Source organism: Leptothoe sp. PORK10 BA2, assembly GCF_034932105.1.
Lineage (GTDB): Bacteria > Cyanobacteriota > Cyanobacteriia > Phormidesmidales > Phormidesmidaceae > Leptothoe.
The window spans coordinates 114,652-172,322 of sequence record NZ_JAYGIG010000114.1 but is presented as its reverse complement, the minus strand read 5'-3'; the positions used below and the strand labels follow the sequence as shown (position 1 = coordinate 172,322).

Sequence of the window (57,671 nt, the reverse complement as noted above, 5' to 3'; positions counted from 1 at the left end):
CTCAGCCACTTCCTTACGGGAAAGCCCCTTAAAAAAGACAAACTCAATGGCCGAACGGGTTTTCTCCTCTAGCTGACTCAGCGCCCGCTGTAGCTGCTGCCGATCTTCTTCCAAAGCTTGCAGTAGCTGATAATGCACATCGGGCAGAGTGTCTCCCAGGGTAATCGTTGAATCAGTTTGGTGACACACCGTTGCATCCAAACTGAGGGGCATACGGTTTTTATTAGCCATCTTGACCTGACGCCACTCCTTAACCGAAATGGCAAGAGCATCCGCCATTTCATAATCAGAAGGTTGACGACCGTAATGCCGCAGCAAATCGGCCTGCATTTTCTGACTCGCCTTTTGTAAATCCTGCCAACGACGAGGGATTTTAACAGTGGAACCCCGATCCCTTAGGAAATGAAGCATTTCACCGCGAATGTAGGGAACCGCAAAGGAACTAAAAGCGCATCCCTGACTTGGGTCAAATCGCTCAATCGCGCGAATCAAACCAAGATAACCAATCTGTTCAAGGTCCTCATAGGGCTCGGCGCATTGATGACTGACGCGATGCGCTATTTTCCGAACCAAACCTGCATTTAAGCGAACTAAATCATTACGCAATTTGATTGATGGCCTTTGCTTATATGCCATCAGCATCTCCATCCCACGAGAGCGAAGCGATGAGGTTTGAGTAGCCATAGTGTGCTAAATATCCTGTGTCAGGGAGTTAAATCGTGATTTAAGTACATTGTCGGGATGTTGACTTAACCTCACCATCGTTGGATTACGGGACTCAGTCTATGAATTTCCTGAGATACTCCGTATATTCACCCTGGCTGTTTAAATAATTACTTAGTTTCAGATCTTTCAAATGCATACGGTAAAATACATTAATGCGATCTAACCAGTACATTTTCCTAAAGAATAGATTTTTATAAAAAATTATTTTTTATTTTCTTTTACTTGTATAGGTTAGTTATTTAGATCAATTTCAAATAAGTTCTAGGCTTTTACATCTATTTTTCAATAATTTCAGAATCGATCATAATGTTCCTATAGAACAAATATCTTTCAGACCTATAGCTCAGAGTCTGAAAAGGGTTTTCCTAAATTAGAATAGTTGCGTCACTTGCTTGTATTAAGAGTTCCCATCAAGGTTTATCTATGTAACTTTTTTCGTCAAAAAAAATGTTGAACATCACATTGGTAAATCTACTCTCATACCTAAACATCAGTCCTTTTCAGATGAGGATTTAGCCAACCCGACTAAGGACTGATCATCCCATACAGTCCTTTCATGTCCTGGCAAGTCACTGGTGGCAAAACGTGAGCATACAATCCTTCAATAGCCTTACAACCACGGTAGCAAAGCGGAAGTTGAGCCTCAACAAGCCCTCTAATGCTGTGCTAGCGATTGACCATGCAGAAAGTCTTTAAATATCGACAGATAAGTTGTGGCATCTTCGAGCATTGGGAAATGACCAGTTTCTGGTACTTCAAAGTATTCAATGTTGGGATTCAGGGAAGCAGCCTGACGCCCTAGCTCCGCTGGGGTAATTCTGTCGTATTGCCCAGATATGAGCAATGTCGGCACACTAATAGCGGAAAAAGCTCGGGGCATTGCTTCTGTAGCATGTTTACTGACCGAAGCCTTTAAGGTCCCTAAGGCTGTCGCTTGATCAGCTTGTAAAAAATCGTTCAAGAATACCTTTTTATCAGCATAGGGAATTTGCCCTTTGAGAAACCGCGACATAAACATTTGAGGGGCCAATGGAATCCGAGCCAGCCACGATGGCCGAAACATCACGACATAACCGCCAAACTGGTGAAACGCCTTAAAAGCAAGCTCATCATACTCAAAGGAGCCATTGCAAGTAAGAATCGCCCTATTTACCTGTTGGGGATAACGGCTGAGGAAATACAGAGCCACCGAAGCCCCCATGGAATGGGCGCTGATAAATACACGATCTAACTTTAAGGTAGCCAGCAGGCATTCAAGATCGTCAGCAAAACTCTCTAACTCACCCAAATCAGGTGTCATGTTCTGAGCAGCCGAAGAGCGCCCAAACCCTCGTAAGTCGTATAGCAAGCAGTCAAAATCCTGCTTCATTACCTGAGCTGTACGTTCCCAATACCGAGCTGAACCTCCCCATCCATGGAGAAATACAAGGGTAGGCCGATGCCCTTGGGGGCCATCACAAATCCATTCGTAATAATGATCAACTCCATTGAGCGTTACGTAAGCCATGGCACAACCCTTCAGGACAGCAATATTCCATATAGAATCCCATTCAGGGAAACTAAACTAGATAATGCTCGGTTTTAATTAAACCTTGCCCACATCTAAAAAGTTGGACTGGTTATCCAGACAACCCGAAGGTACAACTTGATAGGATCTAAGCAGATTCCGGCTTAGGCAATGACGAAGGATGTACCAGAAGCTCTGCAGTAGAACGCTTCTCCACCATGTCCCGAGTAATTTGAAAACGCTTTGTATCTTTCCTTGAAGGCAGCTCGTACATAATGTCAAGCATAATTTCCTCAATAATGCTGCGCAGGGCCCGTGCCCCCGTCTTGCGACGATAACCTTCCTGGGCAATCGCTCGAATAGCATCTGGCTTAAATTCCAGATTTACATTATCCATCAGCATTAGTTTCTGGAATTGCTTGATCAGAGCATTTTTAGGCTCTGTCAAAATAGCCATCAACGCATCTTCATCCAGATGATTCAGCACTGAAATTGCAGGAATTCGGCCAATAAACTCAGGAATCATCCCAAACTTGACAATATCATCAGCTTCTAAATCCTTTAATACATTGGCCGTTCGCTGATCACGATTGAACTGAGTCTGGTTATCTGCCGAACCTTGTACAAAACCCATGGATTTTTTGCCAATCCGTTGCTCAATAATTTTGTCAAGCCCCACAAATGCACCACCGCAAATAAATAAAATATTGCTAGTGTCAATCTGGATACAGTCTTGATAAGGATGTTTGCGGCCACCTTGGGGAGGAACATTAGCTATCGTACCCTCCAACATCTTGAGCAGAGCCTGCTGCACCCCCTCTCCAGATACATCCCTAGTAATCGATGGATTCTCACTTTTGCGAGCAATCTTATCAATTTCGTCGATATAAATGATGCCCCTCTGAGCTTCTTCGACATCCAGGTCTGCTACCTGCAAAAGCCGCAACAAAATATTCTCAACATCTTCCCCTACATAACCGGCTTCGGTCAGCGTAGTTGCATCGGCTACCGCAAAGGGCACATCTAAAATTTTGGCCAGGGTTTGAGCTAACAGAGTTTTTCCTGACCCGGTTGGACCAATCAATAAAATATTCGATTTTTGCAGTTCTACACTATCTTCTCCCGGATCACCACCCGACTGAACATAGCTCAGGCGTTTGTAGTGGTTATAGACCGCCACAGACAGCACTTTTTTGGCCTCATTTTGACCAATCACATGCTCATCCAAATAGGATTTAATATCCCGAGGCTTAGGAATTTGACTCAGGGAAATATGAGATGGCGATTTACGACCACGCTCAGGAGGTTGCTCCCTACGAGGAGCCGGAGGTGTAACGGCAGAACTGGAATCAAAAAGTTCTTCGTCTAAGATTTCATTGCAAAGGTCAACACACTCGTCACATATATAAACTCCTGGACCAGCAATTAGCTTTCGCACCTGTTCCTGAGACTTACCGCAGAAGGAACATTTAAGATGGGAGTCATACTTAGACATATTTGCCCTAACCTAGTGCGTTGACATCAAATTGGCAGCAGTATCTCGAGAAATCACGGTGTCAATCAAACCATAATCAGCGGCATCAGCGGCAGACATAAAGAAATCCCGCTCGGTGTCTTCTGCTATCTTGTCCAAAGGCTGCCCAGTATGACCAGCCAGTAACTCATTTAATCGTTGCTTCAAATATAAAATTTCTCGAGCTTGGATCTCAATATCAACCGCTTGTCCCTGAGCCCCCCCTAGGGGCTGGTGAATCATGATACGAGCACTCGGCAAGGCCATTCGTTTCCCCTTAGCGCCGCCAGATAGCAAAAATGCCCCCATACTAGCAGCTAATCCAAAGCAAATGGTTACGACATCCGGACGAATTTGCTGCATCGTGTCGTATATGGCCATGCCCGCTGTAATGGATCCCCCTGGAGAATTGATGTAAATCTGAACATCTTTCTCAGGGTCTTCAGCGTCCAAATAAAGTAGCTGAGCCACAATCGAGTCGGCCAAAGTATCGTCTACACCACTGCCTAGAAAAACAATCCTCTCCCTAAGGAGCCGCGAATAGATATCAAAAGCTCGTTCGCCGCGTCCTGATTGCTCTAAAACTATCGGCAGCATATTGCTTGCTCCGTCATTGCCACCAGACAGCCTAGAACCGGACAGGGCCGACTCTTTTGTACTGTGGCAAGGATGAAACATTGATGAATACATATGTTGTCTGACAGTATGCCTTTATATTATGCACTATCCCTTATCCAGGCTATCAGTAAGGGATTGCCCCCATACTCTAGCGAAAACCGACCAATTTCAACAGCCACCCAAGGGATTTTTTTCAATCCTCCATCAGCTCGGGCATGGGTCAGATAACGCAATCCCCTTCAGAGATGGTAACACCAGTCCCTAGAAACCTTTTATCCTTCAAAGAATTTGATCGGATTTAGCTGAACTAAACAAACCAAGGATACTAAATTGCCCTGATGCCTACCTATTGGTTAACATCAGGGCAATTAATAATGACTATTCTTCCTCGGCAACCGCTGCGATGGTATCAGTCTCATCTTCCTGGATGAGGCTACCTTCAGGTACCAACTCGACCGTTGCATGTTCAGCCAACCAGGTCAGAATGGTTTCCTTTAGCAGATCTTCGTGGACAACCTGCTTCAAACGATCTTGATCAATATTGGCAGGATTCTCAACTTCAGCCATCATTTCTTTCATGCGCGTTGCGACAGCTTCATCATCAACGCTAATGGACTCCTGTTTTGCCACTTCCCCTAGAGCTAGGGTGCGTCGCAACCGATCCGTAGCTTCAGGTTTTGCATTGTTACGCATATTCTCGACCAGCTCTTTGGTCAAAAATTTATTAACGTCAATACCTTGATTAGACAGCTGCATCACTGTCTGGGTAACAATATGGTCGACCTCGCGCTGCAACAGGGTCTTCGGAATTTCCACCTCTAGATGGGTAACCAGTTCATCTAAAAGGGCCCTCTCCGTATTGGACTGAGTAGCATCCTTGGCTTCCTGCTGAAAGCGCTCCTCTAGGGACTGCTTCAATTCATCTAGGGTCTCAAACTCGCTTACTTCCTGGGCGAGATCATCATCTAAGTCCGGCAGCTCACGCTCCTTAAGATCATTAAGGGTAATGCTAAAGATAGCTGGTTTACCCGCTAGATCGGGTTGGGGATAGTCGTCTGGAAACGCCACTTCGACGTCTTTGGTTTGGCCAAGCTCCATGCCAACAATGCCCTCGACAAAGCCTGGAATAAATCGCCCTTCTTTAATTTCAACCTGAAATTCCGTTGCACTACCCCCTTCAAACGCCTCAGGTTCTTTGCCGTCCTCAGCAATTTTGCCAACGAAGTCGACGACGGCAACATCGCCCTCCTGGGCTGCCCGATCTTCGATGGGTACTAAGCTGGCTAGATTTTCTTGATACCCTGCTAGGGTTTCAGGAATGCGTTCAGCATCGTAGACAACCTCTTCTACTTTGACCGATAGATTTTTGTATTGCTTAAGCTGTGCCTGGGGTGGAACATCTACAGATGCCGAAATAGTTAATGCCTTACCTGGCTCAAACTCCTCAATTAAGGTTTCAAACCCAGAACGTAATTGATAATTACCCAAAGCATCGATTTTTTCTTGGGCAATAGCTTTGTCAATAGATGTCTGTACAAGTTCTTCAAGGGCGGCGGCTTTGATCCTAGTTGCCCCCAACTGCTGCACTAGGATTTGACGCGGCACCTTGCCTTTGCGAAACCCAGGAATGTTGGCCGTCTTCATATACTTGCGCAGGGTTTGCTCATAGGTCTGCTTAGAGATTTCTGCAGGAACTTCTATTTCTAAGCCAACCTGGCTATCGGGCAATTTTTCCTGGGTAACTTTCATTGGGGATTTCGGTTCTAGTTGATTGTTGCGCAGTGGTTGTACCACAAATCGACTGGTGTAAAGTTTTGATCCGCAAGGAACAGCCCTTTGCAATTTCAGTCAAGTGCTGTCTTGAGCCAAGAGTCAGCACCACCTTTGTTTAGAAAAGCACCGTGGGCATGTAAAGGACACTTAACAAGATTAATGCTTTAGACATTTAGCTGCTAGTGCAGTTAGCTATATTACCTGATTATTCCAATCTACGACCGTAGAGTCTTGAGTGTGTGATCAAGAAGCTCCTCCTTCCTCCAGGCAGTCTGCTTTAGTAAAGATGGTTTAGGGGTGAAGCTATGCCGGTTACTGAGACATGCCTTGGCGAGTGTAGTACTATGGAATAGGAAGGCACTAGGATACTTTGCAAAGCCTCAGGAATTTTAGGCGTTGAAATCCTTTCCTAATAGCTATTTCTGCCACTTGGCTTTACCTTTCGATACTAACGACACTAATTTTGAAAGTCGATTGCCTTCAATCGAGCGTTACGGTCGTCAGTGATGTCCTGGCATTTTGTATAACTGAAGAAGTTGGGACAACCAAAGGAACTTAGGCTGCTTGTCATTCTTATAAGCTGATGTTCATAGGCCACTAACCGAAGTGCATTTGGGTAGCGGTTCCTTATAAAGGTGTTAGAACAGGTAATAGGCGCTAGCTTACTGGTAAGTAGTTACCAATCTTAAGGTTTAGGATTTAGTCGTAAGGTGTACTGTAAAAATTTTCTCTAGAAATTAATTAGCATTTTATGTACTGCAATTGGATTAGAGGATAATTTGGTTTGCGGCTTGACCTGGGGTTGGTTCGAGGGTCTTTGTGGATTTAGCTTTTGTGGATTTAGCTATAGACATTGGGTTTGTGGCGGGTACCGACCTTGGATAGTTACTTCAACCGACCTTAGATAGAGTATTTGGATGTGTTTGGTTCGATATTTTATTTTTAATTAATGCAAATTTTGAACATAGGAGGTTAAATCTTTTGCCTGAAGCGTATCGTGTAGCGATTATGGGTGCTACAGGTGCCGTTGGCACCGAACTTCTAGAGCTTTTGGAAGAACGCAACTTTCCCATTAAAGAGCTGACTCTTTTAGCTTCTCCACGTTCTGCGGGTAAGGAGTTGCTGTTTAAGGGGCAGCCCATTACGGTAAAAGCCATCGGTGATGTGTCTTTCACTGATATTGATTTAGTACTGGCGTCAGCTGGCGGTTCTGTCTCCAAGGAATGGGCACCTAAAGCAGCAGCAGCGGGTGCTGTAGTGGTTGACAATTCCAGTGCATTTCGCATGGATCCAGCCGTACCCCTGGTGGTACCGGAGGTTAATCCCCAGGCGGCATTAAATCATCAAGGGATTATTGCTAACCCAAATTGCACAACCATATTGATGGCTGTGGCTCTCTGGCCACTGCATCAATATCAGCCCATAGAGCGGATTGTGGTTGCCACCTATCAGTCTGCCAGCGGTGCTGGCGCGCGCGCCATGGAAGAGGTTAAGCAACAAGCTCAAGCCATTTTGCAAGGTGAGAAACCGACGACTGAGGCTTTTCCTTATCCATTGGCATTTAATTTGTTTCCCCACAATTCACCGCTCAATGAGATGGGATATTGTGAGGAGGAAATGAAGATGTTGAATGAAACCCGTAAGATTTTTGGGGTTTCTGATCTTCGCATCAGTGCAACTTGCGTGCGCGTACCGGTCTTACGGGCGCACTCAGAAGCGATCAATATTGAGTTTTCGCAGCCGTTTGCAGTGGACAAGGCCCTGGCGTTGTTGGCAAATGCACCGGGTATCAAGGTGGTCGAAGATTGGCAAGCCAATTATTTCCCGATGCCCATGGAGGCTAGTGGTCAAGATGATGTACTTGTGGGCCGGATACGGCGTGATCTATCCCACGACTGTGGCTTAGAACTCTGGCTAAGTGGCGATCAAATTCGGAAAGGGGCAGCACTCAATGCGGTCCAAATTGCTGAGCTCTTGGTCAGTAATAAAGCTTTAAGTTCTAAGGTCTTGGTCTAATTTTGGCCCATTTTTGGGGTCCAATTCAAAATATCCCTTGAGCTTTGGTGGACCTAGAGCCTATGGCCAGAGCAAGAGCATTATTGGGTAGCTAGTGAGTTGAGGGCCATTGAACATGTCAGTTCAGAAAGTCAGGCCCAACGGTAGGGGATGGCGTAATTCTTTGGAAATAGGAATTTCAAAGTTTTTCGACATACGTATGATTTAGTGAGGATAGAATAGGAAGTGACATATTTTGGGCGAGTGCTCACAGCAATGATTACCCCCTTTGATCAGACGGGGGCCGTCGATTATGAGTCTGTAGGCCGCTTGGCATCCCATTTGGTCAACCATGGTACGGATACTATTGTGGTGTGTGGCACTACGGGTGAATCGCCCACCCTTAGTTGGGCAGAGGAATACGAGCTATTTCAGGTAGTTAAAGCCGCCATTAGTGGACATGGTAAGGTGGTCGCTGGGACGGGCTCGAACAGTACTCGGGAAGCTATTGAAGCAACCCAAAAGGCAGCTGAACTGGGTTTAGACGGAACCCTACAGGTGGTGCCGTACTATAACAAACCACCCCAGGATGGTTTGGAGAAGCATTTTAGTGCGATCGCAACCGCTGTTCCCGACCTCCCCGTGATGCTTTACAACGTACCAGGGCGCACCGGACAAAACTTGGCAGCATCTACAGTGGCCAAGCTGGCAGAAATTCCAAATATCATCGCGGTCAAGGAAGCCAGTGGCAATTTAGACCAAGTCAGCGAAATCTGCCGTTTAACCCCACCTGAGTTTGCCGTCTACTCAGGCGATGACTCATTAACCCTGCCCATGCTTGCTGTGGGAGCCGTGGGTGTGGTCAGCGTCGCCAGTCATCTGGTCGGGGACTCTCTACAGCAAATGATTCAAGCTTATGAGAAAGGACAGGTGTTTGAAGCCAGAGACATCCACCTGAAACTTCTCCCCCTTTGCAAAGCCCTATTTGCCACCACCAACCCCATATTGGTCAAATCAGCAATGCAGCTTCAAGGGTGGTCCGTCGGCAAGTGCCGCCTACCCCTAAGCGAGGCCCCTGTCGCCCTAGTGGACGAACTCAAAAACATAATGGCGGCGCTAGAACTCTTACCAACAGCCATTGTATAACCAGCCAACTAAAGGTCCTACAAGCCTCCTAGCCCATATTTTTTTAGTTTATTGCAGAGGTTTATGCCCGTCCCTTAAGCAAATTTCAGCCCGACAGAAACCATCTCTAAACGTTTTTAACCAATTTTTTTGACCTTTCATGAAGGAACCTATGCGCCAACGAACCAGAACCAGCCAACGAACCAGAACTGCTGCTGATAGCGACAACCAAGCCAGTAGCCAGAATAATAACCAAAGACCCCAGATCACCACCCCTAAAGTAGCGGTTAAATCAGCTAATAAATCCCCTAATAACCTAGATAAAAGTACCCTCAAAATCATTCCCCTAGGCGGGCTACATGAAATTGGCAAAAATACCTGTGTCTTCGAAATCAACGATGAAATCATCCTGGTAGATGCCGGTCTAGCATTCCCATCCGAAGAGATGCATGGGGTCAATATCGTGCTGCCAGATGTCACCTATCTGCGGGAAAATTGCCACAAAATCAAAGGCATGATCGTCACCCACGGCCACGAAGATCATATCGGTGGCATTGCCTTTCACCTGAAGCAGTTTGACATTCCAGTGATCCACGGACCTCGGCTAGCCATGGCACTGCTAGCGGACAAGCTGGCAGAAGCTGGCGTATCTGACCGCACTGAGCTGAGGACAGTGAATCCCCGTGACGTTGTCAAACTAGGGCAATCATTTGCGGTCGAATATATCCGCAATACCCACTCCATGGCTGACAGTTTTACCGTAGCCATTCGCACTCCAGCAGGGGTGGTTATTTTCACCGGCGACTTTAAAGTTGATCACACCCCGGTCGATGGCGAATATTTTGACTTTGCCCGGTTAGCTGCCTACGGAGAAGAAGGAGTACTGTGTCTAGTCAGTGACTCCACCAATTCCGAGGTGCCCGGCCATACCCCTTCTGAGCGTTCCGTTTTCCCAAATTTAGATCGAGCATTTAGTGAAGCCTCCGGCCGTCTGATGGTGACGACATTTGCATCGTCCGTACATCGGGTGAATATGCTGCTGGAACTGGCTCAAAAGCATCAGCGTTCGGTATTTGTAGTTGGACGTTCCATGCTCAATGTCATTGCCCATGCCCGCAGTCTCGGATACATCAAATGTCCAGACGACGTGTTCAAACCCTTAAATGCACTCAACAGCTGCCCCGATGAGAAGGCCATGATTTTGACCACTGGGTCCCAGGGAGAGCCCATGGCAGCCCTCACCCGCATATCCAATGGCTCCCATCGTCAGATTAAGGTCCGTGCTGGGGATACCATTATCTTCTCCGCCAACCCAATTCCCGGCAATACCATTGCTGTGGTCAACACCATAGATCGACTCATGGCCCAGGGAGCCAATGTGATCTATGGCAAAGGTAGAGGACTACACGTATCTGGCCATGGAGCCCAGGAAGACCAAAAGCTCATGTTAGCCCTCACCCGTCCAAAGTATTTTCTCCCCGTCCACGGAGAGCACCGCATGTTGGTAAAACATGGGTCAACGGCTCAAAGTATGGGCATACCAGCCGAAAATATGGTGATCATTCAAAATGGCGACATTGTGGCCGTTGACCATGAGCAAGGTATTCGGATTGCTGGCAAGGTGTCCTCGGGCATTGAGCTGGTGGATTCATCCCGCAATGGCATCGTTGGGCAAACGGTCCTCAAAGAGCGTCAGCAACTGGCAGAAGACGGCATCATCACGGTGTCCACGACCATAGATAGTAACGGTAAATTATTGGCCCCCCCCATGGTGCATTTACGTGGCGTGGTAACGAAGCACTCCGAAGCTGATTGGAATGCAAAAATCAACCAGGTGGTGACGTCTGGGCTACGCAGCCGGTGGCGCGAAGTCGTCGATACATCGGGCAATCAGAAAACGGTTCGATGGGATGGACTGAAATCTCGCCTAGAAGAAGAGGTCCGCCACTGCGTACGACGAGAGTTGCCCAAACGATATCCGTTGATCATATTCCTCATGCAGCCCATTGAAGCCGAGGAAACACCTGAGAAACTGCCAGCAACGGCAGCTCCGAAGAAACGAGCCGTCGCTGTCTAACGAGCACATTGCTCCATTGGCCCGCCCTGAATGGGACCAGGGCACATGACGAAAACTCAATCATGAATTACGGCCCTATTCACATTGAATAGGGCCGTAATTTATTGCATTTAAGTCGTGACATGGCCCTATTTTTCGAAAAAACTGAAATAAAAATTTTTAAATCCTGGTCATATGTACACTCTCAAGCTATAATCCATTGCAAATGAAGCTGCCATAGAATAACTACAGAGTTTGTTAGCTGCAGCTCAACCAACGGCGAGTACTGATCAGTTCCGCTTCTGTCAGAGCACTTAAGATTGCAATCTAATAGCGACGCTTTCGGTCTGTCTTGAGGCCCCCAGTACTCTTAATCGGATTTATCTAAACGTCACTTCCAGCTGCCAAGCAGTGAAGTATTTGGATTCCTGTGGTTTTTTCTCTGTAGCCTGCCCATGGCCTCAACAGAGCCCGGCTGACTTTTAATAAAAGTGCCAAAGGGGTTAGGTTAGGGCGGCTGTCTCAGATTTTAAGGATTAATCGTTGAGCTTACGTATGTCAACCTCGGTGGCTTCGGGTTGACTGCATAGGTTTTTGAGGAAATTGGATGCCCAAGCAGATCATTATTGCGGAGCAGCATCGCACTGCCGCCGTTTTTTCGGAAGATCAAATTCAAGAATTAATTGTGGCCACCGGTAGCCACCAAGTGGGAGATATTTATGTAGGTACCATTGAAAACGTACTTTCGGGCATTGACGCTGCCTTCATCAACATTGGAGACAGCGAACGAAACGGTTTTATGCACGTGTCCGATTTAGGACCACTGAAGCTGAAGCGCGCTCCAGGCCCCATTACAGAGCTAGTTGCACCTAAGCAGAAAGTGCTGGTGCAGATTATGAAAGAGCCTACGGGCAATAAGGGCCCCCGACTGACAGGAAAGATCACCCTGCCAGGGCGATATCTGGTTCTAATGCCCTACGGGCGGGGCGTAAATCTGTCCCGCAGAATTCGGAATGAGGCTGAGCGGCATCGACTGCGTGCCTTAGGTATTTTGACTAAGCCACCAGGCATGGGGTTGCTGGTGCGGACCGAAGCTGAAGGGGTGTCTGAAGAGGCCATCATTGAAGATTTGGAAACCTTGCAAAAACGCTGGGACATGGTTCAACAAGAAGCCATGGCCACCCGCCCGCCCGCCTTACTCAACCGCGACGATGACTTCATTCAGCGAGTATTACGAGATGTTTACAATGCTGATGTGAATCGCATTGTAACCGACTCGGATCTTGGCATGCAGCGGGTTAAACAGCATTTATCCAGCTGGAGTGATGGACGTTTACCGGTGGGCGTATTGGTGGACCACCACCGCACCGAGTCTCCTTCCATTCTGGAATATTTTCGAGTCAATGCAGCCATTCGCGAGGCTTTAAAACCAAGGGTTGATTTGCCCTCAGGGGGATACATCATCATTGAGCCCACCGAGGCCCTCACGGTGGTTGATGTTAACTCTGGCTCCTTTACTCGCTCAGCCACCGCTCGGGAAACCGTGCTCTGGACTAACTGCGAGGCGGCCGTAGAGATTGCCCGACAGCTGCGTTTGCGCAATGTGGCGGGTGTGATTGTGATCGACTTTATCGACATGGAGTCTCGGCGCGACCAGATGCAAGTGCTAGAACACTTTGGTAAAGCGTTACAGTCTGACAAGTCTCGCCCTCAGATTTCCCAGCTATCTGAGTTAGGTCTAGTAGAGTTAACGCGGAAGCGTCAGGGTCAGAATATCTATGAGCTATTTGGCCGTCCTTGTCATACCTGTGGTGGCTTGGGGCATCTTGTACAGCTGCCTGGAGAAGCTCCAGTCGAGATACAGAATTCGGCAGTAACCAATCGCGTCGTGTCTCTGCCCAGTGCTCGGGTGGCTCGCCAAGATCGCTTACCCGAGCGCTCATCCGAAAGCTTGGAACCGGATCAAAGCCTCAAGTCTCTAGACTTGGTTAATCATCCTGACTATCAGGACAAGGGTAACGGCCGTAATCGTCGCCGCCGCCGTCGTGGGAATGAAGTTCCGAGCCCCCGTGGAGGTCGTCCAATAGCCGCTCCACCTAAGCTGGCAAACAATGGCAGCAGTCTTACCCCAATTATTGGTTCTGCCCCTGTTTTGACCGCTGAAAGCTCACGGGATGAGCAGGGGACTATGGAGTCCGTCCCTACCCGTGGCAAGCGGACCCGTGGTCGTGGTCGTAAACCAGAAACTCCACCCCAGGTAGTTACGGTAACGCTCACACCTGATGAACAGAGGATCTATGCGGAAATGGGTGTGTCTCCATTAATCCTGAGTCAGGAAGATATCAAAGATACTAAAAATGTCTTGGTGTCTGTGATTAACCCCGGAGAAGTCCCTGAACTGGCCTTAACTAGTTTGACTGAAGCCGATGATTTTGAGGACAATCAGGACTTAGACGAGGCTGGGGAAGACCTCTTTGACGTGGGAGAGCCCATGGAAACAATGGAGCCCGTGGAGGAGAATACATCAGAGGAGTCTAGCGCTTCTTTTGTCGAGGAGACTGACGCCTCCCAACAGGAGGCTGAGCAGACAGATTCAGACCAAGAGGAATCGACAACAGCGGCTCGTCGTCGCCGTCGTCGCCGCTCATCAGCAACAGCGGACTAACCCCATGGCCAGGGCGGTAGATAAGGTTGGAAGAGGCCCTATTATGCTCAGCAAGGCGGGTGTAGACGAGGTTGGAAGGGAACCCCACCCTACTATGCTCATCAAGGCAGGGATAGATGAGGTTGGAAGGGGCCCTATTAAGGTCATCAGGGCGGGTGTAGACGAAGTTGGAAGGGGGGCCTTATTTGGTCCTGTGGTGGCTGCAGCCGTAATCCTACAACCCGATGTGGAGTTGTGGCTACAGCAGCAGGGGGTGGCCGATAGTAAGGCCCTCACCCATAAAAAACGTCAGCAATTGGTGCCGGTGATTGAGTCGGCATCGATTGATGCTCGGATTGGTTGGGTTTCAGTGCGGCAAATTGACCGGATAAATATCTTGCAGGCTTCGTTAAAGGCCATGGGGCAGGCGGTGTTTCGCTTATCGCCTCAGCCCACCCAGTGCTTGGTGGATGGCAACCAACCTATTCCTGAACTAGGTATTGAGCAGCAGACTGTGGTGAAGGGTGATCAATCGGTGATTGCGATCGCAGCCGCCAGTATCCTAGCCAAGGTCTGGCGCGATACCCTCATGATCCGATTAGCCCGCCGCTATCCAGGATATGACCTTGAATCCAACAAAGGCTACGGCAGTCCCAAGCATTTAGCAGGACTCCAAACCCTAGGACCCACAAGATACCACCGTCGTTCATTTAAACGATGTCAACACTCCGCTAGTCCATCCACGATATTCATGGATAAGTCGGCGCTGTAGACGTTGCTTAATAGCCATCAAAATCCCATTTAAAATAGCATTACCCGTCGACTCTAGGAGTGACTTAGGAGTAAACCTAAATGCCGTCGGCAAATCAATGATGATATCTAGCTCAGCATTGCCCGAAACCCCAGAATTATCAGAACGGGCAGCCAGTATCCCCCGCAACTTAAATGAGAATCGACGATTAAGGGCAGCCTGATGTCGCAAACGGCAAGAATCCGAATAAATGATGATTTCATCACATTCATTCGGATAAATCTGCACATCAGCGATCGGCTCTAGAGTCAACATTAAAAACTTAATGGGACGCATACTAAATTGAAACTGATGGCGTCCTAAAACTTTGATTTGGCTAGGATCCGCAAGAGCATACACTAACCGCTCAGTATCACTCAAATACTGATGGATAGGCACAGGAGCAGGGAATATGGCAATTTCTACAGACTGTGAAGCATGTAAATGAACCATTCAGCCAAATTTCACCCCGCACCACATACAAAATACCCATGCTCTAAACGGCATTGCGGCTCAGCCTTGTTATCATCCGAAACTCAAATGATGGGTTATCCAAAAGCCATTATGCTAACTCTAACACCTTTATTTCAGCGGCCACTGGTGGCCTCTACATATTTCTAGATGACTTCTATCGCTCACCTAGGCCCTACAGGCAGTTATTCTGAGCTGGCCGCCACTAACTATGCCCATTGGCTCAAAAAACACCATGGCATAGCATCTACTCTAAAGTCATACCAAACCATTCCTAAAGCGATTCAAGCCGCTGCTAGCGGTGAAGCAGATGCCGCCGTAGTGCCCATCGAAAATTCCATTGGTGGCAGCGTGAGTGACACCCTAGACATGCTGTGGGAATCAGACACCTTAAAAATTCAAAATAATTTAGTCATCCCCATCCACCACGCCCTTTTGACCCAATCCACCAATCTAAAAACGATCAAGACGGTATATTCCCATCCCCAAGCCCTCAGCCAATGCCAGAAATGGCTAGCAGCCAACCTACCAAACGCTATCCAGATAGCCACAAACTCTACCACCGAAGCCCTACCACAGCTATCCAATGACGAGACCCTAGCAGCGATTTCTCCACTATGGGCGGCCAAGCTTTACAACATACCAACCCTAGCGGACCCCATCAATGACAACCCCGATAATGCCACCCGGTTTTGGGTCTTGGGACAATCCCACACACAACAGGGAAGTCACACATCCCTCGCCTTCAGACTACCCGACAATACGCCTGGGGCCTTACTCAAGCCTTTACAGCTATTTGCCACCCAAGGCATCAACATGAGTCGGATTGAATCGCGCCCCACCAAGCTTGCATTGGGAGACTATCGATTTTTTATCGATATTGAAGCCAGTTTAGATGACCCGAATACCCAAGCCACTTTACAACTGCTCAAAAATTGCACCCTCAACTTAAAAATTTTTGGCAGCTACGAGCAAATTGAAACTCTGATTTCGTAGACCAATGGCATAGCAACGCCCAGCACAAATCTATTCAGGTAGAACATCCTTGAGCGCAGTACGGGCGGCTAAATGATTGCGGGTAGATGTCAAAATATCAGCCTCCCGTTCCAACCGCTGAGCCGTATTTTGCATTTCCAAAAGCTGTTGCTGTTCTCGTGACACACCATGCAACGTACTCGCTATCCAATAGGAAAGCTCTAACGGTAGTTCCGGAACGCTCTCAGGAAATTCAATGTCTTGGCTGGTCAACTTAGAAGATAGATGCACAACATCCCGCAAAAGCTGGTCTACTTCAGAGGCCAAGGGCACCAAATCCTGCTCAGCCGCCTCATCCTCAACCCACTCGACCAAACCCACCCTATAGGGCTTTTCTCGAACATAATCTAAGACCCTAAATCGCTGCTGCCCCATGGTTAAGATCTTCATCCGATCATCTGGCAACCGCTGAAAATGAACAATTTCAGCACAGCAACCAACCTTTGAAATCTCACCACTCTCAGGATCAATCATCAGCACACCAAACCGTCGATCCGACTGCAGGATCGTATTCATCATGATGCGATAGCGAAACTCAAATATATGAAGCGGTAAATGCCTACCAGGAAAAAGCACTAACTCAGGTAAGGGAAATAGGGGAAGCTCTCGGACGGCGACTGATGAAGCAGAATCCATTAGGTTGGGTAGGAGATACTTTGGGAGCGTACATCCTGCAAAGACAATTGCCAACAGGCGTTCTACGGATGCCGCAAGATTATTCTAACCCATCCACCAAGTTCAAACAGCCATCATCCATAAAGCCTATCCATAGTAAAAGCCTGAGGACCTTAAAACGGTCACCCAGGCTGCCAAGCTTTCCTAAAATGAATCAACCTATTATTTTTAGATAGATCGGATCCTATTCCTAATGATCATTTTGAAACTCAGGCCAATCAGTACCTGAGGCTGAATCAACCTGAGACGATATGCCTAAAGTTTGACTTCAATATCTACACCAGCTGGCAAATCTAACTTCATCAGCGCATCAATAGTTTTAGATGTCGGTTGATAGATATCGATAATCCGTCGGTGGGTACGGGTTTCAAAATGCTCACGAGAGTCTTTATTTACGTGGGGAGAACGGAGCACACAGTAAATTTTGCGCTTAGTCGGTAAAGGGATAGGGCCAATGGCGGTAGCGTTAGTTCGATTTGCCGTATCCACAATTTTTTCGCAGGAAGTGTCCAGGAGACGGCGGTCAAATGCCTTCAAGCGAATACGAATCTTTTGCTGCTGAATAGTAGCCATTACGACTCAAGGTTCCTTCAATTATCAAGGTTCACAGGTCCGAAGACCAAGGGAACGAAGAAGACACCGACCAAGCAGGTCTTCTTCGTATTGGACTAAAACAAATTACTCAGTAATGATTACTCAGTAATTTTAGAAACTACGCCAGCACCGACAGTGCGTCCACCCTCACGGATAGCAAAGCGCATACCTTCTTCAACCGCCACAGGGTTGATCAATTCCACATTCATTTTGATGCGGTCGCCGGGCATAACCATTTCAGCATTACTGCCATCGTCAGCGGTGAAGCTAGCAATGGAACCCGTTACATCAGTGGTACGTACGTAGAACTGAGGCTTATAACCCGGGAAGAAGGGAGTATGACGGCCACCTTCCTCTTTGTTGAGGACGTAGACTTCTGCCTCAAACTTAGTGTGGGGAGTAATGCTCTTAGGCTTGGCTAGAACCATACCCCGTAGGATATCTTCCTTCTGAATACCCCGAAGCAGTACACCGACGTTATCACCGGCCATACCTTGATCAAGAGTCTTCTGGAACATCTCAACACCGGTAACCGTACTTTCAACGGTGTCGCGGATACCAATAATCGAGATGGTTTCACCGACAGTGACTTTACCACGCTCAATTCGGCCAGTGGCCACTGTTCCACGACCCGTAATCGAGAACACGTCCTCAACGGCCATCAAGAAAGGCTTATCAATATCACGCTCAGGGGTGGGAATATAGGAATCAACCTCATCCATTAGAGCATGGATTTTATCAACCCACTCGTCTTCCCCACGGGCAATATCAGTCTTGGTCTGAAGAGCTTCAACTGCCTTCAGAGCAGAACCTGGAACAATAGGAATATCATCACCGGGAAAATCATAGGAGCTTAGAAGTTCACGCACTTCTAACTCAACCAACTCAAGTAGTTCCTCATCATCCACCATATCCTCCTTATTGAGGAAGACAACGATATGAGGTACACCAACCTGCTTGGCTAGAAGAATATGCTCACGGGTCTGGGGCATAGGGCCATCAGCTGCAGAGCAAACTAGGATCGCTCCGTCCATCTGGGCAGCACCCGTAATCATGTTCTTCACATAGTCTGCGTGTCCAGGGCAGTCTACGTGGGCGTAGTGACGAGTTTCAGTTTCATACTCTACGTGGGCCGTATTAATCGTGATCCCTCGAGCCTTCTCCTCAGGAGCCGCATCAATATCCTCGTATCTACGAGCCTTAGCACCACCAGACGCTGCCAACGTCATAGTGATAGCGGCTGTCAGAGTGGTCTTACCGTGGTCAACGTGGCCAATGGTGCCGATGTTAACGTGGGGTTTACTTCTTTCAAACTTTGCGCGTGCCATTTATTTACTCTGTCCCTAAATTAATTATGCGTTCCCTTTGTTTCTAGCGATAATCGCTTCAGCCACATTGCGCGGAACCTCCGCGTAGTGACTAAACTCCATAGAGAATATGCCTCGACCCTGGGTCTTTGAACGGATATCTGTGGCATAGCCAAACATTTCAGCCAGAGGTACGCTTGCACTTACCTTGGCCAGCCCATCCTCAGACCCCATACCCTCAATCTGGCCTCGACGAGAGTTAAGGTCCCCTATGATGTCACCGAGAAACTCCTCAGGAGCTTCAACCTCGATTTTCATCATAGGCTCCAGTAATACCGGAGAAGCCTTTGTGACTGCATCTTGAATAGCCATTGATCCAGCGATCTTAAAGGCCATTTCAGACGAGTCAACATCGTGGTAAGAACCATCCACCAGTGTGACTTTAATGTCGATCACGGGATACCCAGCTAGGATACCAGATTCGCACTTTTCTTTCATGCCAGCTTCAGCGGGCCCAATGTATTCTTTGGGCACCGTACCACCAGCAATTTTCGAATTAAATTCGAAACCCGAGCCTTCTTCCCCTGGTTGAACCTCAATCACAACATGGCCAAACTGGCCCTTACCTCCACTTTGGCGCACAAACTTACCTTCAGTGGTAACCGCCTGGCGAATGGTTTCGCGATAGGCGACCTGGGGTGCGCCAATGTTTGCTTCCACTTTAAATTCCCGTTTCATACGATCCACGAGAATGTCTAGGTGAAGCTCCCCCATTCCTGCAATCACCGTCTGATTTGTTTCAGGATTTGTGGATACCCGAAACGTTGGGTCCTCTTCAGACAAAGATTGCAAAGCTTTTGCCAGCTTGTCCATATCCTGCTTGGTTTTTGGCTCCACAGCAACGGATATGACAGGTTCTGGCACAAATAAGGATTCTAGGACAATCGGACTGTCAGTCGTACAGATAGTGTCCCCTGTGGTTGTGTCCTTCAGGCCCAAGACAGCGCCTAAATCTCCCGCCCGCAGCTCGTCCACTTCAATCCGCTCGTCCGCTTTAAGCACAATTAAGCGGGAAATTCGCTCTTTTTTGTCCTTGGTGGCGTTGTAAACATAACTACCCTTGACTAACACCCCTGAGTACATCCGGATAAATGTTAGCCGACCATAAGGGTCTGACATAATCTTGAATGCCAGAGCGGCCAATGGGCCATCGTCCTTCGGTGGTCGCTCACCTGTTTCTCCATTGGGCAAAACCCCTTGGATAGCTGGCACCTCTAGGGGGGACGGCAAATAGTCCACCACTGCATCTAGAAGCAGTTGCACACCTTTATTCTTAAAGGCAGAACCGCAGAGCATGGGCACCAAACCGCCATTCGTGACGCCTTGGCGTAACGAATCCATAATTTCTTGGGTCGTGAACTCTTCACCTTCAAGATATTTTTCCATGAGGGCGTCATTGGTTTCAGCAACGGCCTCAATCAGAAGGGTGCGATACTCAGTTGCTTGGTCTTGCAAATGAGCCGGAATATCAACCTCGTTAATATCTGTCCCCAAATCGTTGGCATAGAGATAGGCCCGCATGCGGACTAGGTCAACCACCCCCTGGAACTTATCCTCAGCGCCGATGGGAATCTGAATGGCAACGGCCTTAGCCTTGAGCCGATCGCGCACCTGGTCGTAAACTCGGAAGAAATTGGCCCCGGTGCGATCCATCTTATTGACAAAGGCAATACGTGGAACGTTATACCGATCGGCCTGTCTCCAAACAGTTTCTGACTGGGGTTGTACACCACCCACGGAGCAAAAAACAGCTATCACCCCATCGAGAACGCGCATTGAGCGCTCAACCTCGATGGTGAAGTCAACGTGGCCAGGGGTATCAATAATATTGATTTGGTGATCTTGCCAGCTGGTGCTAATAGCAGCCGCGGTAATGGTAATACCCCGCTCTTGCTCCTGCTCCATCCAGTCGGTGACCGCATTGCCATCATGCACCTCACCAATTTTATGGACAACGCCAGAATAAAAAAGGATGCGCTCAGTTGTTGTGGTTTTACCCGCATCAATGTGAGCGGCAATCCCAATGTTTCTAACCTTGTCTAATGGGGTGGTCCTTGTCATGACTGTAGTTTCCAATGACTTACTCACCAGGCGTAAGTCGTTTAGTAACGATAGTGGGCAAACGCCTTATTAGCTTCTGCCATCCGATGGGTTTCTTCCCGCTTACGCACCGCACCGCCTGTCTCGTTAGCAGCGTCCATCAGCTCATTGGCCAGTTTAATCGCCATACTTTTACCAGCCCGCTGACGAGCAAACTGAGAAATCCAGCGTAGAGATAGGGCGGTACCTCTATCGGTACGAACTTCCATAGGAACTTGGTACGTAGCTCCACCCACACGACGGGCCTTCACTTCCACCAAAGGCGTAGTATTGCGAACGGCTTGTTCAAATACGTCTAAAGGCTCATTACCAGTGCGTTCTGCAATAAGCGTAAAGGCTCCATACACAATGCGGAGTGCAAGGGATTTTTTACCACTGACCATGATGCGTCGAACCATCATGCTAACCAATCGGCTGCTGTATACAGAATCAGGTGGAACAACGCGCTTTTGAGCGCTCGAACGGCGAGACATAGTAATCCTTGGATAAGAGGTATGAGTTGAGTGCTAAGAGTCGACTAACGTCGACAATGGGTAGCTAGAGAGTTTTGTGGCGCATACACTAGCAAACGCACTGCAACTACACGAAAGTAAGGGACACACCCGCCCACCTCCCGTAGTGCGCTGCCGCAGAACCGTTACTCTTTAGGGCGCTTAGCGCCGTACTTTGAACGACCTTGACGGCGATCTTTCACCCCAGCGGTATCAAGGGTGCCACGGATAATGTGGTAACGAACACCGGGGAGGTCCTTAACCCGTCCGCCACGAATCATGACGACGGAATGTTCTTGTAAATTATGGCCAATGCCTGGAATGTAGGCAGTCACCTCAAAACCAGACGTTAGTCGAACCCTAGCTACCTTACGCAACGCTGAGTTGGGTTTCTTAGGCGTTGTGGTATAGACCCGGGTACAAACTCCACGACGCTGAGGGCAACTCTTCAGCGCTGGGGATTTCGTCTTCTTTTGAGCGTTACTACGCTCACTCCGAATGAGCTGTTGAATGGTTGGCATACTAAGAAAGGCAAATGCCTATTGATTCGAAGTTTTCACAAGTCCCCATCCTATCGATTTCAGGGGCTCATTGTCAATGAATTTGAAATTGGCTCCGACACCCATGGTTTGGTCCGGGCCAACCTGGGCCAAAAGCAATAGCCTAGGCGGACAAGGTTTTGTCCGCCTAGGCTATTGATAGGTATTGGATATTTTGGTCAGGCTTAGGGCAGAGACGTATAATACCTAACTCCTAATCATTCAGTCCTCAAGCCATTGAATAAAAATAGTCAACGAGAACTAAATGGGAACTACTATTTCTTAGCGTCTGTACGGGCATAGTCATCCTGGAAGCGAATGATGTCATCTTCCCCTAGGTATTCGCCATTTTGTACTTCAATCAGCACCAGGGGAATGACGCCAGAATTTTCGAGACGGTGAGCCGTGCAGGCGGGCACATAGGTAGACTGGTTAGTACAGAGGAGGATCTCCTGTTCGCCACAAAAAACTTTGGCGGTGCCGGACACGACAATCCAATGCTCACTACGGTGATGGTGCATCTGGAGGCTTAATCGGTGCCCTGGCTTAACCTCAATACGCTTGATTTTATAGCCCTTACCTTCTTCGAGAACGGTGAAGGATCCCCAAGGACGGGTGTCACTCATAGGGGAGTTATTGGTGATAGTACTGATGCTGTCTTTGCTGTCTTGGGGAGCAGCTTTAGGACGATCGTGAGTTTGGACCATGGTGATAGTTCCTGTTGGGAAAAGTACGGATATGACTGACGTATAAGGTTGAGTCAAGGTGGGCTCTGTGGGCAATGCCAAGATCCAGAAGTGCTAACCTATGCCCCATCGCAGCAGGCCCGATGGCCTATGGTGACGGTTTGCCAGCCTAAAGTTTGAATAGCGGTTTGATTACCGTAAGTAAGAGTATCCACAGGGATATTTGCAGGCACATTCGTAGACCCTTTAGGGTGAAAACCAGTTCCTAGAGCCCATGCCTGCAACTTTGGCAATGGAATAATTTAAGCCCGGTCCAATCATAACAGTGGATTTTGGATAGGCGTCACGAGTAGGGTCACTTAAAGACTTAACTAAACGGAGTCTTTAATTTACGGGAAATACCTTAAAGGTTGCTTCAATAACCCATGACGTTACGGATGCGTTGAGGCGGTATGGGTTAAGAAAATGCCTAGGCCATTGTTAATGCGTGCAGCGGTGCTCGGATGGCGATTGATCAGTTGCCCTCCTAGGTAAAGGCTAGATGAGCTGCCCCCATCTAAGTTCAGGGCTTCGGTACAGTCAAGTTTTTGTAATATCTGGGCGGTTTCTGCCAGGGTGGGACCGCTGCCTCCGACGCGATTTTGAATGGTCGTGAGCTTAATTTGGCCGCTCGGGGTCAGGCCAAAAACACTCCTGGGGGCTTGACCTTCGACAAAGCTGCGGTTAAAGCCTTCCCGCTGAGAGTCTAGGACGATTTTTCCTTGGCTTAAGAGCAACGGACCAGCCCCCATAACATGGGGAAACTGCTCGAAACTAGAGGGCTGGGTCTGCTGGTTAAGCCCGATGGCCGTGCCTGGGGAAAACGCGGAGGCCGCAGAGTTAAAGGACCTGAGCACCAGTAGGTAGCCTCCTGTCGGGATCGGAATTGTATCTTGACCAGCAGTGCCCAGGGAACGCTGGTGGCTCACTTGATTATTTTGAACGGTGACGACAGTTTCATTGTTGACGAGAGTGGTGTATTGGGCACCCCAGCTATCTGTGTAGCGGGCGATGCCGGCTTTCACATAGCCACTGTTGAGGGTGTCAATGGGAAAGGTCTGCTGGTTGGCGGTGACGGTGGCGCGCAGGGCAAGACGGTCCATCATAACGTTGCCCTGGTCGTCCCAACCCACGGCCCCACGGTCTAGGATGGGTCCAGAAATCCAGCGATTGTTATAGCGTACGGCTCCTAAGGGCAACTGATTGTTGCGGTTAAAAAAGCCTCCGTTGATGAAAGCTGCGGTCCGCCACTGTTGGACCAGGTCTCCTGGGGGTTTAATGCCACTGGCCTGGTTGGGAAACGCCATCAGGGGTAGCAGCGCAACGTCGGAACGAGTCGGTTCTAGGGTCAGGGTGTGGACGGGAAACCGCTGGCCGTTGAGGGATATATAACGCTGCTGAAATTGCATCCCTTCAGCCCAGAGGATCTCTTTGGGTTGAAGGGCATCGGGGCGAATATCAATCACTAGACGATTGGGTTGGGCTAAGCTCCAAATGTGGGATTGCAGATGCTCGGCAACCGTCAGGGTCAGGGTGGTGCGCTGGGCGTTGGAGCTAATGTTGAGGCTTTTTAAGGTGCGGTTAGGCACCAGCTGGAAGCGCTTGATCGCGGATTCCTCCATGGCAGCATCCACGGTCACCGTAATGCTATTGGCGGCCGGGCTCACCTGCCACCCGGCGGCCTGGCTCAAATCTAACACCAGCCGATCGCCCCAGGTTTGGCGGCCCTGACGGATGGCCATAATCTGACTGGGGGGAAGTTTCAGATCTAGCACTGAGCCCTGGGGGGTGACCTGCCAGCCATGCTGACGAACCAGGGGGGCAATATCTAGATAGCGATTATTTTGATGGTGCCAGGTGGGTAAGGGAAGGCTGGGTTGATTGGGGGGGATAAACCAAGTGACGGGTTGCTGGGTGGGGCTCAGGGTACTGCCTAGATCCACACCCAGATGGGTTGCGATCGCACCATCAGCAATTCCAATCAGCTCACGCCGCTGCTGCCAAGCACCATTAACCAGTCGACCGTTAATCCGCAGTTGTTCACCGCTGGCGGTAGGCTCCGCAGCCTGGGCGATGACCAATCGACCAATGGATGACGCAATCACCGTTGATAGCGCCGGTTGCGGATCGACCTGGGCAGCCCCAAGCACAAAACCACAGACCCACAGCATCAAAACAAAGTATTTCAGGGATGATTTCAAGTGAAGCGACCAATGAAACGACCAAGGACCTTGCTTAGACATAGACGATGCAGCGAATTGGATGCGACAGACTAACAGCAGTAAGACTTTGCATCCCCAGAGTACTACCTACCCAAAGACAATAAGGGGAGCCAACCCATGGCAGTAAACGCACAAACCTAAAAGACCCTAACCTAAGCTGCAGAAAGCTTCACCTCAAAAAAATGAAAATTTACCCAGCAGGGCAGGGCAATGAAATGAACCCCATCGCCCAACAGCTTTCTAAAGCTAATCTTTGGAAGTACTTAACGGTTCTTGACTAATGGAACCAGAACCCTCGACAATATCTATCCTTAAGATTTCTTAAAGGAAGTTTCAAACAATTTTGCAGGTTCAGTGAACAATAGCTAATTTTGATTTACTTTTAAAAAGTAGACACAGTGGAATCACTGTCACATCAAACCGGCCATCATGATTGTTCATGGGTAATGCGTCACTCATCAAGGATTTCCCATCGTCATGCTGGGAGTATCAATCTATACATATTTAGTTCTGTGGGGCGATGTTGACTGATTAAGGGAGGTTTTCGATAGAGCTTTTCTTTGCAATCTACCCACCCTGGTAAATAACTCCTTTTGGCAGACTCATCCCCAACTATTCCTGGGGATAACTTTTCAATCGCTATCACTATTGACTGTTGGCAATAGTGATAGCAATTGGTCACTCAATCATTTCTCTATTACCTTCTGGCGACTGGCTCATGGTTAATAAGCGCATGGACAATCTTCAAGCACATCAGCCCCCCCAATGGCGGGACTCCTTCGGACCTAAATCATTAGTGGAGGAACGGGATGCTTGCGGGGTGGGATTTATTGCTGACCAGCAAGGACGTGCCAGCCATCGCTTAGTGGCCGATGCCCTCCATGCCCTCAGCTGCATGGAACACCGAGGAGGCTGCTGTGCCGACCAAGACTCCGGGGATGGCGCGGGCATCATGACAGCGATTCCGTGGAAAATTCTACAGCGTTGGGCCGGATCTACCCCCCTCACACCGGGCCGCATTGGGGTGGGCATGACCTTTTTGCCCCGCCACGACGAAGCGGCTACCATCGCTAAGCAGCAGTTTGCCCAGGTGGCCAAAACAGCCGGGATGACCGTGGTGGGGTGGCGACCGGTGCCAGTTGTATCGGCCGCCTTAGGCAAATTGGCCCAAGAATTTGAGCCTCGGATTGAACAGGTGATCGTGGAAGCGGCCGTCGATGGTGATGAGTTAGAACGTCAACTGTTTTTACTACGCCGTGCTTGGGGCCGTTCCTTAGAGGCCTTAGAGGCCCTTGAGAGTTCTGAACAGTTAACCCAAACGACCCAAGCCGCCCTCCGGGATCTATATGTTTGCTCCTTTTCCAGCCGTACCCTGGTATACAAGGGCATGGTCCGTAGCGAAGTCCTGGGAACGTTTTACCTAGATTTGCAGGATAGTGACTACGAAAGCGCCTTTGCGGTATATCACCGTCGCTTTAGCACTAACACCATGCCCAAATGGCCCTTGGCCCATCCCATGCGGCTCCTGGGACATAACGGTGAAATCAATACCCTGATTGGCAACATCAACTGGATGATGGCTCGAGAAGCGGATTTGGCCAGTCCGGTGTGGGGTGAGAGTTTAGATCAACTGAAGCCGATTGTGAACGCAGATATTAGCGACTCGGCCAACTTAGACAATGTGATGGAGCTGTTGGTGCGCTCCGGACGTAGCCCAGCCCAGGCATTAATGATGATGGTACCCGAGGCCTATCTCAATCAGCCCGAACTGTTGGCCTATCCTGAGATCACCGACTTTTACGAATATTACAGCGGGGTGCAAGAGCCCTGGGACGGTCCGGCCCTGGTGGTCTTTAGCGATGGGAAACAGGTGGGGGCCACCCTGGACCGTAACGGGCTGCGCCCAGCCCGTTACGCTATTACCCGCAGCGGTTATGTGGTGGTGTCCTCGGAGGCGGGCGTAGTGGAACTGCCCACCGAAGAGATTGTGGAGAAGGGGCGACTGGGCCCTGGTCAAATGATTGCCATTGACCTAGAAACCCATGAAATCTTGAAAAATTGGGATATCAAGCAGCGGGTGGCCCAGGCCCAGCCCTATGGGGAATGGCTCCGGACCCACCGTCAGGATATTTCTCCCCAGCTATTCCAGGAGCAGTCTGATTTAGGAGAGCAGGCGTTACTTACTCAGCAGACGGCCTTTGGCTATACCGCTGAGGATCTGGAGATGGTGATCCAGGACATGGCGTCCCAGGGCAAAGAGCCCACCTACTGCATGGGGAACGATACGCCTTTGGCGGTGCTGTCAGAGAAGCCGCATTTGTTATACAACTACTTCAAACAGCGGTTTGCCCAGGTAACAAATCCCCCCATTGACCCCTTACGGGAGCGGTTGGTGATGTCGCTGCAGGTGCAGCTGGGCCAGCGCCATAATCTGTTGGATGAGCAGCCAGGGCGGTTGATCAAACTGGAGTCACCGGTCGTTAACGATAGCGAGTTGGCCATGATCCGGCAGGGTCAGCTCCCGGTGGCGAACCTTTCCACGTTATATGCCCTGGACGATCACCCCCATGACTTAGGGGAGGCGATTAAAACCCTCTGTGACCGGGCTGATGCAGCGGTGCAGTCCGGGGCCGAAATTTTGATCTTGAGCGATCGCATCGACAGTGGGGGCAATGCCGCCACCGTATCGACCACCCAGACCTATATCCCCCCCCTCTTAGCGGTGGGGGCAGTCCACCACCATCTAATTAGTAACGGGTTGCGGATGCGGGCTTCCCTCCTAGTGGATACGGCCCAATGTTGGACCACCCATCACTTTGCCTGCTTAATCGGCTATGGCGCCAGTGCCGTGTGCCCCTATCTAGCCTTAGAAACTGTTCGACAATGGTGGACCAGCAGCAAGACCCAAAAGCTGATGGCTGCGGACAAACTGCCCACGACCACCCTAAATGGAGCCCAGACTAACTACCGGACAGCGGTGGAAGAGGGACTGCTAAAAATTCTCTCGAAAATGGGGATTTCACTGCTGTCTAGCTACCAGGGCGCTCAGATTTTTGAAGCCATTGGTATTGGCCCAGAACTACTGGCCGCTGGATTTAAAGGGAGTATTTCCCGCCTAGGAGGTCTGACAGTGGCGGAGCTGGCCCAGGAAACCATGCGATTCCATCGCAAGGCATTCCCTGAATTGACGGGCAAGCGTTTGGAGCACATGGGATTTGCCCAAGCTCGGCCCAAAGGAGAGTACCACAGCAATAGTCCGCAAATGACTAAGCTGCTCCATAAAGCGGTGAAGCTGAATCAATATGACCACTATGCGGTGTACCAGGAACACCTCAAGGGCAGCCCGGTGGCGGCCCTGCGAGATCTGCTGGACTTTAGGAGCGATCGCAACTCCATTCCCCTAGATGACGTGGAGCCCGTGGCAGCCATCATGGCCCGCTTCTGTACCGGGGGCATGTCCCTGGGGGCACTGTCGCGGGAGGCCCATGAGACCCTGGCCATTGCCATGAACCGCATCGGTGGCAAGTCCAACTCCGGAGAAGGGGGCGAAGATCCAGTCCGATTCCAGGCCATCCCCGATGTGGACGACCAGGGACTATCGGCCACCTTGCCCCACCTGAAAGGATTAAAACCTGGGGATACCCCCTGCTCAGCCATTAAGCAAGTGGCCTCAGGCCGCTTTGGGGTCACCCCGGCATACCTGATGAGCGCTCGGCAAATCGAAATCAAAATGGCCCAGGGGGCCAAACCGGGGGAAGGGGGACAGCTACCGGGGCGCAAAGTCAGCGACTACATTGCCACCCTGCGCCGTTCAAAGCCCGGTGTCACCCTGATTTCGCCACCGCCCCACCACGATATTTACTCCATCGAGGACCTGGCCCAGCTGATCTTTGACCTGCATCAGATCAATCCGGCCGCAGGGGTGTCCGTCAAACTGGTGTCTGAAATTGGCATTGGCACCATTGCGGCGGGGGTGGCCAAGGCCAACGCCGACATCATTCAAGTGTCCGGCCATGACGGCGGCACTGGCGCCTCTCCCCTCAGCTCCATCAAACATGCCGGGGTCCCCTGGGAACTGGGGCTGACGGAGGTGCATCGGGTGCTGCTGGAAAATCAGCTGCGGGACCGGGTGCTGCTGCGGGTGGATGGCGGACTTAAAACCGGTTGGGACGTGGTCATGGGAGCCCTGATGGGGGCGGAGGAATACGGCTTTGGCACCATCGCCATGATTGCGGAAGGCTGCATTATGGCCCGCGTTTGCCACACCAACAGCTGTCCGGTGGGGGTAACTACCCAGCGGGAGGAACTGCGGAAGCGCTTCACCGGCCTGCCGGAACATGTGGTCAACTTTTTCCACTTTGTGGCGGAAGAAGTGCGATCGCTCCTGGCCCACCTGGGCTATCGCTCCTTAAGCGAGGTCATTGGCCGGGCTGATTTGCTGACCCCGCGAGCCGATGTGAGTCTGACCAAGACCCAAGGGTTGACGTTGGATATTTTGACCCAGTTACCGGATACGAAGTGCGATCGCACCTGGCTAGACCATGGGGACATCCATAGTAATGGGCCCGTCCTAGACGATCGGCTGCTAGCAGACCCGGATATTCAGCAAGCCATTGCCCAGCAGGGAGACGTGAGTAAATCCTTGCCCGTCATTAACACCGACCGCTCCGTTGGCACCCGTGTGTCCGGTACCATTGCCAAGCAATATGGCAACACCGGATTTGCTGGATCCATCAAACTGACCTTTAACGGCAGCGTCGGTCAGAGCTTTGGAGCCTTTAACCTACCGGGTATGACTCTACGGCTAGTGGGGGAAGCCAATGACTATGTAGGCAAAGGCATGCACGGCGGTGAGCTAATTATCACGCCGTTTGACGGCGTACAGTACGACCCGTCTGACAATGTGATCATCGGCAACACCTGTCTCTATGGAGCTACCGGCGGCACCCTCTATGCCTTTGGCCAGGCCGGCGAGCGCTTTGCCGTACGCAACTCCAAGGGTCAAGCCGTGATTGAAGGAGCCGGGGACCACTGCTGTGAATACATGACCGGAGGCATTGTGGTGTGCCTCGGTGGGGTGGGTCGCAACGTCGGTGCGGGCATGACCGGGGGCCTGGGCTATTTCCTCGACGAAAAGGGCGATTTCCCCACCCGAGTGAACCCTGAAATTGTCAACCTGCAGCGGGTGATCACCGCCGCCGGAGCCCAGCAGCTCAAACAGATGATTACCGCCCATGGGGAGCGGACAGGCAGTACCAAAGCCGCTCGCATTTTGGCAAATTGGGACATTTATTTGCCCCAATTCTGGCAGGTGGTCCCACCGTCTGAGGCGGACCGACCTGAGACCATTCATAGCGAGAAAACCAGTAGTGAGAAAACCAGTGCTGAAGCTAGTGCCGAAACCATAGCCACCCCCGTTGGCTAATCAGCCAAATTCGACCTGGACTTGATGCATCCAATAGCCGTCTCCCATGGTACTGAAAATGGTATTGAGAGACGGCTATTGATTAGGATATGGGCAACCCCATATCCGATGATGCCCATGCTGCCCTACGCCCTAAAAGAATGGTCCGTCGCCATCGATGCCCTGATCCAGGGAGAAACCATTTTGCTACTGCGCAAAGGGGGCATTCGGGAAGAGGGAAAACACTTTGCGGTACCCCACCAGCAGGTATGGCTATATCCCACCTATGAACATCAAAAACCCCATTTACTCAAGCCCCAATGGGCTGACCAAGTAACCACGGTGGCCCCTGGCTGGCATCCTAACCAGGTTACCCTCCAAGCCTGGGCAGAGATTGTCCATGTATGGACTGTGAAAAGTTTGGCCACCGTCAACGCTCTGCAACCATTCCACATCTGGAATCAGCAATTTGTAACGGAACGTTTTCGCTGGAAACCGAGCCAACCGTTACATCTTCTATTACTGCGGGTACATCGCTTAGAAACACCCATAACCATTGACTGGCAACCTGCCCATGGGGGCTGTCGATCTTGGTTCAAGCTGGACCTGCCGATGCACCTGTCAAAGCAGGAGTTAACCTCCACACCAGTCCTCAGTCAACAGCAATGGACAACCCTAAAACAAGCCATCCGTCACCAAATCGACGCAATTGACCCCGACCTAGTTAAATCCGCCGCACCATGGCAAGGCAATGAAATAATTTGAGTCATTTTGTTGCGAATGGTCTCGGGTTAGTTATGTTTGCCTATGTTTTGAAACGCTAGTTCATATAGATCGCCGTAACTCTAAAGGAAAACCGACGATCCCCATCAAGTACACAGAATAAGAAATACACAGGTACAAGCTGCTCGCTTAATGAGGCAGTGATTGTGTACACCATCATATGAGCAATAATTTGTCATGGCCGTGCTAAAAATTGGCATCAATGGATTTGGTCGTATTGGTCGTTTAATACTGCGAGCCGCTATCAGCAACTCCAACATCAAGTTTGTTGGTATCAACGATTTAGTTTCTCCAGAAAATCTTGCCTATCTGCTCAAATACGATTCCACCCATGGTCAGTTTCACGGCCATGTGGAAGCGCGGGATAACGGCATCGTAGTGAACGGTCAATTTATTCCCTGCTTTTCCATTAGAAATCCCGCTGAACTCCCCTGGGGTGAACTCGAAACAGATTACGTGGTGGAAGCTACAGGCCTCTTCACAACCCATGAGCAAGCGTCTAATCACCTGAAGGCTGGGGCCAAACGGGTGGTCATATCGGCCCCCACCAAGAGCCCAGACACCGTACCGACATTACTGGTCGGTGTGAATCATAAGAGCTTCAACCCCCAGACCGATCGGATTGTTTCCAATGCTAGCTGCACCACCAACTGTCTAGCCCCCGTGGCCAAGGTAATCCAAGAGCGTTTTGGGTTTGCGGAAGGTCTGATGACCACCGTCCATGCGGCAACGGCTACTCAATCCACCGTTGATAGCCCCAACCCGAAAGATTTGCGCAGTGGCCGTGGGGCCGGTCAGAACATTATTCCTGCATCCACAGGGGCAGCCAAGGCCGTTACCCTGGTCCTGCCTGAGCTAACGGGTAAGCTAACAGGCATGGCTTTGCGAGTGCCGACACCTAATGTATCGGTGGTTGACCTAACGGTTCGCACCGAAAAGGCCACCAACTATCGTGAAATTTGTGATGCTATGAAGGCGGCCTCTAACAACGGGCTGCGTGGGATTCTAGGCTATACCGAAGATCCGGTGGTTTCAACTGATTTTGTCACCGATCCTCGCTCCAGTATTTTTGATGCGGGTGCTGGGATTGAACTGAATCCTCACTTCTTCAAGCTAATCGCTTGGTATGACAACGAGTGGGGCTATTCCAACCGGGTGGTTGACTTGATGCTCCACATGGCTCTGACCGAAGGGCTGCTGCAGGGCGTGACTAGCGATACTCTAGAAGCAGTTTATGCCTAGGGTTGAGTATCTCAGCTTGGAATTGAAAACTTAGCCAGAAAGCGACCCCAAATGGGGTCGCTTTCTGGGTTTAAATCTTTTTGGTGAGCCCGAAGCCAGCCTCTGTAGGATCAACAAAACCAGCAGGAGCAACACAATCAGCAACTGAGCAGCCTACAAACTCAGCTATCTGCGAACTTAAGCATCCGGGCTTAGCCACCGATAGATATATACCAGTAGTAGGTTGCCATGGGAATAACCGTGGCCAAAATCAGCAGCACTACTACAACCCAGGTGGAGATAGTTCGGTGTTCTTCGGTTTCTTCTGCCGTGGCAAAGGTGCCTTCGACGTTAATGGTTTCTTCGATAATCGGGGGACCGGGGTCAGCTTCTCCGGCTAAAACAGAGGCTAGACGCACCGTGGCATCGCCAAAGGCTTGGTTATAGCTGTTGTTTTTGAGCAGCGGCGCTTTCATGGTTTCCTGGGTGAGGCTTTCGGCAATCTCAGCGGTTAACAGCGCTGAGGTTTCTTCACCGGATGCGAGGCCAATGGTATTGGTCACATCATCTAAAACAACAACCGTTTGGTTAGCCCCCACATCTGGGGTGGGAAACCAGCGGGTAAACAATTGATCAGCAAAACTTTGGGCCGTTTCGCCATAGTCCAGCCGGTGGATGGTGACGTAGCGGACATCTTGCCCCGTTTGGTCTGATAGCTTTTGAAGATCTTTATTGAGGTTGCTTTCGTTGAGCCGAGTGATGCGCTGGGCACCGTCCAGCACCCAGCCATCGCTGCTTGGGTTGAGGGGCATGTCATACATCCCGGTGGCATGAGCGGGAGCAGCAACAATGGTGAGGTTAAGGGCTAGGGCGATCGCAACTACAGCAATCCAGCGGCAACAACGGAATATCGAGCTCAAGAGCATGGCATTTCAAACAGCGGCAGTCGAGTAGCTATAGAGCTACCCATATCCATACTATAAATGACCACAGACTCGGCAGCTAAAGATTTGCGCCTATACCGGCACAATACAGCCGTCTGCAATCGCCCGCTCTAAAATTTCCAACTGACGCTTTTCCGCAGCCGTTAACTGGGCTTTTGCCTGATAACTTGCGATCGCTCTGGCAATCCCCGGAGACAGTTCTCCATGGAGTAGGGCAGTGCGCACTAAAACCTCCAAATCTTTGCCAACAAATTGCACAGTATTCAACATGACAGTAAAGTCCAGCAAATCGAGTGACTATTTATACATTCGCGGCTGGCTATCTAACTTCCGGACTAAAAGCGGGCTCATCCGTCAAGTTTTTTGATGGGAGAGTCGGTTAAAAAATTGGCTATGGGATCCCACAACCTTTATGCATAGGTGTGATAGACGTAATCGAAAAAATATCTAGGCATCAAGCCCATCAAGGGCTTTAGCGTAACCATGGGCGGCCAAAGCAATGGCCATGGGAAAAATTCGATGCTCCTGGATTTGAATTCGGGCCTGGAGAGTCTCCTCGGTGTCGCCCGCCATAACCGGCACAGCGACCTGCATGATGATCGGGCCACTATCCACCACCAGCTCCACTTGGTGAACCGTACAACCAGCCACAGCCACCCCCGCATCGAGGGCCTGCTGCACAGCATGTAACCCTGGAAAACTCGGCAATAGGCTGGGATGAATATTAAGCAACCGTCCCGTAAACGCATCGATCAGGTACTGGGTCACCCGCCGCATCCAGCCCGCCATAATCACCCAGTCAACGCCATGGTCAGTCAGCGTCTGCACAATGGCTGCGTCCAGGGCTTCGCGGGACTCAAACTCACGGTGATTTAAGAGGACGGTGGGGACAGACCACCGGGCAGCCCGTTCCAGAACTTTAGCCCCAGGACGATTACAGATCACCACCTTGACCTCTGCATGCAGCTCCGATCGCTCGATGGCGACCATGATGGCCTCAAAATTGCTGCCATCGCCGGAGGCTAAAACCCCCAGATTGAGAGAGGAATAGGATAACGATTGACCATCAACATGGGGGGACAGTAAATAGTCGGAACTGCCAGTGGAGTTAGGAGTTCCGTTACCAGTGGAGCAATTGGGGGAAAAGTCAGTGGGGGCAGGACCCATGGAATTTGACAAGAAACAAACCCTAGAATTTTACAGGGGTATGGGTCGGGTTCATCTGCCTGGCAGCCACCTACGTATAATCACGGATCTAAAAAAATAAGGCTGCACTTAGAGCACATGGCTAGCCCTTTTTAGGAAAAGCAGGGCATATTAAAACAAAGAATGTTGCTGATCCCCAACATCAACCAATGCCAAGGTGAAATCCATCGTTCTGGACTCCATCGTTCTGGACATAGACAAGGTTGAACTTCAACCTCAGCAGCTGGAGCAAGGGCCAGATTTTTGCTCAAAACATCCTGATGATCAGCGACGCGTGAAACCTCACCTCTCCATCTCGCTTGCTAAATGAGTCTATCTATAGTGTCAAGTGCCGATGCCCAAGCTTCCATTGAGTCTATGGCCAGCTGGCTAAATTCGGTGGTCTATCCGGTCTATGCCAAAGGCCGAGATCATCGCTGGTTGTTTGCCAACCAGGCCTGCTGTCAGCTATTGGATACGCCCCTGGAACAGCTGGTGGGTTGCCTGGACACCGAAGTGGTGGCGTTGGCTGATGCGGAATTGTTGCGATCGCAAGATGACAACTTTTTTCAGGCCGGCACCATCGCCAACCAACCCATTGCCATTGACACCCATGACGGACAACGCCAGTTTTTGGGCGGTCGTTCCTTGCTACAGATAGGCAGTGACTCCATCCTGATCAATACGCTCCAAGACATCAGCGAACTGGTCCAGACTCGATACACCAACAGGGCGTTAAGGCAAAGATTAGACGACCGCAACAGCGCCCTAGATAAACTCACCGAATTTGAAGCCACCCTAAAACGAATTACCGACCGAGTGCGGGACAGCCTGGACGAAAAACAAATCCTGCAAACAGCGGTGCAAGAATTAACGGAAGCCCTGGACGTTAGGGGGTCCAATACCTCCCTCTATGACCTGGAGCAGGGCACGTCCACCATCTATTACGAATACACCACCTTGCCATCGGACCGGGGACGGGTCTCCCAAATGGAATCATTTCCCGAGGTCTATCACCAGCTGCTCGAAGGCCAGTACTTTCAGTTTTGCTCCATTGCCCCCAACCCGGTGCGGGGTCTGGTGTCCATGTTGGCCTGCTCCATTTTTGATGACCGGGGCGTTTTGGGTGATCTGTGGCTAATTAACAACAAGGATCATGGCTTTAACGCGGATGAGATTCGGTTGGTACAGCAGGTGGCCAACCAGTGCGCCATTGCCATCCGCCAGGCCCGTCTCTATCAAGAGTCCCAGTCCCAAGTGCGGGAACTGGAACAGGTCAATAACCTCAAGGATGACTTTTTAAGCACCGTTTCCCACGAACTACGCACCCCCGTCACCAGTATGCGCGTGGCGCTGCAGCTCCTGGGAGTAACCTTGAACCAAGAACTGGGCTTAGACCAGGAACTGGCAAAACCCAATGCAGAGCAAGGCCGCATCGCCCGCTACTATCGCATTCTCAAAGAAGAATGTGAGCGGGAAATTAGTTTGATTAACGACCTGCTGGATCTGCAGCGTCTGGACGTCGGCAACCATGAGCTAGCCCCACAAAAAATCAACCTGAATGAATGGCTACCGGCCCTGATCAATAGTTTTCAGGAGCGCGCCACTAGCCGCCAGCAGCAGCTGACCATGACCATAGACCAGGATGCCCAGAGCTTGAAGTCAGATCTGTCGAGCTTAGATCGGATCTGGGCCGAGCTGTTGAACAATGCTTGTAAATATACGCCGCCAGGGGAGACCATCATGCTCTCCGTAACCCCAGGCAAGGCCGAAAAAACCTTAAAGTTTGACCTAGTGAATACGGGGGTGGAAATTCCCCCAGGGGAGCTGCCCCGTATTTTTGATAAGTTTTACCGAGTGCCCAGTGCAGATCCCTGGAAGCAAGGGGGTACCGGCCTAGGGTTAGCTCTAGTACAAAAGCTGGTGAGCCATCTTGACGGGGTGATTGAGGTGACGAGTGGAGATCAGCGGACATGCTTTACCATTGAGTTACCGTTGTCGCCAACTTGAGATAGGGGTTCTAAGCTATGGGCTCTACAGATCTGGTCTAGGTGGGACAAGGGACGAGTTCGTGTCAGGTCATGCCGGGAGGCGCTTATGGTGACAACCCAGACAGAATCAAACCCAGAATCAACGCTAGAGACCTATGACGGCCAGTTTGGCACGTTTGTAATTACCCCAGACGATCGACGTGAGGTGGTGATTTACCGCATTGGGCTAGGGGTAGCGGCCTTCAGTTTTGCCCTGGGGGTCAGTCTTTTGATTTTGGCAGGTGCCCCTAGCGATCAGCTACTGTGGGCAATTTCCGGTCTGTATGGGCTGATGTGGCTAGGGTTGGGGGTCAGCCTTTGGTTCATTCACATTTACCTGCGCCCGCTGCACCTGGCATTACAGGTTTTCTGGCTGGTAGGGGGGGTAGCGAGTTTAGGGATTGCGATCGCATTTCCTGGCCCCCTAGCCCTAACGGTTTACCAGCAGCCCCTGTCCATTTTGGGCATTGGTTTTACTTTTGCCGCCCTGACCGGCATCTTCTTCAAGGAAGCATTTTGTTTTAACCGGTTAGAAACCAAGATCTTAACGCTGTTGGTGCCCGCCCTGTTGTTAACCCATATGGTCGGAGCCCTGCCCGTGGATTTAGGGCAACAGTTACTCGGAGTTTGGGGCGTTTTATTTACCGTCTTTGCCCTCCGTAAGCTGGTGCAGCCCATTCCCCCGGACATTGGCGATAAAAGCGTTTTTGACTATCTCAAGCAACAGAACCAGGCCAGGGCCTAAACTCAGACCCTGACTGCGACCCTGGCTGCTCAGCCCTTTTCCCTAGCTCTTTTCCATCGACTTTTTCAGACCTTTGGGCATTCTAAAACCGTTGGACTGACGGGGACCCCAGATTGGAACGGGCATATTGGCTGGCTTGGTCACAGGTTAAAGATGTGGGGCCGGTACTGATCAAGCGGCTGCATGAGCGCTTTGGGTCCCTAGCATTGGCATGGCAGGCAGACCCAGCCGATCTACTCACCGTCGATGGCATTGGTCTGGTAACGGCGGATCAAATTGGGGGGTTGCGATCGCATATCCACCCCGAACACCTGCTCCAGCAGCACGAAGCCCAATACCCCCATTTTTGGACCCCCGCCGACCCAGACTATCCCAGCTTACTATGGGAAATTCCAGATCCTCCTCCCATCCTTTACCACCGAGGGCCCCTACGCCCAAACCAAACCCCCGCCATAACGGTGGGCATTGTGGGCACCCGCCGCCCCAGTCCCTATGGCCGCCGTTGGAGCCAGCGCCTGAGCCGTCACCTGAGCCAGCAGCAGTTCACCATCGTATCCGGCATGGCCAATGGCATTGACACCCATGCCCACCAAAGCTGCCTCAACGAAGGAGGCCAAACCATTGCCGTATTGGGCACAGGAGTGGATGTGGTCTATCCACCTAGCAACGCCACCCTCTACCAAAAAATCCTAGAAACCGGACTGATTTTGAGCGAATATCCCGATGGGACACCGCCAGACCGGAGTCATTTTCCCCGGCGAAACCGCATCATCGCTGGCCTCAGCCATGCCACCCTAGTAACTGAGGCACCGGAACGCTCGGGGGCCTTAATCACAGCCTATTTAGCCAATGACTATGGCCGCCATGTCTATGCCCTACCCGATGGTTTAGACAACCCCACCGCCCGGGGTTGTTTATGGCTGATCAACACAGGAGCCACCATCGTCATGGGCGAAGATCACCTAGTCACAGACCTGCTAAATATTGGCTTAGCCCATCAGCCCCCAACCCAAGACAAGCAAACAGCAAACAGCAACAACACTAACGGCAACACTTGGAAGACCCAGCGGCCAGACAACAGTCCACACCAGAGCCCCCATACTATGGCCCCAGCAAACACCGAGCCAGCCCCTAAGCCAACAGTGGAATTAGACATCGCCCTACAACATATTTTTCAGATGATTCCGGATGAACCCATCAGCCTAGACAACTTAGTAAAAGCCACCCAGCTAGACACAAGTGCCCTGCTGAGTGGCTTATTACAATTAGAACTAGCTGGCGTTATCGCCCCACTTCCCGGTGGCCAATATCGGCGCACCTAGGGTGGGGTCATGTCAACAAACCGTCTTCTAATGCACGACTTCCCAGCCTGGATAGGTCACATCACATCCTGGACGGATTGTTTCAGGGGTCTCTAGTGGTTCTTCAAGGCGATCAAAATTATCCACAAAGAATTCCACCACTAGATTTCCTAGTTCAATCATGTCACCATCCCTCAGCAGCTGACGCTTTTGAGGCGGAAGACGACGACGATTTAAGTGCGTACCCGACTGACTGCCAACATCAGCAATAAAAAATCCAGCTTCTGGGGTATGGCGAATAACTGCATGACAAGGGTCAACAGTTGAATCTTCCACCGGCAAAGCACAGCTGATGGATTTCCCTACAAGCCAACAGGCACCTGCATTAGTGAGGTTTAAAGTTTCAGAACTACCCGTATTAGAGACTAAAAATACAGAAGAATTGGCAATGACAGCCTGGATGTAAAAAGGAGTAACTTGACACCGTTCCTGAACTGTCAATATGGAATCGACAATTGTGCTTGCGGTATCAAAATCATTATTAACGTTATTAATCAGTGCATCCCAAGGCAGTGATAAAGCCTCGATGCTAGAAGCATCAAGAGGTGTCACGGCTGGGTTGCTGAAACGGGAAGCTCTAAGCGTAGACATGGACAATGACGAAACAACTTAACAGCAATAGGCTATAAGTGCGGTCGATTGTCACCCTAATTCAGTAGATTCACAGACAAGCCTCTCAACAGACTGAGACTAGCTTGGTGGGTAGAAAGAGAAAAGTAAATGGGCATTTAGAATTTTCTGCTCGCCTACCATATTGCCCCCATTGCTCACAACAGAAAAAATCTGTTAGAGAGTTGTTTAAGCATAGTGACTGGCATGGGAAAAGTCCTTATGCATTAGGACTTACCCTAGGGCGTTCAGAAATTTAATCTAGGCGGTAAACCTATCAAAGGTAAACCTATCAGAGGTAGTGCGTCATTTATAGCTGTATTTATTAAAGCTTGCACATTCAAAATGCGTGATTGGACCTAGGGCGTTTTATGGAAGCTTTAAAAGCTTTGAGCAAATAGTAAAGTCTCTCAAGATAGATGAACGATATCCTGAATCCGTAAAGCAAGACGAGCGAGGGTTTCAGAGAGTTTCAAGATAGTTCAAGATAGACAGTTGAGAAATCGTCACAGCCCGGTACCATCGTCATGACGAAGCCAAAGTCTGCTGTACAGATTAAGTAACCGTGAAGCAGCTTCACATTCCTGAAATATGCCTGCTGGAGGACTCCTGTTGTGACGAACGCGATCATGCGTGCTCAGCCCCCCCTAGATTTTATTCCTGAACGATTTACCCCCTGGGTCAGGCGTCTGATGCAGGGGTTACTGCCGGGTTGGGTCCGTTGGCAAACGGATGTGGTAACCATCAAGGTTAACAATGCGGAGGTGTTAGCCCAGCTGTATGGAGATTTTCAGGCGGGGAAAACTCGGTTTGTCATTGCGTTTCGCCACCCTGCTCCGGAAGATGCCATAGGCATCGCCCATCTGCTATGGCAGGCAGTGCCCCGGTCGGCCAAACAGCTAGGTATAAACCTGCAGCCAGTCCATAGTCATTTTATATATGACCGGGGAATTCCCCTATGGGCGGGGAACTGGGTGGGTCAGCTATGTTCTCGATTGGGGGGAGTGTCGATCCAGCGGGGCAAGTTGGATCTGGTGGCCCTAAAATCGGCCCGACAGCTTTTAGCCAATGGTCAGTTTCCCCTGACGGCGGCACCGGAAGGGGGGAATAACGGCCATAACGAAATTGTTAGTCCTTTAGAACCAGGGGTGCCGCAGCTGGCTTTTTGGTGTGTGGAGGATTTGGCCAAGGCAGAGCGGTCTGAGTCGGTGTACATTGTGCCCCTGGGTATTCAATACCGCTATGTGGATGCGCCCTGGGAGGCGATTGATCAGCTATTGGGTCAATTGGAGGAACGCAGTGGCCTATCTGAAGTGAGTGATGAGTTTTTGCGATCGCTACCCGTCGACTTGCCCACAGCCCACATTAAAAATCTCTACGGCCGCCTCTATCGATTGGCGGAGCATCTACTCGCCCTGATGGAGAATTATTATCAACAGATCTATGGTTTAGAACGCCCGGATACGGCTGACGAAAAGGGGAATGCCCAGCTAGCTCAGCGGCTGAAACATCTGCTCAATGGGGCCTTAGCGGTGGCAGAAAACTACTTTGACCTGAAGCCCAAGGGTTCAGTAATCGATCGCTGTCGCCGCTTGGAGCAAGCGGGATGGGAACGGATTTTTCGTGAGGATTTGCGGGATGCCTCGGCCCTGTCTGCCGTGGAACGGGGACTGGCGGATCGCATTGCCGAAGAGGCGGATTTGCGCATGTGGCACATGCGCTTGGTGGAAAGCTTTGTGGCGGTGACGGGGCGCTATGTGTTGGAAAAGCCCACGGCGGAAAGGTTCTCAGAAACGGTGTTGCTATTGGCGGATATGGTGGCCCGGCTCCAGGGAGAGAATCCGTTTCCTCGCCCTTCTTTGGGCAAACGGGAAGCGTTACTGACGGTGGGGGAGCCGATTGGTGTTTGCGATCGCTGGGCTGACTATAAGGCCAGTCGAAGAAAGGCCGTGGCAACACTGACCAAGGATTTACAGGAAGCGTTGGAAGGGCTGATTGTGGACAGTTCTGGTTTTGAATAATGGTTAGGACTTAGTTTGACGCTGCTGATGTAATACCCGCAGCTGATGGCAACTAAACCAACGATGATGATACCGAGTAGGTTTGCGATCGCTGCCAGCAAACATAACCATCAGCTGGTTTGCTTTTGTCCAGAATTTTTCTGATTTTGGGTCCATGGAAGCCAAAGACAGTAAGCCAATGGGCGAATTTAACAGTGCGGCACCCCCCCAGCCCAAAGCTAAAGCCCAGGGAATTAACTCTATCCATAAGCGCTCTGCTGCAGGTGGAGCTCTCCGAAATACGTGAGGAGCCAGCCACCAAAACGCAGTGACAGGCAGCACAAATTGAATAAATTTGAGGCACCAAAAGCTTTTGCTCCGAAGCAGCTGAAACAGAGGAAACTTTTGGCGGCACTTCTCTACAGCTTTTGCGGCTCGGACGTCTGGGTTTGACAGCAAGGGTCGTAGGCCGCGATCGCATCTTCCTAAGAACCCAACCGACGCAAGGCCGCAGCTTTTCTATGAAGGGTTTTATGATCGTCTGGTTGCATGGCCAGGATGGCATCATAGACCCCAATCGCCTCCTGGCAACGGCCTAAATTAGCCAGGGCCACCCCTTTGCTATAGAGCACGTCTCGCATGTGTGGCTCAATGGCAAGGGCCGCATCATAGGCAGCCACCGCCTGGTTAAAACGACCTAATTTAAACAGGGAATGGCCCTTTCTATAGAGAGCTTGGCAATCATCTGGTTGCATGGCCAGGATGGCATCATAGGTGGCAACAGCCTCCTTGTAGCGACCTAATTTGTGCAGGACTAAGCCTTTTTGATAAAGCGCTTTGTCATTGTCTGGCTGCAGCGTGAGGGTATTGTCCCAGACGGCGAGGGCCTCTTGGGGACGGCCTAAGGCTTGCAGCGATAGGCTTTTGTTATAACGTTCGTCGTACAGATCGGGGTTGATGGCCAGGGACGTGTCATAGGCCTCAATGGCCGCTTCGTGGCGACCTAACTGGGCTAGGGATAACCCTTTGTGGTAAAGGGCGTCCTGGAGGTTGGGCTGAAGCTGGAGGGCCGCATCGTAGGCCACAATCGCTGCTTCATGACGATCTAACTTGGCAAAGGATAGGCCCTTGTTATAGAGGGTACTGGATTTATCTGGTTTGAGCACTAGCGCCTCATCGTAGGCTGCGATCGCCTCTTCGTAACACCCTAACTTAGCCAGAGATAGGCCCTTATTATTCAGCGTTTGATGCAGATCCGGTTTGAGGATGAGGACCGCATCATAGGCTGCGATGGCCTCTTCGTGGCGGCCCAGCTTAGCCAAGGATAGACCCCGATTATTGAAGGCTGCATATAGGTCCGGGTTGAGATCGAGGGCAGCGTCATAGGCTGCGATCGCAGCCTCGTAACGGCCCAAGTTAAACAGCGATACGCCTTTGTTATAAAGCACATCAGGTAAATCGGGTTGGGTGCCGAGGGCGGCGTCATAGGCTGCGATCGCATCTGCATAACGGTGCTGCAAAAATAAGGTGTCGCCCTCCTCCACCCAATGTTTCGTCGTCCAACCTTTGGTCACATCCACCACTAACGGCTTAGCCCCAGCCTGGTAAAGCTGCATAGCTTTTGCATTGGCTTCTAGGGCCTCACCATACCGACCCAGCTTTTGTAAGACGACGCTGTGTTTTTCCCAAACATTGGGACTCTCCGGCAGGACCAGTAACACCTGCTCAAACAGGGACAGGGCAGCTGCGTAGTCATCCCCACTCATTTTCTGTAACCCTTGTTCAAATAGGGCGCTCACATCGGAGGCTGCTCCATCTTCCGCAGCTACTGCCGACCGCGTCTCTTGTTCAGGAGCGGTTGTTTCAGGAGCAGTTGTAGGGAATTTGCCAATGGCGTTGGGCTGGGGGCGAAAAAAACGGATGACCATTAGGAAAATGCTGGAAGGAGAAAACTTTAAATCACATCCAAATTGAAATCTGTAGTCTCTCTGACGACAAAACGACCGTTCTAGGCACCGTTACCGTTCTGGACATACATAAGCTTTATTGTAATGGGGGTTACCCTACGTAGACGTTTTTTATACCCAATCATTACAGTTACCTCACGTACTTTTCTCCGTGAGATCATAGATATGAGCGTTAGGGGTGTGAGCCACCACTAAAACAATGCTTGTTTGCCAAGTAACACTGGCCCCCAAATCCTGCTGATACGCCTGCCGAATCCTGGCCAAATCCTGGTCAGCAAAGGTCTGGGCTAAATGGTTCATATAACGGGACTCCTCCCCAAACCATCGCGCCTTTAACTGACAGGTCACCACCAGCTCCCTGGACAGTTTAATCAGAGTTTGGTCAGCGACTAAACCCGTACCCTCAAACCAGCCAGGAATGGCATCCACATCCCAATATCGGTCAGGGTCCTGGGTGTATAGGCTATCTTCCACCTGATGTAACCGTCGGAAAAGCTTAGAGGTTTGCACTTTAATAAGCCCCCACGAATCTGGGATAATCGTTATCGCCCACTTAGGTAAGACCTCAGACGGATGCCAGTCCACTCGAAAAGGATGTGATTGCCCACGAAAAGCCGGACATTCTTGCCGTCATAGACGAAGTCAAAACAGCAATGGATAATGCCCTTTTATAAAGGGCGGAATGAAAAATATTGATATCAGTCATAGGTTTGGCCTGAGGGAGAGACCTCTCCACAATCGATCAAATCTTTAATCTAGCCGTGGTTAAACTCAGATTTATTGCCACATCGATGCACAATGATTGGAACATTGGATGCATGCATTCAGCCAAACCTATCGGGTAATGACACTACCAAAACTAACGCTATCGACCATTAAGCGTAATGCGACCGATAAGTCCTTTTCGCGGGGCAAAAACTACTGGAAATCAGGGGCAGTCGTGTCGCTAACCCAGCGACAACATGTATTGCAAGGCGAAGTAGAAGGCAATGACCCTTTGCCCTATCGCATTACCGCTAATTTTGATAGCGGTGGCATTACCAGTGCCCGTTGTAGCTGCCCCTATGCCTTTGAAGGCTGGTGCAAACATATCGTTGCCACCCTAATTGCTTGTATAGAACAGCCGGATACCATTGACCAACGGCCCACTTTAGCGCAGCTATTAGCCCCATTAACCCCTGACCAAACCCAAGGATTGGTGCAAACCCTCGTAGACGACAACCCTGAGCTGATTGAGGCGGTGGAGTTTTATGTTACTCAGCTGAGCCAACCCAAAGTAGGTCAAGCCAAACGATCCAAACGCAAAACCAGCGTTGATCCAGCCCCATTTAAGCGCCGGGTAAGGGAAATTTTGCGCAGTGCGGTTCATGACTGGGAATATGGTCGTGATGACGACAATATTGCCTACGAGCTAGAACAATTGTCGGCAGATGCATTGGCCTTTGCTGAGCAAGGCGATGGCCACAATGCCATGGTAGTGATGTCGGGCATCACCGAAGGCTGTATTGCCCACTGGGGAACAGTCTATGAATTCATTGGCATGGGACCCGATGAATTCAATATAGATTTAGATACGGCCTGGACCGAAGCGATTTTGAGTACGGACCTGACTGGTGATGAGGCTCTAGAATGGCAGGAAAAACTGGAAATCTGGCAACAGGAGCTGGGTAGTTTTGCCATGGCCCTTGAAGCGTTGAGGCAGGGTTGGGACTATCCCCCCCTAGTAAGTGTCTTGCAGGGAGACATTTCAGCACTAGGGGCTTGGTCAGGGGAAGCGCCCACTTGGGCGGATAGCTTTAGTCGGATTCGCCTAAAAGTATTGGAGCGACAGGAACGTTACGAAGAGTATTTGTATTTGGCCGAGGCTGAAGGCTGCACGCAAGAATATTTGACCATGTTAGGCCAACTGGGCCGTACGGATGAAGCAGTGGCGGTGGCCACTGAAGAGATGACCACCCTGGCAGAAGCAAAGTCCCTAGCAGAAATATTGCGGAAACAGAACCAACTGGATCAGGCCCTGGACATTGCCATGCGGGGGCTGAAATTTGAGGAGGACCGCTCTCCCTATCAGGTGTTTGACTTTGCTGTGTGGACCAGTGAACTGGCGAAAGGTTTAAATGAATTAGCCATAGCACTAGAGACTAGAATCATTGCCTTTCAAGCTAAACCTTCCCTATCGGAATATCGAACGGTTGAATCTCTCTCCCCGGATTGGTCGGAGACTAAGGCCAAATTATTGGCCTATCTGCGACAGGCGAATGACTGGATGGCGCGGGAGGCTAAGGTGGATATCTTTTTGCAAGAAGGATTGGTGGATGATGCGATCGCATCCGTCTCTTCCTCCACCTATAGCTATAGCTCATCAACGCTGGTGATGCGAGTAATGGATGCGGCTATCGAGAGCCACAGCGATTGGGTGATCAAAGTCGCCCAACGAGAGGCGGAACAAATTATGGACGCAGGTAACGCCAAAGCTTATGGCACAGCCGTGAAGTGGCTGCAACGCATACAGCGAGCCTATGCCGCCCAGGGGAAAGACGCTACATGGGACCGCTATAGCGAAAAAATAGCCTCCACCCATGGACGCAAGTATAAGCTGATGGGATTGATGGAAACGACTGGACTTAGGTGAAGCGGACAGTGAAGCCAAAAACCATCCCTAGCTAGCGGTAGTTTTGCGGACCGTAATGAGGGCAATGCTGGTTTCCCAGGAAAGGGCGGTGCCAATCTCTCGGATATAGGTCTGTTGAATTGTTACCAGTTCTGCCTTGGAAAAAGCGGTGGCCAAATGCCCCATATAACGAGACTCAGGACCAAACCATCGTTGTTGTAATTGACGGGTGACCGTTAGCTCCGCCGGTAGCCGCATCAGGTCGACATCGGCCACTAACCCCGAGCCATCAAACCAACCAGAGATCGCGTCCAAATCCCAATATCGATCTGAATCCTGGGTGTAAAGACTATCCTCCACCTCCCGTAGCCGCTGAAATAGTTTTGGGGGCAGCGCATCGTTTGCCAGCAAGCTGTACAGCCGCAGAGTACGGAACGGAATCGTTTCCGTCAGCACCATGCGGCCCTCCGGAGCCAGCACATCAGCCAGTTGTTGCCAGATAACGGCTCGATTAGCCAGGTCCTTGAACGCATTGCGCCCGACGATACCGTCAAATACCACATCGGTTGCCTGGGTTTCTAAGATCCTAGGCAATTGCTCTAACGATGTAGACCATAAAACCGGACGGGCTAAGTCATGGAGGGTTTGGGCTTGTTCGGCCATGGCTTGCCGAATTTGCTCGGTGGCGGCACAGGCATAGACGCCACCTTCGGGAACCTGGCGCAGGGCTTCCCAGGTGAGGAGACCGGCATTGAGATCTAGCAAGACATGGTGTCGCTGGGGTTTGAGAGTGGTGTAGATGCGATCGCACACAGCCCGCAACGACTCCCCCGCATTCCCCAGGGTGCGCTGCAACCACCGTTCCTGAGCCCGATCCGTCGGTCCAAATGTCAGCACCTCCGGCAAGTCCATCTCCATCACCGCCGCCAACTGGGCTTCCCTGCGCCGGGCCACCTCTAAACGAATGGTGTCTTCATACCCTTGAGCAGACGGCTGATAAAACACCTTGCCCTGAAGGCCACTGGGCAAATACTGCTGTTCCACCCAATGGTCCCGGTAGGCATGGGGATACAAGTATCCCTGGCCATGACCAAATTCCTCCTGGTCCCGACTGGGGTCCCGCAGAGGATTAGGCACTTCCGCTTCCCGCTCCTTTTCTACGGTGGCCAGGGCATCAAAAAAGCCCATGACACTGTTGGACTTGGGGCAGGTGGCCAGGTACAGCGCTGCTTGGGCTAACGGGTAGCGCCCTTCGGGCAGACCCACCCGGTCAAAGGCCTGGGCACAGCTGTTGGCCACCACCACCGCCTGGGGGTCCGCCAACCCCACATCTTCCCCCGCAAAAATCACCATGCGGCGAAAGATAAACCGGGGGTCTTCTCCGGCATAGACCATGCGGGCCAGCCAGTAGAGGGTGGCATCAGGGTCCGAACCCCGCATGCTTTTGATAAAGGCACTGATAGTGTCGAAATGGGCGTCCCCTTCCTTGTCGTATAGCACCGCCCGCTGCTGGATCGACTCTTCTGCCACGGCCAAGGAAATGGGACTATCTGGGGTGGTTTCCACCGCCAGTTCTAGGGCATTCAGCAGGGCACGGGCATCGCCGTTGGCGACGTTAACCAGATGGTCTAGGGCATCGTCATCGATCTGGATATTGCGATCGCCATAGCCTCGGTCTGGGTCGGTGAGGGTTTGCTGCACGATCCGCCGCAGGTCTTCTGGCCCCAGGGGTTTGAGCTGAAATACCCGAGACCGGCTGACCAAGGCCTTATTGACTTCAAAATAAGGATTCTCGGTGGTGGCCCCAATCAGAATGACGGTACCGTTTTCCACCCAGGGCAGAAGGGCGTCCTGCTGGGACTTATTAAACCGGTGGACTTCATCAACGAAGAGAATGGTGCGTTGGCCGTGTTGTCCCCGGAGATCTTGGGCGGTTGCGATCGCACCTCGAATATCCTTCACCCCCGCCAGCACTGCATTAATGGCAATAAAATGGGCCTTCGTCGTATTGGCAATCACCTGGGCCAGGGTGGTCTTACCCGTCCCCGGCGGCCCATAAAACAATAACGACGATAGCTGATCCGCCTGAATCGCCCGCCGCAGCAACCGCCCCGGACCCACAATGGCATCCTGACCCACATATTCATCTAAGTTACGGGGACGCATGCGGGCCGCCAACGGAGCCTCTGACCCCATCAACGTCTGTCGATGTTGTTCAAATAAATCCATGGACCAACATCATCAAAAACTCTTTAAAACGTCAGCGCCCCCAAAAATGGAGGCGCTGACCATGGAATGACGATTCGTTTAACGGACGTTCTAGTAACCGCTAAAGAATAGCCCTACATGCCACCAAAAATTGACTGCAAAGGTAGTAGGTGAGGGCTTTGGGTTAGCAAGAATGCAAACACAGCACCACCGCAGCCACCGATAAAGAAGCCGCTAGCAAAATTGCTCCAGCCTTCACGGGTCGCATAGGACTCAGGAGGATTAGGCGTGGTCAATGTGCCTGCAGGTCCAGCCGGGGAAGTTGCACTATAGATAGCAATTGCCACAGTTAGGATAAAGACAAAACTAACAGCACACAGAGCACCAGCCACAGAGCTGTAGTCTGTATTCCGCAGTGGGCCTAACAAAGCAAAAGGTCCATAGAACCAATAGCCATGGGCAATACCCACTTCTAGACCACGGCTAAATGGAGACAGACCTGCCCGGTAAGCAGGCAAATTATTAATGTAAGTACGTGCAACCGCAGAAGAATTAATCGGAGTCGCAACGTTACCCACTTCGGGGGCTCCAGTTGCGCTTGCAAAACTAGTTGCCATAAGAACGTCTTCCTATGAAATGGACAGTCGTAAGACAGGAAATTTGAACGTGCCGTTGCTGATTCAATGGCTGAAATAAAATCATACCGAGGAGCAACAACACCCATATATGTAACGCTAGCCAAATCGCTGAGGCCGTAAGCCACCCTTGGTAGCACCATGCCAAAACAAGTTCCAAAACAAGTATGGAAGTGGCACAGAAACGATATGACTTACCAGCGCCCATGCGCTAGCTGCATCTGAGCCCAATAATCTCACAGAAGCTAACCAAACATGTTGATTGCAACAGCTTTGTTAAGGACGAAGGTGTACAACGTTAACTTACTTAACAGTTGCATCGAGGACGGGGTGAGCAGGACATGGGAATAGAGCACAGGCTAGAGCAAAAAGGTAGCGGCCCAATGACACTGCGGATTACTTCCCAGAACTTCGCTCAACTACGTGGACTTGGCCCAGCTCCATACATGCTTCGTCATACTCATGGGCATTGAACCATTAACTAGACACAATCGAGAGATGACGCCAGATCCATGGGCGTCACCCTGGAAAATGTGTCATGCACCTAAAAATTCTGGTTGATACAAATACGGTCGCCGCTCAGGTCCATCTCCTCCGGGAGTTAGATCGCTGGCTAGAACTGGGGTTGGTCTCTGAAACCCAAGTGATCAATATGGGCCAAACCCTATGTAGCCGCCTACCGATTGCCTACAAAATACCCGAGGCCTCAGCGGCAATCCCTTTGGCCGCAACCAGCCCCATACCAGAGTCAACGGCTCCCAGTCTCGCCACTACAGCCGCACCAGCCGCATCTACGGTGAGTCGAGCATCGCTCTTTTCCCGCTGCAAATCGGACCTAGTGCAGTCATTTTTGGCAGAAATCAGCGTCCTATGGCTGTTATTTCTGGGGGTGTTTTTGGTGGTGGTGTCGTCGGGGGTACTAGCCGCCAGCCAGTGGCAGTCGTTTTCGACGGTGGGTCAGTACGCCATTCTATTGATTTATACCCTGGCCTTTGGGGCCGCTAGCTATTGGACGGCGGCCCAGGCCAAATTGCAAACGACGGCTCAAATGCTCAAAGCGGCAACGCTGCTGCTAATTCCTCTGAATATATGGATGATGGATGCCCTGGGGATAATCCATGGGTCTGGCGGTGGAGCTACTGCCCTAGCGATGCTGGCTACCGTTGGCCTGAGTGGATTAACCCTGGTATTGGCTCCGCAACGACGCGCGGGGTTAAATTTCCTGGGTTTGAGCTGGCTGCATTGGGGATGGGGCTTTGCCCTGTGGCCCATATTAGCCACCTATGTCGGCACTGTAGGCAGTGCGATGAATTTATTAGGCACAGTGTCTAGGACCACACCCAAGGAAAATGCGAAGAATTTATTAGGCCCACCGTCTGGGGGTGAGGCGACTAGGGATGAGGCCACAGAAATAGACGGTGCCTCGGGGACAAAACCGGGGGGAATTTTAGTCGTGGTGGCCCTCATCATCCTTTTAGTGCGCAGTCTCTGGATTGCCCAAGTCCCCATTTATCAACTCGGTCTAGCCTGGGGCATCTGTGGCTGGATGCTCTGTCGGCTACATCGCCAGTATCCGCTCTGGCCCCAGCTAGGGGCAGGGTTAATGCTCCTGGGCTGGCTAGTTTCCATCGAGCAACAACCGCTACAAGCCATGGGTGTCAGTGGCTTAGCCGGCTGGTTATGGCTGGAGCGTTTGCAACGACAAACCCAGACACATGAGCAGTTGCGCACCCTATCCATCCTCTGGCTCATGGGCTTACAGGCCTGTGGCCTAGGGTGGCTCGCCCTGCCCACACAACTGACCCAAACTATCCTAACGGGGGTAGAAAAATTCACCCTAGAACCCGTCAATGCCTTCCATGTCGCTGGGGTGTGGCTGTATGGCTACGTCGGCGTCATGGTGCTGGGGAGCAGACGGTTTCAACGCCAGGGAAACCATGGCTGGGCTCTGCAGACTGAGCAGTTAGCCTTAGTCATTGGCGCTAGCCTGGTGCTCTGTGCCCTACCCCAGGTGGAATCATTTCTGTTCCCCCTCAGTTTAGCGGGGCTAACCCTTACCTTTGGGGCCTTTACTCGGCTGCGGACCTCGGCCCCCAGTTGGTTAATCTATGGCACCCACAGTGCGGCGTTGGTCACCTTACTCAGTGGACTCTATGTGATCAGTGCCCGGATACCTGACTGGGGCAATCTCCAGTGGGCCATGGTCTTGATGGGGCTGACGGGGGTGGAATGGATCATCAGTGTTGCCAGTAGCCACTATCTTGAATGGCGGCGATCGGCTTGGTATCTGGGTATCGGGTCCAGCGTCATGGCCTATAGTCTGTTGCTGGACAGCTGGCTGGATAATTGGCTGGGCAACGGGGGCAGCTGGATCCACCTGATATGGCTGGTGGTGCCGGGACTATTGACCTGGCTAGTCCACCAGCAACGGTTTGCTACAGACCGCCCCCAAATTGCCACAACGCTGACAGTAGTGGCTCTGGGGGGTCAAATTTTATTGCTCAGTTCCTGGCCCATGGCAACGGTTGCCTTGGCCATGGGCGCAGGCATGCTGTTTCTCCATAGCCGCCGTTGGCCCAGTCAAAAATATCTGCCAGCCCTAACAGTGGGCTTTGCCGTGGCCGGTGGCCATACGGCAGCCCGGCTCTGGCCCAGTCCCTGGCCCCATAACCTGGCTCAGTTATTTTTGGCCATGGCTCTCTTTGCTGCAGGGCTCACTGTGCTGGCCCACTCCCTCAGTCGGTCATCTTCCCCCTTGGGGCAGGCCTATGGCATCGCGAGCCGGGGTTGGAGTCGCGGTTTGGCGGTGGGGCTGAGTTTGGGCCTCACACTGACCGTGTTGCTGGCCCATGGTCTAGGAACTGGAATTAGCGATCGCATCCTTACAGCCCAACCAATATCTCCAGATACAGACATCCTTTTTCGCTACGGCATAGCCGCCATCGCCCTAGTCCTGGCCAGGTTTTGGGGTGATCGACGACGGCTGACAGATCCGGACTATTGGGAGTTGGCTTATGGGGTGGCCCTCGGCATCACCCTGGCGATCTCCCTAGGGCATCGGGAAACCAATCCCCAAACCTGTGGAGCCACCATGGCCGCCCTAGGGTTGATCACCCAGCTCATGGGGACAATAAATACCCAACGAAACCAGCAGCCTTACCCCACTAGCTGGCATTTCATTCCATTGGCCTATGGAGCCTTGGGACTGCTGTTGGGCCACCTGCACTTCACGGGGACCACAGGCTTTTATTCTGTGGTCTTGGGGCTGGTGACATTGGCCATAGCTCAACGACAGACAGAGCTACGACCGTTGAACTATGGCGGACTGGGGCTACTGTCTCTGGGGATCTACGAACTGGTGATCCATCGCATGCTCCAGGCCAGCGGGGGTGAACCGGGGGATGGATTGACGATTTTGGCCCTGGTGGGAGTTGCGATCGCACTGATCTATCTCCTCTGCCAGCGATGGATGCAGCGCCACAGTCAACTCACCGAAACGGAGGTTCAGACAGCGGCCCTGCTCCACTGGCTGTTGGCCGTGGTCCTGGCGACGATGGCCATGGTTGTCGGCCAAAGTCTCATCGGCGTAAGGCTTTGGCTAGGGGTAACCAGCTTGCTATCCCTCTATGGCTGGCTCAAGGGAAATTACCGCTGGTTTCCCACCCATGCCCCTAAGCTAACCACAGGCAAAATGCCCCTCGCCAGGGAGCACCCCAGCTATTCCCAATGGACCTGGACTGGCCTGATCATCGCCACCGTTGCCGTGCCGTACGGAGTACAACAGCTACTACCAAACCTGACATTGCTTAGAAGTTGGGGCCCTCTACTTGCCTGTGGTCTAAGTTTAGTCATCCAGAAACTGCCCTGGCAGCGTTGGGGTTGGCCGGTACGTCCTTGGCAGCGCATGGCATTGGTCTGGCCCCTGCTGGCGACAATGCTGGGCCTGGCGACGGTAAAAACCCAAAGCCTGCTGCTAGTGGGAGCGTTCTATGCCGCCATGGCCCAACAGTTCCGGGCCATCCGCCTGAGCTATATCAGCCTAGGGCTACTCAACTGGTCCCTGGTGCGTTATCTCCTAGAGCACGGCTGGCTAACACCCCTGTGGTTCAGTACTCTGGTGGGGATATCGGCCCTATATATCCTAGAGGTCGACCCCCACTGGCAAAGGAATACAACCCGCCACCAACGCCACCGGCTCCGCAGCTTTGCCACCCTGCTGGTGGGGTTAACCGCCATTTTTCAAGCCGAAACCAGCCCCCAACTGGTTATGACGGGATTGAGTCTGCTGATTAGTTTTGGGTTTATTAGCCTGGGCCTAGGTGGGCAGGTGCGGGCTTACCTCTACACAGGTACCCTCACCTTTGCCCTGCAAATATTGCGAACTACCATGATTTTCATCAGTACCGATGGTCGGCTGCTTTGGGCGGTTGGGATTGTGCTTGGCATCACTCTGATTTGGGTGGCGGCCACCTTTGAATCCCGCCGTGTCCAAATACGCGGGTTACTGAATCAATGGTCCGCAATGCTGAACAATTGGGACTAACAGACCCTCATCAGCCCTAAAAGCACAATTAATCTTGACCTATCCCTAGCCGTCTCACGTTAACCTAGCATGCATAGCTAACCGCGCAGTGTGGAACGATGGCAGCAAGTTTAGAAAAAATGCTGCGATTTATTGACGATTACCAGCAGCAGCGACCTCAGGAATCCTCAATCCAAGTGGTGCGGTCTTTACGGGCCTATACCCGCGCCTCCTATGCAAGTAAATTTTGGGAAATTGTGGCTGGCAATAATCCCACATTTATTAAAGGAGAGCTAGACAACCAATCGGTGGTGCTCATGGGCCAGAGCATTGATTTTGCCCACTTTATGGCCGCCCTCTCCGACCAAACCTGGGGGGGCAATCTCCGCTCCACCCTCAGTGATGGTGCCCTATGGCTCTCCTCCAAATTACTCACGGGGCGGGGGTACGATAGCCGCGAATACACAGCCGCCATTGGGGATACGGCCCAACCGATTGAAGTGTATCTGGATAAATATGGCCCCCAGGCCTATGAGCCAGAGGCCCTGACTAAACTAATGAATCAGTTTGCCTCCGCACAGGACTATGCCTCTGATCTGGTGGCCTTTGCCGTTGGCCGATTGCTGTATGAGAATCCTGCCCTCTCCGTCAGCTCTGCCATCTCAGAAGCCAGCTGGTTTAACTATTCGGATACGGTGAGGCGTTACCTGGTGGATATGTTTGATGCCCAGGTGGCTCCCAAGGGATTTATTGTCAACGGTACCCAGGTGCGATCGCGAATCTCTGAACGGATTCGAGCCTATCTGTTAATTAAACGGGATGTGATTAAAGGCACGGCGTTTAACCGCAGCTACCGACAGCGAATTCGCCCAGCCCTAATCGATCATGCCAGCGACCACTTCATTAAGTATCTCCAACAGGCCATGGTTTATCACCATCGCCCTAACAATTAACCCAGCAGCACAAAAAAATCTACCAAAAGAAAAATCGGCCCTGAACAGGGACCGATTTCAAAAAGTCTTCTGACTTTGCGTTTATCTCTCATTTGGAGGTGGTTGAAAATGCATTACGCACCGTCTAATCAATCTCCGTAGGATATTGTAACAATCAGTACACTTTTTTCTGTGACGAATCTTCACTAAATTGCAATGAGTTTCTGCTTAAGGACGTCGGTGTTACTACCTAAGGATTGTCAGTAAACGAGTTCACAAAGCAAATTAAATTATTGAGATAGCGAAAAAGTCAGGGGATCTTGATGTATTGGTCGTAAAAACTCTGATTTTGGTATAAATCCTGTCCCCACCCAGAACGCTCGTTGTATCTCAAGGTGCACAACAGGTAAAACTTGGACATCACTTGAACATAGTTTAGGACAAGCTGCCAGGCCCTTCAGCGAGGCAAGCATGGGGGTAGGAACCCACAAAACCCACGCTATTAAAAACAGACAAACCAACTCCAAGCAAATCCAAATACCCCATGCATCAGGCGGCAAGAGCCCGCTAGGTCCGGTCAAACCCAACCCTTGTCAAGCATAATAATGGGGAGGCTAGCCAGATTCCGTCCTGTTCGCCAACTCCCCCCATAGTCCTTTGCAAATTACATTTCTCGGTACTAGTTCCGGTGTTCCCACCAGGGCACGCAATGTGTCAAGTGTTGCCCTACGCTTACCGCAGCGGGCCGAAGTGTGGCTGTTTGACTGTGGAGAGGGCACCCAGCACCAGTTTCTCAGAAGTGATTTAAAATCTAGCCAGATTCGGCGCATTTTTATCACCCACATGCATGGTGATCATATTTTTGGCCTGATGGGTCTGCTGGCAAGCTGTGGTTTGGCGGGCAATGTGTCGCGCATTGATATATATGGGCCACCCAAGCTAAATGAGTATCTACAGACTTGCCGGCGCTGTTCCCAAACCCACTTTTCCTATCCCATTAAGGTCCATACGGTAGAACCAGGCAAGGTCTTAGACGATGGTGAGTTCAGCGTTTATTGCCAGCGGTTAGAGCATCGGGTGCCCGCCTTTGGCTATCGCATTGTGGAGAAAGATCGCATTGGGCATTTTGATGTTAAACGGGCCGCTGCCCTGGGGATTCCCTCTGGCCCCATTTACGGCCAGCTAAAGCGAGGCGAAGCGGTTACCTTGCCCGACGGTCGGGTAATTAATGGCTCTGATCTCTGTGGTGAAACCATTCAGGGCAGAAAGCTGGTGTACTGCACCGATACGGTATTTTGCGATCGCGCCATCGAACTCTCAGACCAGGCCAGCGTACTCATCCACGAATCCACCTTTGCCCATCAGGATGCAGAACTCGCCTATCAACGACTCCACTCCACATCCACCATGGCTGCCCAAGTGGCCCTAGCCGCCCAAGTCAAGCAGCTCATTCTCACCCACTTTAGCCCTCGCTACGCTCCGGGCAATACCATTCAGCTCAAGGACTTGCTGTCAGAAGCCAAAGCAATTTTTCCCAATACCCTAATGGCCCACGATTTCCTCGTCCACAATATTGAACGAGCTGCAGCATAGCCCTACTTCTCACCAAACTTCTCACCCACCCTAAAGCTGCACCCAGGCAAGGGAAATTGTTACCGATCTCTCAGTTTGATCTCTCAGTCCGATCTCTCAGTCCAATGCTGGTCGTTAGTAGCAATCGCTGGGTGACCATCCGCTTCCGGATCCAACTGATATCCCTCAATGGGATCTTGATTAAGTCGCGTTTTCAAACGACTAAAGTGGTTTTTGTTATTGATCGGTAAGTGAGGTGTGGGTAGCTCATCATTGGGCCAATTGTCGATATCACTACAGGGGCAGAGCTGAGCTACACGTATCACCATGGGCATAGCGATAGGAATAGAACAGCGAGCGCAATCGGTAATTTCCCACTGGGGTGACAACAGCTGCTCTATGGTTTCCTCCGTGCCCTCCAAGTGACAGTCGCGACCACCGTTGGCCATAATGGTTTGCCAACAATCATGAAACGCGCGGCTAAAACCATCACCTGCTAACACAGGAACAGGTAGTTGAGGCGCCAGCCCATGCTGGAGATGGATCGGCTTACCTAACTGAAACCAGTAGGCTAAATAGTTTTGAACTTCTTTTGGAGTCGCCATAGACCACCTCGCACTGTGATTTTTTTGTACAGTACGTCGACTGCCACACTCTCATCGTAACGCTTCAGTTTTAAATATCCGGAGACGTTAACCTATTCTCAAGGTCTGAATACCCATGTCCAGAACTGTAGTTTTTTCGGTGAGAAACCTCCAGGTTTCAACTTGGACGTGATTTATATATAGCAGGCAAAATTCCTGATCTCCACCGAGGAGATGCCGGTCGCTTCTGGGTAAGTAAAACCTATGGGCAGGACAAGTAGCCTATCCCTTAGTAGGGGCCCTATTCATTGGGAGGTAGTGGTGTTCCTAACTGCTTGAGATTGAGGACGTAGCCACCGGTAACAAGGTAAACCTGAGTTGAGATCGCACCAATCTGCCGCGACAAAGCTCCCAACCGGTCACGAAATGTTCGCCCCAAGGGATAGGCAGGTACCACCCCCCAGCCAGTTTCTTCACCAACCAAAATCACATCACAGGGGGGTGGAGTTAGCGCCCCTATCAGTTGCTCAACATAAGACTGCCACGAGGCCTCATCCAGTTCCAAATGATTCGCCAGCCAAGTGCCTAGGGAATCCACTAGTAGACAGCTGTTAACATCAGCCGTTTGGATAACTTCGACCAGATCGTGAGGCACCTCTTGGATATGCCAATCCATGGGACGACGTTGGCGATGTAGTTCAATGCGTTGCTGCCACTCGGCATCATCAGCCAATACCGTCGATGTTGCGATGTAAACCACCGACTTTTGGGTTTGTTTAGCCCAGTGCTCAGCCCATTCACTTTTCCCAGAGCGAGCCGGACCTGTGACCAAAATCAATTGAGGCATTAGCCATTTTGAATTGAAGGATGCACCAATCTGAAAAAAAGCCTCACACCAGTTTTTTAGATTACACCATCCCCAGGATTAGCCAAGTCCGACCTTAACGGGCCAACTTTAGCAGCCAACCCTAAATCCAGTCAGGATTGAACTGGGGCTGATCATCAGGATTAGCGGTGTGATATCCCTCATACAACCAAGCCATAAAAGAAATAAAGAAACCAGCGGCAGGTCCTGCCCCAAAAATAATTAGCTCAAAGCCAGTCATTACTTTGTCCCACTTGCTATGTGCCAATTTTGGCACTGGCCTACAGTAAGTTACATCGGCGCTTGCACTGAAAGGGAAGGGGTACAAAGTATATAGAACGCAGTATATAGAACTACGCAAGTTGTAGGATCAGTCTGGAGCTGGGGCATGTTGACGCCGCTCCAACAACCATAGAGCTGTAATCCAAAGAATAACCAGAACAAAGGCAGCAATCGTAAACTGGGCAACCCAACCCACCAAAGTAGCCAGGGGAATTAAACGACCGACAAAGAAAGCCAAGGTAACC

At 51.0% G+C, this 57,671-nt stretch carries 43 protein-coding genes (2 of these 43 only partly in view); 17 read left to right on the top strand and 26 right to left on the bottom strand.

The window, feature by feature from the left end; genetic code table 11:
• From VB741_RS15590 to tig, 5 genes are all read right to left on the bottom strand, one after another.
• Nucleotides 1-684: the 5' portion of an RNA polymerase sigma factor SigF gene (locus VB741_RS15590; RefSeq protein ID WP_323366098.1), read on the bottom strand. It extends 102 nt beyond the left edge of the window; 684 of the gene's 786 nt are visible here — the first part of the coding sequence; its start codon is at nucleotides 682-684; its stop codon lies off the left edge, out of view.
• 697 nt (nucleotides 685-1,381) lie between these two features.
• Nucleotides 1,382-2,233, bottom strand: coding sequence for an alpha/beta fold hydrolase (locus VB741_RS15585; RefSeq protein ID WP_323366097.1), 852 nt, complete (start codon nucleotides 2,231-2,233; stop codon nucleotides 1,382-1,384).
• Nucleotides 2,234-2,381: 148 nt separating this feature from the next.
• Nucleotides 2,382-3,728, bottom strand: coding sequence for an ATP-dependent protease ATP-binding subunit ClpX (gene clpX, locus VB741_RS15580; protein WP_323366096.1), 1,347 nt, complete (start codon nucleotides 3,726-3,728; stop codon nucleotides 2,382-2,384).
• 12 nt (nucleotides 3,729-3,740) lie between these two features.
• The gene (clpP, locus tag VB741_RS15575) at nucleotides 3,741-4,436 is read right to left on the bottom strand and encodes an ATP-dependent Clp endopeptidase proteolytic subunit ClpP (RefSeq protein WP_442786370.1); all 696 of its coding nucleotides are present in this window, start codon (nucleotides 4,434-4,436) and stop codon (nucleotides 3,741-3,743) included.
• A 306-nt stretch (nucleotides 4,437-4,742) separates the two neighbouring features.
• Complete coding sequence (gene tig / locus VB741_RS15570; RefSeq protein ID WP_323366095.1) at nucleotides 4,743-6,113, bottom strand: trigger factor; 1,371 nt, start codon at nucleotides 6,111-6,113, stop codon at nucleotides 4,743-4,745.
• Between the two features lie 1,005 nt (nucleotides 6,114-7,118).
• On the opposite strand from tig, the gene VB741_RS15565 reads away from it, so the two are divergent.
• The 5 genes from VB741_RS15565 to VB741_RS15545 all read left to right on the top strand — a co-directional run bounded on the left by VB741_RS15565 (nucleotide 7,119) and on the right by VB741_RS15545 (nucleotide 14,729).
• Nucleotides 7,119-8,153 carry an aspartate-semialdehyde dehydrogenase gene (locus VB741_RS15565; protein ID WP_323366094.1) on the top strand — a complete coding sequence of 345 codons (1,035 nt, stop codon included), beginning with the start codon at nucleotides 7,119-7,121 and terminating at the stop codon, nucleotides 8,151-8,153.
• A 225-nt stretch (nucleotides 8,154-8,378) separates the two neighbouring features.
• Nucleotides 8,379-9,278, top strand: coding sequence for a 4-hydroxy-tetrahydrodipicolinate synthase (gene dapA / locus VB741_RS15560; RefSeq protein WP_323366093.1), 900 nt, complete (start codon nucleotides 8,379-8,381; stop codon nucleotides 9,276-9,278).
• Nucleotides 9,279-9,429: 151 nt separating this feature from the next.
• The gene (locus VB741_RS15555; RefSeq protein WP_323366092.1) at nucleotides 9,430-11,334 is read left to right on the top strand and encodes a ribonuclease J; all 1,905 of its coding nucleotides are present in this window, start codon (nucleotides 9,430-9,432) and stop codon (nucleotides 11,332-11,334) included.
• Between the two features lie 586 nt (nucleotides 11,335-11,920).
• The gene (locus tag VB741_RS15550) at nucleotides 11,921-13,978 is read left to right on the top strand and encodes an Rne/Rng family ribonuclease (protein ID WP_323366091.1); all 2,058 of its coding nucleotides are present in this window, start codon (nucleotides 11,921-11,923) and stop codon (nucleotides 13,976-13,978) included.
• Between the two features lie 196 nt (nucleotides 13,979-14,174).
• Entirely contained in the window at nucleotides 14,175-14,729 is a 555-nt protein-coding gene (locus VB741_RS15545; RefSeq protein ID WP_323366090.1) for a ribonuclease HII, read from the top strand.
• On the opposite strand, the gene VB741_RS15540 is transcribed toward VB741_RS15545, so the two are convergent.
• Nucleotides 14,664-15,200: a DUF1997 domain-containing protein gene (locus VB741_RS15540; RefSeq protein WP_323366089.1), complete on the bottom strand. Its 537-nt coding sequence runs from the start codon at nucleotides 15,198-15,200 to the stop codon at nucleotides 14,664-14,666. The two genes, VB741_RS15545 and VB741_RS15540, sit on opposite strands and share 66 nt — an antisense overlap.
• A 168-nt stretch (nucleotides 15,201-15,368) precedes the next feature.
• Between VB741_RS15540 and pheA the strand changes: the two genes are divergently transcribed.
• The gene (pheA, locus tag VB741_RS15535) at nucleotides 15,369-16,214 is read left to right on the top strand and encodes a prephenate dehydratase (protein ID WP_323366088.1); all 846 of its coding nucleotides are present in this window, start codon (nucleotides 15,369-15,371) and stop codon (nucleotides 16,212-16,214) included.
• Between the two features lie 30 nt (nucleotides 16,215-16,244).
• Here pheA and VB741_RS15530 read toward each other — a convergent pair whose 3' ends face one another.
• The 8 genes from VB741_RS15530 to VB741_RS15495 form a co-directional block, all read right to left on the bottom strand.
• Nucleotides 16,245-16,889 carry an LON peptidase substrate-binding domain-containing protein gene (locus tag VB741_RS15530; RefSeq protein WP_323366087.1) on the bottom strand — a complete coding sequence of 215 codons (645 nt, stop codon included), beginning with the start codon at nucleotides 16,887-16,889 and terminating at the stop codon, nucleotides 16,245-16,247.
• A gap of 294 nt (nucleotides 16,890-17,183) precedes the next feature.
• Complete coding sequence (gene rpsJ, locus VB741_RS15525) at nucleotides 17,184-17,501, bottom strand: 30S ribosomal protein S10 (RefSeq protein WP_006515830.1); 318 nt, start codon at nucleotides 17,499-17,501, stop codon at nucleotides 17,184-17,186.
• A 119-nt stretch (nucleotides 17,502-17,620) separates the two neighbouring features.
• On the bottom strand, nucleotides 17,621-18,850 hold the full coding sequence (gene tuf / locus VB741_RS15520) for an elongation factor Tu (protein ID WP_323366086.1): 1,230 nt from the start codon (nucleotides 18,848-18,850) through the stop codon (nucleotides 17,621-17,623).
• Between the two features lie 24 nt (nucleotides 18,851-18,874).
• On the bottom strand, nucleotides 18,875-20,950 hold the full coding sequence (gene fusA / locus VB741_RS15515) for an elongation factor G (protein WP_323366085.1): 2,076 nt from the start codon (nucleotides 20,948-20,950) through the stop codon (nucleotides 18,875-18,877).
• A 41-nt stretch (nucleotides 20,951-20,991) separates the two neighbouring features.
• Nucleotides 20,992-21,462, bottom strand: coding sequence for a 30S ribosomal protein S7 (rpsG, locus tag VB741_RS15510; RefSeq protein ID WP_323366084.1), 471 nt, complete (start codon nucleotides 21,460-21,462; stop codon nucleotides 20,992-20,994).
• A gap of 164 nt (nucleotides 21,463-21,626) precedes the next feature.
• Complete coding sequence (gene rpsL, locus VB741_RS15505; protein ID WP_006515834.1) at nucleotides 21,627-22,001, bottom strand: 30S ribosomal protein S12; 375 nt, start codon at nucleotides 21,999-22,001, stop codon at nucleotides 21,627-21,629.
• 293 nt (nucleotides 22,002-22,294) lie between these two features.
• Nucleotides 22,295-22,726: a phosphomannose isomerase type II C-terminal cupin domain gene (locus VB741_RS15500; RefSeq protein ID WP_326522192.1), complete on the bottom strand. Its 432-nt coding sequence runs from the start codon at nucleotides 22,724-22,726 to the stop codon at nucleotides 22,295-22,297.
• Between the two features lie 410 nt (nucleotides 22,727-23,136).
• A complete protein-coding gene (locus VB741_RS15495; protein WP_323366083.1) occupies nucleotides 23,137-24,987 on the bottom strand; it encodes a phosphodiester glycosidase family protein in 1,851 nt (616 codons plus the stop codon).
• 697 nt (nucleotides 24,988-25,684) lie between these two features.
• On the opposite strand from VB741_RS15495, the gene gltB reads away from it, so the two are divergent.
• The 3 genes from gltB to gap all read left to right on the top strand — a co-directional run bounded on the left by gltB (nucleotide 25,685) and on the right by gap (nucleotide 32,395).
• A complete protein-coding gene (gene gltB / locus VB741_RS15490) occupies nucleotides 25,685-30,391 on the top strand; it encodes a glutamate synthase large subunit (RefSeq protein ID WP_323366082.1) in 4,707 nt (1,568 codons plus the stop codon).
• A gap of 117 nt (nucleotides 30,392-30,508) precedes the next feature.
• Nucleotides 30,509-31,135, top strand: coding sequence for a DUF1802 family protein (locus tag VB741_RS15485; protein WP_323366081.1), 627 nt, complete (start codon nucleotides 30,509-30,511; stop codon nucleotides 31,133-31,135).
• A gap of 195 nt (nucleotides 31,136-31,330) precedes the next feature.
• Nucleotides 31,331-32,395, top strand: coding sequence for a type I glyceraldehyde-3-phosphate dehydrogenase (gene gap, locus VB741_RS15480; RefSeq protein WP_323366080.1), 1,065 nt, complete (start codon nucleotides 31,331-31,333; stop codon nucleotides 32,393-32,395).
• A gap of 191 nt (nucleotides 32,396-32,586) precedes the next feature.
• Here gap and psb32 read toward each other — a convergent pair whose 3' ends face one another.
• The 3 genes from psb32 to purN form a co-directional block, all read right to left on the bottom strand.
• Nucleotides 32,587-33,300, bottom strand: a complete 714-nt coding sequence (gene psb32 / locus VB741_RS15475) for a photosystem II repair protein Psb32 (protein ID WP_323366079.1) — start codon at nucleotides 33,298-33,300, stop codon at nucleotides 32,587-32,589.
• A gap of 90 nt (nucleotides 33,301-33,390) precedes the next feature.
• Nucleotides 33,391-33,588, bottom strand: a complete 198-nt coding sequence (locus VB741_RS15470) for a hypothetical protein (RefSeq protein WP_323366078.1) — start codon at nucleotides 33,586-33,588, stop codon at nucleotides 33,391-33,393.
• 177 nt (nucleotides 33,589-33,765) lie between these two features.
• Nucleotides 33,766-34,485 (bottom strand): phosphoribosylglycinamide formyltransferase, encoded by a 720-nt coding sequence (gene purN / locus VB741_RS15465; RefSeq protein ID WP_323366077.1) that lies wholly within the window; start codon nucleotides 34,483-34,485, stop codon nucleotides 33,766-33,768.
• Between the two features lie 345 nt (nucleotides 34,486-34,830).
• On the opposite strand from purN, the gene VB741_RS15460 reads away from it, so the two are divergent.
• The 3 genes from VB741_RS15460 to dprA all read left to right on the top strand — a co-directional run bounded on the left by VB741_RS15460 (nucleotide 34,831) and on the right by dprA (nucleotide 38,600).
• Entirely contained in the window at nucleotides 34,831-36,513 is a 1,683-nt protein-coding gene (locus VB741_RS15460; RefSeq protein ID WP_323366076.1) for a GAF domain-containing sensor histidine kinase, read from the top strand.
• A gap of 90 nt (nucleotides 36,514-36,603) precedes the next feature.
• On the top strand, nucleotides 36,604-37,278 hold the full coding sequence (locus VB741_RS15455; protein WP_442786373.1) for a DUF2301 domain-containing membrane protein: 675 nt from the start codon (nucleotides 36,604-36,606) through the stop codon (nucleotides 37,276-37,278).
• Between the two features lie 113 nt (nucleotides 37,279-37,391).
• The gene (gene dprA / locus VB741_RS15450; protein ID WP_323366074.1) at nucleotides 37,392-38,600 is read left to right on the top strand and encodes a DNA-processing protein DprA; all 1,209 of its coding nucleotides are present in this window, start codon (nucleotides 37,392-37,394) and stop codon (nucleotides 38,598-38,600) included.
• Nucleotides 38,601-38,627: 27 nt separating this feature from the next.
• Here dprA and VB741_RS15445 read toward each other — a convergent pair whose 3' ends face one another.
• Nucleotides 38,628-39,230 (bottom strand): FHA domain-containing protein, encoded by a 603-nt coding sequence (locus VB741_RS15445; RefSeq protein WP_323366073.1) that lies wholly within the window; start codon nucleotides 39,228-39,230, stop codon nucleotides 38,628-38,630.
• 632 nt (nucleotides 39,231-39,862) lie between these two features.
• On the opposite strand from VB741_RS15445, the gene VB741_RS15440 reads away from it, so the two are divergent.
• Nucleotides 39,863-41,269, top strand: coding sequence for a 1-acyl-sn-glycerol-3-phosphate acyltransferase (locus VB741_RS15440; RefSeq protein WP_323366072.1), 1,407 nt, complete (start codon nucleotides 39,863-39,865; stop codon nucleotides 41,267-41,269).
• A gap of 464 nt (nucleotides 41,270-41,733) precedes the next feature.
• Here the strand turns inward: VB741_RS15440 and VB741_RS15435 are convergent, their stop codons facing one another.
• Both VB741_RS15435 and VB741_RS15430 read right to left on the bottom strand, forming a co-directional pair.
• Nucleotides 41,734-43,176, bottom strand: coding sequence for a tetratricopeptide repeat protein (locus VB741_RS15435; protein ID WP_323366071.1), 1,443 nt, complete (start codon nucleotides 43,174-43,176; stop codon nucleotides 41,734-41,736).
• A gap of 174 nt (nucleotides 43,177-43,350) precedes the next feature.
• Nucleotides 43,351-43,725: a hypothetical protein gene (locus tag VB741_RS15430; RefSeq protein WP_323366070.1), complete on the bottom strand. Its 375-nt coding sequence runs from the start codon at nucleotides 43,723-43,725 to the stop codon at nucleotides 43,351-43,353.
• 334 nt (nucleotides 43,726-44,059) lie between these two features.
• Here VB741_RS15430 and VB741_RS15425 point away from each other — a divergent pair, with 334 nt between their 5' ends.
• Nucleotides 44,060-45,847, top strand: coding sequence for an SWIM zinc finger family protein (locus VB741_RS15425; RefSeq protein ID WP_323366069.1), 1,788 nt, complete (start codon nucleotides 44,060-44,062; stop codon nucleotides 45,845-45,847).
• Nucleotides 45,848-45,874: 27 nt separating this feature from the next.
• Here VB741_RS15425 and VB741_RS15420 read toward each other — a convergent pair whose 3' ends face one another.
• Nucleotides 45,875-48,055 carry an AAA family ATPase gene (locus tag VB741_RS15420; protein WP_323366068.1) on the bottom strand — a complete coding sequence of 727 codons (2,181 nt, stop codon included), beginning with the start codon at nucleotides 48,053-48,055 and terminating at the stop codon, nucleotides 45,875-45,877.
• A 113-nt stretch (nucleotides 48,056-48,168) separates the two neighbouring features.
• A complete protein-coding gene (locus VB741_RS15415) occupies nucleotides 48,169-48,651 on the bottom strand; it encodes a photosystem I reaction center subunit XI (RefSeq protein WP_323366067.1) in 483 nt (160 codons plus the stop codon).
• Between the two features lie 556 nt (nucleotides 48,652-49,207).
• Here VB741_RS15415 and VB741_RS15410 point away from each other — a divergent pair.
• The 3 genes from VB741_RS15410 to VB741_RS15400 all read left to right on the top strand — a co-directional run bounded on the left by VB741_RS15410 (nucleotide 49,208) and on the right by VB741_RS15400 (nucleotide 55,716).
• Nucleotides 49,208-53,212 (top strand): hypothetical protein, encoded by a 4,005-nt coding sequence (locus tag VB741_RS15410; RefSeq protein ID WP_323366066.1) that lies wholly within the window; start codon nucleotides 49,208-49,210, stop codon nucleotides 53,210-53,212.
• 98 nt (nucleotides 53,213-53,310) lie between these two features.
• Nucleotides 53,311-54,144 (top strand): hypothetical protein, encoded by an 834-nt coding sequence (locus VB741_RS15405; RefSeq protein WP_323366065.1) that lies wholly within the window; start codon nucleotides 53,311-53,313, stop codon nucleotides 54,142-54,144.
• Nucleotides 54,145-54,780: 636 nt separating this feature from the next.
• Nucleotides 54,781-55,716: a ribonuclease Z gene (locus VB741_RS15400; protein WP_323366064.1), complete on the top strand. Its 936-nt coding sequence runs from the start codon at nucleotides 54,781-54,783 to the stop codon at nucleotides 55,714-55,716.
• An 83-nt stretch (nucleotides 55,717-55,799) separates the two neighbouring features.
• Here the strand turns inward: VB741_RS15400 and VB741_RS15395 are convergent, their stop codons facing one another.
• The 4 genes from VB741_RS15395 to VB741_RS15380 form a co-directional block, all read right to left on the bottom strand.
• Complete coding sequence (locus VB741_RS15395) at nucleotides 55,800-56,300, bottom strand: hypothetical protein (RefSeq protein WP_323366063.1); 501 nt, start codon at nucleotides 56,298-56,300, stop codon at nucleotides 55,800-55,802.
• A gap of 280 nt (nucleotides 56,301-56,580) precedes the next feature.
• Nucleotides 56,581-57,126 (bottom strand): bifunctional adenosylcobinamide kinase/adenosylcobinamide-phosphate guanylyltransferase, encoded by a 546-nt coding sequence (cobU, locus tag VB741_RS15390; RefSeq protein WP_323366062.1) that lies wholly within the window; start codon nucleotides 57,124-57,126, stop codon nucleotides 56,581-56,583.
• A gap of 121 nt (nucleotides 57,127-57,247) precedes the next feature.
• A complete protein-coding gene (locus VB741_RS15385; RefSeq protein WP_323366061.1) occupies nucleotides 57,248-57,385 on the bottom strand; it encodes a hypothetical protein in 138 nt (45 codons plus the stop codon).
• 129 nt (nucleotides 57,386-57,514) lie between these two features.
• A protein-coding gene (locus VB741_RS15380; protein ID WP_323366060.1) for a DedA family protein crosses the window boundary here: on the bottom strand, nucleotides 57,515-57,671 show its 3' end. 485 nt of this gene lie beyond the right edge of the window; 157 of the gene's 642 nt are visible here — the last part of the coding sequence; its start codon lies beyond the right edge, outside the window; the stop codon is at nucleotides 57,515-57,517.

Bases quoted from the DNA above. Each gene is read 5' to 3' on its own strand.
- VB741_RS15585 (WP_323366097.1), bottom strand. From the start codon at position 2,233: ATGGCTTACGTAACGCTCAATGGAGTTGATCATTATTACGAATGGATT.
- clpX (WP_323366096.1), bottom strand. From the start codon at position 3,728: ATGTCTAAGTATGACTCCCATCTTAAATGTTCCTTCTGCGGTAAGTCT.
- clpP (WP_442786370.1), bottom strand. From the start codon at position 4,436: ATGTATTCATCAATGTTTCATCCTTGCCACAGTACAAAAGAGTCGGCC.
- tig (WP_323366095.1), bottom strand. From the start codon at position 6,113: ATGAAAGTTACCCAGGAAAAATTGCCCGATAGCCAGGTTGGCTTAGAA.
- VB741_RS15555 (WP_323366092.1), top strand. From the start codon at position 9,430: ATGCGCCAACGAACCAGAACCAGCCAACGAACCAGAACTGCTGCTGAT.
- VB741_RS15550 (WP_323366091.1), top strand. From the start codon at position 11,921: ATGCCCAAGCAGATCATTATTGCGGAGCAGCATCGCACTGCCGCCGTT.
- VB741_RS15540 (WP_323366089.1), bottom strand. From the start codon at position 15,200: ATGGTTCATTTACATGCTTCACAGTCTGTAGAAATTGCCATATTCCCT.
- pheA (WP_323366088.1), top strand. From the start codon at position 15,369: ATGACTTCTATCGCTCACCTAGGCCCTACAGGCAGTTATTCTGAGCTG.
- VB741_RS15530 (WP_323366087.1), bottom strand. From the start codon at position 16,889: ATGGATTCTGCTTCATCAGTCGCCGTCCGAGAGCTTCCCCTATTTCCC.
- rpsJ (WP_006515830.1), bottom strand. From the start codon at position 17,501: ATGGCTACTATTCAGCAGCAAAAGATTCGTATTCGCTTGAAGGCATTT.
- tuf (WP_323366086.1), bottom strand. From the start codon at position 18,850: ATGGCACGCGCAAAGTTTGAAAGAAGTAAACCCCACGTTAACATCGGC.
- fusA (WP_323366085.1), bottom strand. From the start codon at position 20,950: ATGACAAGGACCACCCCATTAGACAAGGTTAGAAACATTGGGATTGCC.
- rpsG (WP_323366084.1), bottom strand. From the start codon at position 21,462: ATGTCTCGCCGTTCGAGCGCTCAAAAGCGCGTTGTTCCACCTGATTCT.
- rpsL (WP_006515834.1), bottom strand. From the start codon at position 22,001: ATGCCAACCATTCAACAGCTCATTCGGAGTGAGCGTAGTAACGCTCAA.
- VB741_RS15500 (WP_326522192.1), bottom strand. From the start codon at position 22,726: ATGGTCCAAACTCACGATCGTCCTAAAGCTGCTCCCCAAGACAGCAAA.
- VB741_RS15495 (WP_323366083.1), bottom strand. From the start codon at position 24,987: ATGTCTAAGCAAGGTCCTTGGTCGTTTCATTGGTCGCTTCACTTGAAA.
- gltB (WP_323366082.1), top strand. From the start codon at position 25,685: ATGGTTAATAAGCGCATGGACAATCTTCAAGCACATCAGCCCCCCCAA.
- VB741_RS15485 (WP_323366081.1), top strand. From the start codon at position 30,509: ATGCTGCCCTACGCCCTAAAAGAATGGTCCGTCGCCATCGATGCCCTG.
- gap (WP_323366080.1), top strand. From the start codon at position 31,331: ATGGCCGTGCTAAAAATTGGCATCAATGGATTTGGTCGTATTGGTCGT.
- psb32 (WP_323366079.1), bottom strand. From the start codon at position 33,300: ATGCTCTTGAGCTCGATATTCCGTTGTTGCCGCTGGATTGCTGTAGTT.
- VB741_RS15470 (WP_323366078.1), bottom strand. From the start codon at position 33,588: ATGTTGAATACTGTGCAATTTGTTGGCAAAGATTTGGAGGTTTTAGTG.
- purN (WP_323366077.1), bottom strand. From the start codon at position 34,485: ATGGGTCCTGCCCCCACTGACTTTTCCCCCAATTGCTCCACTGGTAAC.
- VB741_RS15460 (WP_323366076.1), top strand. From the start codon at position 34,831: ATGAGTCTATCTATAGTGTCAAGTGCCGATGCCCAAGCTTCCATTGAG.
- VB741_RS15445 (WP_323366073.1), bottom strand. From the start codon at position 39,230: ATGTCTACGCTTAGAGCTTCCCGTTTCAGCAACCCAGCCGTGACACCT.
- VB741_RS15435 (WP_323366071.1), bottom strand. From the start codon at position 43,176: ATGGTCATCCGTTTTTTTCGCCCCCAGCCCAACGCCATTGGCAAATTC.
- VB741_RS15425 (WP_323366069.1), top strand. From the start codon at position 44,060: ATGACACTACCAAAACTAACGCTATCGACCATTAAGCGTAATGCGACC.
- VB741_RS15420 (WP_323366068.1), bottom strand. From the start codon at position 48,055: ATGGATTTATTTGAACAACATCGACAGACGTTGATGGGGTCAGAGGCT.
- VB741_RS15415 (WP_323366067.1), bottom strand. From the start codon at position 48,651: ATGGCAACTAGTTTTGCAAGCGCAACTGGAGCCCCCGAAGTGGGTAAC.
- VB741_RS15410 (WP_323366066.1), top strand. From the start codon at position 49,208: ATGCACCTAAAAATTCTGGTTGATACAAATACGGTCGCCGCTCAGGTC.
- VB741_RS15405 (WP_323366065.1), top strand. From the start codon at position 53,311: ATGGCAGCAAGTTTAGAAAAAATGCTGCGATTTATTGACGATTACCAG.
- VB741_RS15395 (WP_323366063.1), bottom strand. From the start codon at position 56,300: ATGGCGACTCCAAAAGAAGTTCAAAACTATTTAGCCTACTGGTTTCAG.
- cobU (WP_323366062.1), bottom strand. From the start codon at position 57,126: ATGCCTCAATTGATTTTGGTCACAGGTCCGGCTCGCTCTGGGAAAAGT.
- VB741_RS15385 (WP_323366061.1), bottom strand. From the start codon at position 57,385: ATGACTGGCTTTGAGCTAATTATTTTTGGGGCAGGACCTGCCGCTGGT.